Origin of the sequence: Pantanalinema sp. (assembly GCA_036704125.1) — a bacterium.
In the GTDB taxonomy this organism is placed as follows: Bacteria; Cyanobacteriota; Sericytochromatia; order S15B-MN24; family UBA4093; genus JAGIBK01.
The window spans coordinates 1-48,191 of record DATNQI010000037.1 but is presented as its reverse complement, the minus strand read 5'-3'; the positions used below and the strand labels follow the sequence as shown (position 1 = coordinate 48,191).

The 48,191-nt window shown below is 66.6% G+C and carries 51 protein-coding genes and 1 tRNA gene; 17 read left to right on the top strand and 35 right to left on the bottom strand.

Features of this window, described 5'->3' with window-relative positions:
* The coding region (locus V6D00_06265; GenBank protein HEY9898768.1) for a hypothetical protein at positions 1-273 on the bottom strand (273 nt) is incomplete at its 3' end.
* Here V6D00_06265 and V6D00_06260 point away from each other — a divergent pair.
* On the top strand, positions 272-1,339 hold the full coding sequence (locus tag V6D00_06260) for a DUF4434 domain-containing protein (protein HEY9898767.1): 1,068 nt from the start codon (positions 272-274) through the stop codon (positions 1,337-1,339). The two genes, V6D00_06265 and V6D00_06260, sit on opposite strands and share 2 nt — an antisense overlap.
* 156 nt (positions 1,340-1,495) lie before the next feature.
* Here the strand turns inward: V6D00_06260 and V6D00_06255 are convergent, their stop codons facing one another.
* Positions 1,496-2,053, bottom strand: coding sequence for a GNAT family N-acetyltransferase (locus tag V6D00_06255; protein ID HEY9898766.1), 558 nt, complete (start codon positions 2,051-2,053; stop codon positions 1,496-1,498).
* A 101-nt stretch (positions 2,054-2,154) separates the two neighbouring features.
* Here V6D00_06255 and V6D00_06250 point away from each other — a divergent pair, with 101 nt between their 5' ends.
* Positions 2,155-2,637 carry a glutathione peroxidase gene (locus V6D00_06250; GenBank protein ID HEY9898765.1) on the top strand — a complete coding sequence of 161 codons (483 nt, stop codon included), beginning with the start codon at positions 2,155-2,157 and terminating at the stop codon, positions 2,635-2,637.
* Between the two features lie 205 nt (positions 2,638-2,842).
* Positions 2,843-3,415, top strand: coding sequence for a hypothetical protein (locus V6D00_06245; protein HEY9898764.1), 573 nt, complete (start codon positions 2,843-2,845; stop codon positions 3,413-3,415).
* Between the two features lie 180 nt (positions 3,416-3,595).
* Here V6D00_06245 and V6D00_06240 read toward each other — a convergent pair whose 3' ends face one another.
* The gene (locus tag V6D00_06240) at positions 3,596-4,168 is read right to left on the bottom strand and encodes a hypothetical protein (protein ID HEY9898763.1); all 573 of its coding nucleotides are present in this window, start codon (positions 4,166-4,168) and stop codon (positions 3,596-3,598) included.
* A 171-nt stretch (positions 4,169-4,339) separates the two neighbouring features.
* Between V6D00_06240 and V6D00_06235 the strand changes: the two genes are divergently transcribed.
* Positions 4,340-5,047: a type 1 glutamine amidotransferase domain-containing protein gene (locus V6D00_06235; GenBank protein ID HEY9898762.1), complete on the top strand. Its 708-nt coding sequence runs from the start codon at positions 4,340-4,342 to the stop codon at positions 5,045-5,047.
* A 28-nt stretch (positions 5,048-5,075) separates the two neighbouring features.
* Here the strand turns inward: V6D00_06235 and V6D00_06230 are convergent, their stop codons facing one another.
* Positions 5,076-5,411 carry a pyrimidine dimer DNA glycosylase/endonuclease V gene (locus V6D00_06230; GenBank protein ID HEY9898761.1) on the bottom strand — a complete coding sequence of 112 codons (336 nt, stop codon included), beginning with the start codon at positions 5,409-5,411 and terminating at the stop codon, positions 5,076-5,078.
* 272 nt (positions 5,412-5,683) lie between these two features.
* Here V6D00_06230 and V6D00_06225 point away from each other — a divergent pair, with 272 nt between their 5' ends.
* Positions 5,684-6,898: an FAD-dependent oxidoreductase gene (locus V6D00_06225; GenBank protein HEY9898760.1), complete on the top strand. Its 1,215-nt coding sequence runs from the start codon at positions 5,684-5,686 to the stop codon at positions 6,896-6,898.
* A gap of 2 nt (positions 6,899-6,900) precedes the next feature.
* On the top strand, positions 6,901-7,779 hold the full coding sequence (locus tag V6D00_06220; GenBank protein HEY9898759.1) for an RNA polymerase sigma-70 factor: 879 nt from the start codon (positions 6,901-6,903) through the stop codon (positions 7,777-7,779).
* Positions 7,780-7,967: 188 nt separating this feature from the next.
* Here the strand turns inward: V6D00_06220 and V6D00_06215 are convergent, their stop codons facing one another.
* Together V6D00_06215 and V6D00_06210 are read right to left on the bottom strand one after the other, a co-directional pair.
* Positions 7,968-8,510 (bottom strand): hypothetical protein, encoded by a 543-nt coding sequence (locus V6D00_06215; protein ID HEY9898758.1) that lies wholly within the window; start codon positions 8,508-8,510, stop codon positions 7,968-7,970.
* A gap of 106 nt (positions 8,511-8,616) precedes the next feature.
* A tRNA-Thr gene (locus V6D00_06210) sits at positions 8,617-8,688 on the bottom strand.
* Between the two features lie 98 nt (positions 8,689-8,786).
* Between V6D00_06210 and recJ the strand changes: the two genes are divergently transcribed.
* The 6 genes from recJ (at position 8,787) to V6D00_06180 (ending at position 15,987) form a co-directional block, all read left to right on the top strand.
* Positions 8,787-10,493 carry a single-stranded-DNA-specific exonuclease RecJ gene (recJ, locus tag V6D00_06205; GenBank protein ID HEY9898757.1) on the top strand — a complete coding sequence of 569 codons (1,707 nt, stop codon included), beginning with the start codon at positions 8,787-8,789 and terminating at the stop codon, positions 10,491-10,493.
* A gap of 98 nt (positions 10,494-10,591) precedes the next feature.
* Positions 10,592-12,772 (top strand): bifunctional (p)ppGpp synthetase/guanosine-3',5'-bis(diphosphate) 3'-pyrophosphohydrolase, encoded by a 2,181-nt coding sequence (locus V6D00_06200; protein HEY9898756.1) that lies wholly within the window; start codon positions 10,592-10,594, stop codon positions 12,770-12,772.
* 10 nt (positions 12,773-12,782) lie between these two features.
* A complete protein-coding gene (gene rdgB, locus V6D00_06195) occupies positions 12,783-13,340 on the top strand; it encodes an RdgB/HAM1 family non-canonical purine NTP pyrophosphatase (GenBank protein HEY9898755.1) in 558 nt (185 codons plus the stop codon).
* A complete protein-coding gene (locus V6D00_06190; GenBank protein HEY9898754.1) occupies positions 13,337-13,816 on the top strand; it encodes a YfcE family phosphodiesterase in 480 nt (159 codons plus the stop codon). Before rdgB ends, V6D00_06190 begins: the two co-directional genes overlap by 4 nt.
* Before the next feature lie 80 nt (positions 13,817-13,896).
* A complete protein-coding gene (locus V6D00_06185) occupies positions 13,897-14,343 on the top strand; it encodes a universal stress protein (protein ID HEY9898753.1) in 447 nt (148 codons plus the stop codon).
* A 3-nt stretch (positions 14,344-14,346) separates the two neighbouring features.
* Positions 14,347-15,987, top strand: a complete 1,641-nt coding sequence (locus V6D00_06180; GenBank protein ID HEY9898752.1) for a TrkA C-terminal domain-containing protein — start codon at positions 14,347-14,349, stop codon at positions 15,985-15,987.
* A gap of 81 nt (positions 15,988-16,068) precedes the next feature.
* On the opposite strand, the gene V6D00_06175 is transcribed toward V6D00_06180, so the two are convergent.
* The 7 genes from V6D00_06175 to V6D00_06145 all read right to left on the bottom strand — a co-directional run bounded on the left by V6D00_06175 (position 16,069) and on the right by V6D00_06145 (position 24,403).
* The gene (locus tag V6D00_06175; protein ID HEY9898751.1) at positions 16,069-16,650 is read right to left on the bottom strand and encodes a hypothetical protein; all 582 of its coding nucleotides are present in this window, start codon (positions 16,648-16,650) and stop codon (positions 16,069-16,071) included.
* A 52-nt stretch (positions 16,651-16,702) separates the two neighbouring features.
* Positions 16,703-17,233, bottom strand: a complete 531-nt coding sequence (locus tag V6D00_06170) for a hypothetical protein (protein HEY9898750.1) — start codon at positions 17,231-17,233, stop codon at positions 16,703-16,705.
* 422 nt (positions 17,234-17,655) lie between these two features.
* The gene (locus V6D00_06165) at positions 17,656-18,180 is read right to left on the bottom strand and encodes a hypothetical protein (GenBank protein HEY9898749.1); all 525 of its coding nucleotides are present in this window, start codon (positions 18,178-18,180) and stop codon (positions 17,656-17,658) included.
* A 345-nt stretch (positions 18,181-18,525) separates the two neighbouring features.
* The gene (locus V6D00_06160) at positions 18,526-21,564 is read right to left on the bottom strand and encodes an SMC family ATPase (GenBank protein ID HEY9898748.1); all 3,039 of its coding nucleotides are present in this window, start codon (positions 21,562-21,564) and stop codon (positions 18,526-18,528) included.
* A gap of 72 nt (positions 21,565-21,636) precedes the next feature.
* Positions 21,637-22,929: an exonuclease SbcCD subunit D gene (locus tag V6D00_06155; GenBank protein HEY9898747.1), complete on the bottom strand. Its 1,293-nt coding sequence runs from the start codon at positions 22,927-22,929 to the stop codon at positions 21,637-21,639.
* Positions 22,926-23,405 carry a hypothetical protein gene (locus V6D00_06150; GenBank protein ID HEY9898746.1) on the bottom strand — a complete coding sequence of 160 codons (480 nt, stop codon included), beginning with the start codon at positions 23,403-23,405 and terminating at the stop codon, positions 22,926-22,928. Before V6D00_06150 ends, V6D00_06155 begins: the two co-directional genes overlap by 4 nt.
* Before the next feature lie 95 nt (positions 23,406-23,500).
* Positions 23,501-24,403: an AEC family transporter gene (locus V6D00_06145; GenBank protein HEY9898745.1), complete on the bottom strand. Its 903-nt coding sequence runs from the start codon at positions 24,401-24,403 to the stop codon at positions 23,501-23,503.
* Positions 24,404-24,630: 227 nt separating this feature from the next.
* On the opposite strand from V6D00_06145, the gene V6D00_06140 reads away from it, so the two are divergent.
* Positions 24,631-26,070, top strand: coding sequence for a hypothetical protein (locus V6D00_06140; GenBank protein ID HEY9898744.1), 1,440 nt, complete (start codon positions 24,631-24,633; stop codon positions 26,068-26,070).
* A 99-nt stretch (positions 26,071-26,169) separates the two neighbouring features.
* Here V6D00_06140 and V6D00_06135 read toward each other — a convergent pair whose 3' ends face one another.
* A complete protein-coding gene (locus V6D00_06135; protein ID HEY9898743.1) occupies positions 26,170-27,177 on the bottom strand; it encodes a glycerophosphodiester phosphodiesterase family protein in 1,008 nt (335 codons plus the stop codon).
* A 150-nt stretch (positions 27,178-27,327) separates the two neighbouring features.
* Here V6D00_06135 and V6D00_06130 point away from each other — a divergent pair, with 150 nt between their 5' ends.
* Positions 27,328-27,915, top strand: coding sequence for a tetratricopeptide repeat protein (locus tag V6D00_06130; protein ID HEY9898742.1), 588 nt, complete (start codon positions 27,328-27,330; stop codon positions 27,913-27,915).
* 287 nt (positions 27,916-28,202) lie between these two features.
* On the opposite strand, the gene V6D00_06125 is transcribed toward V6D00_06130, so the two are convergent.
* From V6D00_06125 to V6D00_06080, 10 genes are all read right to left on the bottom strand, one after another.
* Positions 28,203-28,712: a hypothetical protein gene (locus V6D00_06125; GenBank protein ID HEY9898741.1), complete on the bottom strand. Its 510-nt coding sequence runs from the start codon at positions 28,710-28,712 to the stop codon at positions 28,203-28,205.
* 101 nt (positions 28,713-28,813) lie between these two features.
* Entirely contained in the window at positions 28,814-29,953 is a 1,140-nt protein-coding gene (locus tag V6D00_06120; protein ID HEY9898740.1) for an ABC transporter permease, read from the bottom strand.
* A 3-nt stretch (positions 29,954-29,956) separates the two neighbouring features.
* Complete coding sequence (locus V6D00_06115) at positions 29,957-30,925, bottom strand: ABC transporter permease (protein HEY9898739.1); 969 nt, start codon at positions 30,923-30,925, stop codon at positions 29,957-29,959.
* 13 nt (positions 30,926-30,938) lie between these two features.
* A complete protein-coding gene (locus V6D00_06110) occupies positions 30,939-32,777 on the bottom strand; it encodes an ABC transporter substrate-binding protein (GenBank protein HEY9898738.1) in 1,839 nt (612 codons plus the stop codon).
* 13 nt (positions 32,778-32,790) lie between these two features.
* A complete protein-coding gene (secG, locus tag V6D00_06105) occupies positions 32,791-33,030 on the bottom strand; it encodes a preprotein translocase subunit SecG (GenBank protein HEY9898737.1) in 240 nt (79 codons plus the stop codon).
* A 140-nt stretch (positions 33,031-33,170) separates the two neighbouring features.
* A complete protein-coding gene (locus tag V6D00_06100; GenBank protein ID HEY9898736.1) occupies positions 33,171-33,353 on the bottom strand; it encodes a hypothetical protein in 183 nt (60 codons plus the stop codon).
* 24 nt (positions 33,354-33,377) lie between these two features.
* On the bottom strand, positions 33,378-34,016 hold the full coding sequence (locus V6D00_06095; protein ID HEY9898735.1) for a helix-turn-helix transcriptional regulator: 639 nt from the start codon (positions 34,014-34,016) through the stop codon (positions 33,378-33,380).
* 38 nt (positions 34,017-34,054) lie between these two features.
* Complete coding sequence (locus tag V6D00_06090) at positions 34,055-34,903, bottom strand: hypothetical protein (protein HEY9898734.1); 849 nt, start codon at positions 34,901-34,903, stop codon at positions 34,055-34,057.
* Positions 34,904-34,921: 18 nt separating this feature from the next.
* Positions 34,922-36,022 carry a hypothetical protein gene (locus V6D00_06085; protein ID HEY9898733.1) on the bottom strand — a complete coding sequence of 367 codons (1,101 nt, stop codon included), beginning with the start codon at positions 36,020-36,022 and terminating at the stop codon, positions 34,922-34,924.
* A gap of 213 nt (positions 36,023-36,235) precedes the next feature.
* Positions 36,236-36,472, bottom strand: a complete 237-nt coding sequence (locus V6D00_06080; GenBank protein ID HEY9898732.1) for a hypothetical protein — start codon at positions 36,470-36,472, stop codon at positions 36,236-36,238.
* 116 nt (positions 36,473-36,588) lie between these two features.
* Between V6D00_06080 and V6D00_06075 the strand changes: the two genes are divergently transcribed.
* The gene (locus V6D00_06075; protein HEY9898731.1) at positions 36,589-36,888 is read left to right on the top strand and encodes a hypothetical protein; all 300 of its coding nucleotides are present in this window, start codon (positions 36,589-36,591) and stop codon (positions 36,886-36,888) included.
* A 37-nt stretch (positions 36,889-36,925) separates the two neighbouring features.
* On the opposite strand, the gene V6D00_06070 is transcribed toward V6D00_06075, so the two are convergent.
* Positions 36,926-37,672, bottom strand: a complete 747-nt coding sequence (locus V6D00_06070; protein HEY9898730.1) for a hypothetical protein — start codon at positions 37,670-37,672, stop codon at positions 36,926-36,928.
* Between the two features lie 105 nt (positions 37,673-37,777).
* On the opposite strand from V6D00_06070, the gene V6D00_06065 reads away from it, so the two are divergent.
* Complete coding sequence (locus tag V6D00_06065) at positions 37,778-38,965, top strand: alpha/beta hydrolase (protein ID HEY9898729.1); 1,188 nt, start codon at positions 37,778-37,780, stop codon at positions 38,963-38,965.
* 250 nt (positions 38,966-39,215) lie between these two features.
* Here V6D00_06065 and V6D00_06060 read toward each other — a convergent pair whose 3' ends face one another.
* The 10 genes from V6D00_06060 to V6D00_06015 form a co-directional block, all read right to left on the bottom strand.
* Complete coding sequence (locus V6D00_06060) at positions 39,216-40,697, bottom strand: secretin and TonB N-terminal domain-containing protein (protein HEY9898728.1); 1,482 nt, start codon at positions 40,695-40,697, stop codon at positions 39,216-39,218.
* On the bottom strand, positions 40,684-41,481 hold the full coding sequence (locus V6D00_06055; GenBank protein HEY9898727.1) for a hypothetical protein: 798 nt from the start codon (positions 41,479-41,481) through the stop codon (positions 40,684-40,686). Before V6D00_06055 ends, V6D00_06060 begins: the two co-directional genes overlap by 14 nt.
* Before the next feature lie 13 nt (positions 41,482-41,494).
* Positions 41,495-42,085 carry a type 4a pilus biogenesis protein PilO gene (pilO, locus tag V6D00_06050; protein ID HEY9898726.1) on the bottom strand — a complete coding sequence of 197 codons (591 nt, stop codon included), beginning with the start codon at positions 42,083-42,085 and terminating at the stop codon, positions 41,495-41,497.
* 3 nt (positions 42,086-42,088) lie between these two features.
* Positions 42,089-42,667, bottom strand: coding sequence for a PilN domain-containing protein (locus tag V6D00_06045; protein HEY9898725.1), 579 nt, complete (start codon positions 42,665-42,667; stop codon positions 42,089-42,091).
* A complete protein-coding gene (pilM, locus tag V6D00_06040; GenBank protein ID HEY9898724.1) occupies positions 42,664-43,773 on the bottom strand; it encodes a type IV pilus assembly protein PilM in 1,110 nt (369 codons plus the stop codon). Before pilM ends, V6D00_06045 begins: the two co-directional genes overlap by 4 nt.
* A 13-nt stretch (positions 43,774-43,786) precedes the next feature.
* Entirely contained in the window at positions 43,787-44,551 is a 765-nt protein-coding gene (locus V6D00_06035) for a prepilin peptidase (GenBank protein HEY9898723.1), read from the bottom strand.
* A 180-nt stretch (positions 44,552-44,731) separates the two neighbouring features.
* Positions 44,732-45,391, bottom strand: a complete 660-nt coding sequence (locus V6D00_06030; GenBank protein ID HEY9898722.1) for a hypothetical protein — start codon at positions 45,389-45,391, stop codon at positions 44,732-44,734.
* 3 nt (positions 45,392-45,394) lie between these two features.
* Positions 45,395-46,153, bottom strand: a complete 759-nt coding sequence (locus V6D00_06025) for an ABC transporter permease (protein HEY9898721.1) — start codon at positions 46,151-46,153, stop codon at positions 45,395-45,397.
* The gene (locus tag V6D00_06020; GenBank protein ID HEY9898720.1) at positions 46,150-46,893 is read right to left on the bottom strand and encodes an ABC transporter ATP-binding protein; all 744 of its coding nucleotides are present in this window, start codon (positions 46,891-46,893) and stop codon (positions 46,150-46,152) included. The genes V6D00_06025 and V6D00_06020 overlap by 4 nt, the downstream gene beginning before the upstream one ends.
* 127 nt (positions 46,894-47,020) lie before the next feature.
* Entirely contained in the window at positions 47,021-47,530 is a 510-nt protein-coding gene (locus tag V6D00_06015) for a prepilin-type N-terminal cleavage/methylation domain-containing protein (GenBank protein HEY9898719.1), read from the bottom strand.
* 269 nt (positions 47,531-47,799) lie between these two features.
* On the opposite strand from V6D00_06015, the gene V6D00_06010 reads away from it, so the two are divergent.
* Positions 47,800-48,033: a hypothetical protein gene (locus V6D00_06010; protein ID HEY9898718.1), complete on the top strand. Its 234-nt coding sequence runs from the start codon at positions 47,800-47,802 to the stop codon at positions 48,031-48,033.
* The last annotated feature ends 158 nt before the right edge of the window (positions 48,034-48,191 follow it).

Genomic DNA, 48,191 nt, shown 5'->3' with positions numbered 1-48,191 from the left:
AGGCCGAGCAATATTGATGAAATTAATCGATTGCGTAAATACATCAAAACACCAGAGCGAGGGGCATGGAGCCGGGCCTATCAGCCTTATCGGCCACAATTCCCAGGCTCTTGCCCCTCGCGGAGTGCCGAAATATTTACCATTAATCGTTATTGAATCAATATTGCTCACAAACGCCGCACGCAAGCGCGGATCGAAGGCAACGATGAGCGCCGAAATCGGGTATAAGTAGGCAAGCAAGAGACTCACCTTCCGGGAGGCGCAGCGCGACATGGAGATCCCCTCGTTTCGGCCTTCGAGCCCCTGGGTCAAGCCCGCCGCCCCCGTGGCGGCGCCGGTCCCCAGCCAGGGCACCGTCAAGAGCGATCGCCTCACCCTCAGCATGAGCGCCACGGCCCCGACCGGCGCGCAGCGCGCTCCCGATCGGCTCACCGGTTCGTTCATCCAGATCAGCGGCGATGACCAGCCCGCCGAATACTGGACCAAGACCCTCTCGGACATGAAGCGCCTGGGGATGGACACCGCGGTCATCCAGTACACCGCCTACGACGGCACCACCTTCTGGAACAGCACGGAGAACATCCTGAAGGCGGCCGACGAACTCGGCATGGGGGTCATGGTGGGCACCAAGCTCGACGAGTCGAACGGCAAGGCCCTCGACAACTGGTACCTCAAGGCCCTCATTCCCTCGAAGGTCAAGGAGGAGGCCACGGACGCGGCCGACTACACCCGCGAGCTGGTGGAGCGCTTCGGCCATCACCCCTCGATGACCGGGCTCTACATCCCTTACGAGGTCAACGGGATCGCGAACGCCAAGGCCATCGGGGACCTGTACGGGGACATCTCGCGCGCGGCCAAGGCCGTCAAGCCCGACCTCAAGGTCATGATCTCCCCCTACACCAACCTGATCCCGGGCGTCCCCCTCTCGATGCCCGCCAAGTACCTCGAGAACTGGTGGGACACGGTGCTCTCGCGCGCCGGGATCGACGTCCTCGCCTGGCAAGACGGGGTCGGCGGCACCACCAAGCAGCTGGATCGGGTCGAGCACGACCTGACGGCGATCTCCAAGGCCGCCAGCAAGCATGGCGTCGAGCTGTGGGCGAACCTCGAGACCTTCCATCGCAGCACCAAGCTCTACCAGGGCTTCGAGGCCGAGCCGGGTGGAATGGACACCATCAAGCGCCAGATCGACGAGGCGAAGCCGCACGTCTCGAAGCTGATCAACTTCGACTTCAACCACTACATGTCCCCGCAGGGTGGCGAACAAGCGCAGAAGCTCTACGCGGACTACATGAAGTACGTCGAGACGCTGGACGAAGCCGCGCCTTCCGGCGAGTAGCACGCAAGCGGCCGTCAGCAGGCTCACGCGTCAGGGGTACGGCTCGCCACGGACGCGTGAGGCCCCGTGTGACAAGATAAGCCCATCAACCACGCACCCCTCTGAGCACGACCCCCCGCCGGACGCACACCCGGCGGGGGGTCATCCTTTGAAGCGTCAGCGCAAGCGCTCCCACTCGGATCGCAGCAGCGAATAGTAATGCATGTCCCAGAAGCGATCGCGATGGAAAATGGAAGCCCGCAGGGTGCCCTCCCACTTCATGCCGACCTTCTCCATGACGCGCGCGCTCGGCGCGTTCTCCACCTTGCAGCGGCACTGCAGGCGCTCGATGGGGTGCTCCGCGAACACGAAATCCCTCACGGCCTGCGCGGCCTCCGCCACGATCCCTTGCCCCCAGTAGGGCTCGGCGAGCGCATAGGCGAGCTCCAGGCATCGGTTCGGCTCGGACGCCCAGAAGGCGCCAACCGTCCCGATCACGCGATCGCCCTGCTCCTTCAAGACGATCGCGAAGGGCTCGGGAATCCCCTTCTCGTACTTGGGAAGGGCGTAATCCCGGATGTACACCAGCGCATCGTCGAGCGTCCGGTGTGGTTCCCACAAGGTGTAGCGCGAGACGTTGGGGTTGGAGCAGTAGGCGAAGACGGCCTCCGCATCGCTCTCCACGAGCGGCCGAAGCAAGAGGCGCGGCGTCTGTAGCTGGGGAAGGGCGGGCATCGGTTCATCTCCGTTCTCTCGGGGCGCGATCGCATGGTGATATCGCTGCGAGCGTGGTATGACTTGTGGCTGTCCAGCCTCACCATCGAAAGGACCTCGCCCTGCTCTACGATTTTCAGGTCGACCGCCTCAACGGCACGCCGGTTTCCCTGTCGGACTATCGCGGCAAGGTCCTGCTGATCGTCAACACCGCCTCCGAGTGCGGTCTCACCCCGCAGTACAAGGGTCTTCAGGAGTTGCACGATTCCTACCAGGCGCAGGGGCTGAAGGTGCTGGGCTTCCCCTCGAACGACTTCGGCGCCCAAGAGCCCGGCAGCAACGAGCAGATCGGGCAGTTCTGCTCGGCCAACTACGGCGTCGGCTTCGACATGTTCGCCAAGCTCCCCGTCAAGGGTGAGGCCCAGGCGCCCCTCTACCAGTACCTGACGACCCAACCCGGCGTCGAAGGCGAGATCCGCTGGAACTTCGACAAGTTCCTGGTGGATCGCGCAGGTAAGGTCATCAAGCGCTTCCACCCCAAGACCGAGCCCACCGATCCCGAGGTGATCAAGGCCGTTCAAGAGGCGCTAAAGGCACAGGGCTAATCGAGCAAGCGCCCGTCAGGAGCCTCACAGCTCAGGCGTGCGAGGAGCGACGGCATCGAACGACCACCCGTGGCAAGATGAGCACATCAAGAGCGCACCCCCTCACCTCTCTGAGCACCAATCCCCCGCCGGTCGCACACCCGGCGGGGGATTCCTCCGTTCGGGCGAGGGTTAACTTCACGGCGCCCAGTGGTATGATTTATTTATGGAATATAAAATTGTTGATAAAAAATACGCTCTTGCATTTGCATCCTTGCTTCTTCTGAGCAATGGAAGTGCAGGGGCACAGCCACTATCCGGCAAAATCGGAGTCGCGACCCTCTTCCCGTTCAACATCAGCCTCGAGGGCGAAGTGACCTTGCCCGAAACCCCCTACAGCTTCGCCATGACCGGCGCCTATTTCCCTGGCGCCTTCATGAACCCGGGACAGATCTATTACTCCCTTTATGGACGCTATTCCCTCAAGACAAGCGAGCATTTCTCATGGGGCCCCATCATCGGCGCCAGGCAGGACTGGGGACGTAACAGCTTCAGAGAGGGATTTTCGGCGAACCCCGCGGGCGGGATCGTAGGCGTCTCGCTTCAATTCGACGCCGGACGACTGTGGGCGAGAGTGACCCCCAACACGACGCTCCAGATCGCCGGCAATGGCGGCCTCAGCACCGCGCAGGACTGGCTCGGCGTTCCTTGGATCGAAACCGGATTAAGGCTCTCTCCGAACCTGGAGCTCAGTCTGCGCGCAAGCGCTCTCCCTCTCAGGGTCACGGCGCTGTTTTAGGCGAAATCCCGCCTGAGCGTCAAAGCGAGCGTTAGGAACCTCACGCCTCGAGCGTGGACGCCGCGACTGAACGATCCGATCCGGCGTGGCAAGATAAGGGCATCAAGAGCGCACCCCTCACCTCTCTCTGAGCAGCAAGCCCCCGCCGGTCGCACACCCGGCGGGGGCTTTCCCTGGCGGCTAAGGCCTCTGACCAGCCGCCGCGGAATTCAATCGATTGATCTCGCTCAGGCCACGGTTCCCCCCTTGAGAGCCGGTGAGCTTGGCGCTCGCCTTCTCGAGGGCGGCCTTGCGAACTGGGTCATTGGCGAGCCCGTTCGCCGAATCGAGAAGCTTGGAATTGAGCGAAGCACCCAGCGGAGCTTGCGCCGGCGCGGCAGGCGGCGAAAAGCCCGCAACCGGGAGTTGCTTCAAGGCGGCCTGGACGTGAGGCAGGGCCACGTAAGCACCTCCGACGATGACCGCGACGACGGCGAGCCGGACGAGCAACTTACCGAGCCCCTCGTTTTCGATCCGGGTGCCGATCATCGCACGAGAGAGGTGCTTGGTCGGCTTTGAGGAAGAGAAGCTCCACTGGCCGTTCTCCTTGATGGCAACGACCTCGATGACGCCCGCCGCCTTGCTGACGGCAGAGGCCTGCCAGCTGGAGCTCCCCGCTTCGAAGCGCAGATCGAGAAGTCTCGCATCCTTGGCCAGCGACTGCCTGGCATAGGCGATCATGCGTTGCTTGGCTTCACGTTCTTCGGCGCTCATCGACCCTCGCGTCTAACTTCATGGAAATGCCGCTCCATTCTCGTGTCTACCCCAAGCGAGCGCTCATGTCACCTTAGGGAATTAGGAATGAAGCCACATTTTTTCCGCGCCCGCATCGAAAGAAAGGAAAGCCCCTTCTCGTGAGAAATGAGACCAGCATCCATGCCCCGTGTGCTAATTCCGCTGCCTGATCACGACTTCGACGTGACGGAAGTATCCATCCCCTGGAGCCGGTTTACCGAGCAAGGCTATGAGACAGTCTTCTCGACCGAGCATGGGCGAGTTGCTGCAGCCGACCCGCTCCTCATCAGCGGTGTTATTTTTGGCCAGCTGGGCGCCAAGCCGGAGGCAGTGGCCTGCTACGACAGGATGCGCCAGACCACGGCCTTCCTGCATCCCATCCGCTACCGAGACATCGACCCGTCCCAGTTCGACGCCCTGCTCCTGCCCGGCGGGCATGCGTCGGGAATGAAACAGTACCTGGAAAACAGCGTACTACGAGAGAAGGTCCTGGGGTTCTTCCAGGCGAACAAGCCCGTGGCGGCCATCTGCCATGGCCTCATCGTCCTCGCTCGAACCCTCGATCCCACTACGGGCAGGAGCGTCCTGTACGGGCGTCAGGTGACTGGCTTGCTCAAGAGCCTCGAACGCACTGGGTTCTACCTCACGTTTTGGAAGCTCGGGGGCTACTACCGGACTTACCCGGCCTACGTGGAAGACGAGATCAAAGACAGCCTGCAAGCCCCTTCCGACTTTCGGAAAGGGAAGGCGCCCTGGATTCCCTTTGTCGTGAGGGACCGTAACCTGATCACCGCGCGCTGGCCGAAGGATGCGAACTGCTTTGCTCAGGAGGTCATCCGGATGCTCGAATCGATCTGAAATCTCAAATGTCACGGCGCATCCACAATCAAGCGAGCCCCTGCTTCGCTTGAAGCTTGGCCTTCATCACTTCAAGCGGCTCCAAGAGCGTCGTGGGATAGTCGTCCCCGTCCGCTGGATTGATGAGTTCCTCGGGCCACGGGCTCTGATGGTTGAAGCCTCTGCGGACCATCTCGGCGGCGAGTCGGTCGTGACGATCCTTCATGGCCTTGCTGTGTCCCACCCAGCGCTTGGTCTCGGGGTGGTTTCGATAGCCCTTTGTCAGGCCCGCGATCGCCCTGGCCATGATGAGCAGCTCGTTGTGCTCGGCCAGCAGCCGCTTGTCATCCAGCGCCTCGACGGGAAGGGGATACCAGCTCCGCATCGATGCCCCCTCTCGGGGTGAAAACAAAAAAGGCACCACACCCGAGCAGGCATAATGCCATAAAGCTACGGGGGGTGCCAGAGTCGGAGGTGAAGATCGTTTGCTGCGTGGATCGAGGGGGGTGGCCCGCGAAGACGCTCAAATGCAGTGAGCAAGCGGGCTCGATGCCCGAGGACCATCGACCCCGGATCGTCGCTCGGGCCCCAGGTGTCACAAAAAGCATCGCCTGTTCGTCCTATGGCCGGAAACCTTTGAACTAGGAGGAACCGAACATGACCCGCAAGACCATCGTGATCGTGGGGGGCGGCTACGCCGGCATGCAAGCGCTTATCGCCCTGAGAAGGCAGTTCCCGGACCCCGAGGGGGTCAAGATCGTCTTGATCGACAAGCATCCCGGGCATCTTAAGAAAGTGCTGCTGTTCAAGGCGGCCGTCGGCCCGACCAAGGTCGTCGCCTCTTTCGCAGCGGGTCTTCGGGAAATGGCCGGGGTCGAGTTCGTCCAGGCCGAGGTGATGGGCATCGAAGCCGAAGCCAAGGCCGTCCTCTTGCGCGATCGAGAGGACCGAACCACGCGGTTCCCATACGACGCCCTGATCGTCGCCGTGGGAAGCCAGTTCATCGTCGCACCACCCGAAAGCGGTGGCATCAACCTCGCTTCGCCCGCCCATGCCGAGGAAATCAAGCGCCACCTCGCCCACAACATCGAGCGAGCCATCTCGACGAGCGATCCGGACCGACAGGACCAGCTGTTGCGCGTGGCGGTGGTGGGGGGCGGCATCTCGGGCGTCGAGACGGCGGCGGAAATCGCCACCTGGCTCGCCGACGAGAAGAAGCGCCATCGCCTGGACGCCAAGCGGGGCGGCGTCCACTTGATCAATGCGCAGGAACGGCTCCTCCCCGGCGCTCCCAAGGCGATCGGCCGCAAGCTGGAGCAACGGCTCGGTCGGCTCGGCGTGACGGTCCGGCATGGGGCGCGAGCCGAGCGCTTCGAGGACGGCCAGGTTCGGTTGAAGGGAGGCTCCAGCCTCCGCGCGCAGACGTGCGTCTGGACCTTGGGCCTCAGGCCGAGCCCCGCCCTGAAAGCCTGGAAGGCGCCGACGGATGAAGGCGATAGAATGATCGTGGATGCGCACTACCGCGTGTCGGGCTGGCCGTATGTCTATGCCATCGGCGACTGTGCCCGCATCGTCGACCCTGCCACCGGCCGCGCGGACGGTATGACGTGCCGGGAGGCGACCGCTCAGGCGTGCCGGCTTGCGGCGATCGTGCAGGGCGACTTCCTCGGCCAGCCGGTGCCGGCGCATGGCCCGGCCATCTCGCTGTTTTGCATCGGCCTGGGCCCAAGCGACGGCTTCATCTGGACGCGAAAGTGGGGACTCGACATCGTGCTGACCGGCAAGTTAGGGTGGAAGATCCGGGATTACACGTGGCAGCTCGTCGATTTCTTCGACGGCCCGCGAGCATCCAGAAAAGGGAAAGCGATCTGAGAATGACACCTGTCGTCGAGCAGTGGTACACCCGCTACAAGCCCATGATGTTCTCGCTGGCGTACCGCATGCTCGGCCAGGTCACGGACGCGGAGGACATCGTGCACGACGTCTTCGCCCAACTGTACCGCGAGACGCCGTCGGATGTCCGACAGCCCAAAGCCTACCTGTGCAAGATAACGACCAATCGCTGCCTCGACCTGCTCAAGAGCGCCCGCAAGCAGCGCGAAGCGTACGTCGGCCCGTGGCTGCCGGAGCCGCTCCTCACGGAAGCGGAGGATCCCGCCCTCCACGTCCTGAAGGATGAGGGCGTCTCGTACGCCCTCCTGGCCCTCATGGAGTCGCTCGCGCCGGTCGAGCGCGCCGTCTTCATCCTGCGGGTGGCCTTCGAGTTCGACTACGCGTTCATCGGTGACCTGGTGCAAAAGAGCGAGGACAACTGCCGCAAGATCCTCAGCCGGGTCAAGAAGAAGCTCGCGGGGCAGCATCCGGCGGCCCCACCCGCCTCCCCGGCCGCGGACGACGCGCTCATCCGGCAGTTCCTGCATGCTTCGCGCACCGGCGACATGGCTCAAATCTTGCACCTGCTGGCCGAAGACGCGACGCTCTACTCGGACGGAGGCGGCAAGAACCGATCGGCGATCAGGCCCATCATCTCGCGCGGATACGTCGCACGGTTCCTTGCCTGGATCGCGAGCCAGTACACGGGGGAGGGCGCGATCAGCCTGCGCTCCATCCACGTCAACGGTCAGCAGGGGCTCCTGGTCCTGGAAAACGGACATCCCCAAACGGTTTTCGCCTTCGACGTCCAAGCAGGCCAGGTGCGATCCATTTTCGTCGTGAGGAATCCGGACAAGCTGCGTCACCTGAGCCGGGGCTGAGCCTGCCGGCTTCGAGCGCGCAAAAAAAGGCACCACACCCGACCAGGGGAATGCCAAAGAGCAGGAACCAAACGCCCCCGCTTACACCGAGCCCTGTTTCGCTTGAAGCTTGGCCCTCGTTGAGGCCCGGGCGCTTGTTATCCGGGTTCTCAACCGGCAGGAGATACCGGCTCCGCCTGGGTTCTTCCTCAGTTCGTCACCTTGCTCGGGCTCGGTTTCCCGGCGGACAAGATCCTGTGGATGGGCGCATGGAGGTTCTGGAAGACCCACCGATCCTGCTCGCTCTTCGGCAACTCGCGATACGACCACCACGGGCACTCCTCATTCACCAGCACCCGCCGCTTGGTGATGTCATAAAGGCCGTGGTAGCGTCCGCCTCGCGAAAAGACGAGGTAGCGCCGGTCACGGATCTCAAGGTGGGGATCGTCCGTATAACCGCCATCCTCGGAATAGTTCCAGAAGAGGACCCCGTCGGTGTTGTGGGCCTCCCGAGCGAACGAGGGAAGGCGCTGGCCCCGTTCGAGTTCGTAGACGTACCAGGCAGGATCCCCGAAGTCGGCGCTATCGCTCAACAACACGAATTCATGCGTCCCGTCGGGAGCAGCCACGCGCAGGAGCTCGTGCTTGATGCGGTTGTCGAGGGAAAGCGAGATGCCAAACCAGGCGATTAGTGCAACCAGGGCAAGAACGGAGCCCCCAAGGGTGACGGCCAGGATTTTGAGGGTGCGCAAGCGCCGTCTCTTCATGGTTGGCATCACAGGCCTCAACATTTCGGGCCATAAAGAAAAGGCACCACACCCGAGCTGACAAAATGTCGAGTGCTACGGGGGGTGCCAGAGCCGGATGTGGGAATCGAACCCACGACCTTTCGATTACGAATCGAATGCACTACCGCTGTGCTAATCCGGCGAACGTCTCGACGTTTCCTCGAAACAGGAACCAATCCTACCAGGAGAACCCACCCTTGTAAAGACGTGGCAGCCCCTCCCGGGTTATAGTGGAGGTCTATGCACCAGCTCGAAACCTCCTGGCAAATTCGCGACGCCGACCCGGACGTGGTCGATCGCCTGTCATACGAACTCGGCATCACGCCCCTGCTCGCCCGAATGCTCGCCGTGCGCGGGGTCCAGGATCCCGAGAGCGGCCGCCGCTACCTGGGCCACGAGCCCTACGAGCTCAACCCCTGGGCCCTGCCCGGCATCGACAAGGCCGCCCGCCGCCTCGCGAGCGCCCTCGACACCGGCGAGCCCATCGTCGTCTACGGCGACTACGACGCCGACGGGGTGACCAGCACCTCCTTGCTCTTCAGCTACCTGGCCCGCGCCGGCTACAACGTCCAGTACTTCCTGCCCCACCGCTTCGAGGACGGCTACGGCATGAACTGCAACGCCCTCCAGGATCTCGCCGACCGGGGGCTCAAGCTGGTCGTCACGGTGGACAACGGCGTCTCCTCAATCCAGGAGGTCGAGTTCGCCAAGTCGAGGGGCATGGAGGTCATCATCACCGACCACCACACCCCGCCCGCGGTGCTGCCGTCCCCCTACGCGATCATCAACCCGCGCCTCGGCGGCTGCCCGATCGAGATGGCGGGGCTCGCCGGCGTCGGCGTCGCCTACACCCTGGCCTCGGCCCTCGAGGAGATCGCCCCTTCCGGCCACGGGGTCGAGGACCTGCTGGACCTGGTCGCCATCGGATCCATCGCCGACATGGCCCCCTTGACGGGCGTCAACCGGACGCTCGTCGCGCGCGGCCTGCACCTGATCGCGACCGCCCCGCGCCCCGGCATCCAGGCGCTCGCCGAGATCGCGAACATCAACAGCCTCGCTGCCATCGACGCGGGCGACATCGGCTTTCGGATCGGGCCGCGCATCAACGCCGCCGGCCGCATGGACCACCCCGAGGTCGGCCTCAAGCTCTTCCTTGCCGAGACCCTGGACGACGCGCGCGTCTTCGCCGTGGAGCTGGATCGCCTCAACCGCCTGCGCCAGGAGACCTCCAAGCGGGTCGAGGCCGAGGCCATGATGCTCGCCGAGCTGGAGGTGGACCCGACCAAGGACTCCGCCATCGTCCTGGCCAAGGAGGACTGGCACCACGGGGTGATCGGCATCGTCGCCTCCCGGCTGGTCGAGGCCTACGCGCGCCCGGTCATCCTGCTCGCCCTCGATGGCGACCACTGGAAGGGCTCGGGCCGCTCGCCCGAGGGCATCAGCCTCTTCAAGGCCCTCGAGGCCTCGCGCGACCTGCTCACGCGCTGGGGAGGCCACGCCCAGGCCGCGGGCGTCGGCCTCGAGCGACAGAACCTGGACGCCTTCCGCGAACGCCTCGACGCCGCGGTGCGGCAGCAGGGCCTGGACGTCTCGGAGCGCCCGCCCCGCTACCTGGACGCCGAGGTCCACCTGGCCGAGATGACCCCCCAGGTGGTCAGAGAGCTCGCGTGGCTGCAACCGACCGGCCAGGGCAACCCCGAGCCGGTGCTCTGCGTGCGCGGGGTCCAGGTCGTCAAGCAGAAGCTGCGCGGCAAGGAGAAGCGTCACCTCTTCCTCGAGGTGCAGCACGGGCTCGAGATCCGCGAGGCCGTCGGCTTCAACATGGGCGAGCTCCACCCGGTGCCCGACCGGGTCGCCCTGGCCTTCACCCCCGAGTTCAACCACTTCAACGGGCAGCTCAAGGTGCAGCTGCGCCTGCACGGCGTCGCCCGGGCCGCGGAGGCCTGAGCGGCGGCGGAAAAAGGCGTCAAAACTACCGCTTGGCGGGTATAAAGTCCTTCGCACGACCCACCGCCGGTATATAATGGAAGCCTCGGGAGACGGAAATGACAGCGATCGCGACGGAAGCCCTGATCAACACCATGGGCAAGTACGCCTCGCCCGAAGAGATCGATCTCGTCGGGCGCGCCTACGAGTTCGCCCGCGCCGAGCACGAGGGGCAGTTCCGCAAGAGCGAAGAGCCTTACATCATCCACCCCTACGAGGTCGCCCTGATCCTGGCACAGCTCGAGGCGGACGGGGCCACCGTCGCGGCGGGCCTGCTGCACGACGTGCTCGAGGACACCGAGGTCACGCCCGAGGAGCTGACCAAGCGGTTCGGGCGCGAGGTCTGCAAGCTCGTCGAGGGCGTCACCAAGCTCGAGAAGCTCAAGTTCTCCTCCAAGGAAGAGCGCCAGGCCGAGAACTTCCGCCGCATGTTCGTGGCCATGGCCAAGGACGTGCGCGTCATCCTGATCAAGCTCGCCGACCGCCTCCACAACATGCGCACCCTCAAGCACATGCGCGCCGAGAAGCAGCAGGAGATCTCCAAGGAGACCCTCGAGATCTTCGCGCCCCTCGCGCACCGCCTGGGCATGGGGAAGATCAAGTGGGAGCTGGAGGACATGAGCCTTCGCTACCTGCACCCCGACGCTTACTACAAGATCGCCCAGTTCCTCGGCGAGAAGCGCGACGAGCGCGAGCGCTACATCCAGGAGATCGTCACCAGCATCGAGGAGGAGCTCGCGCGGGTCGGCGTCGAGCAGGCGGACGTTTACGGCCGCCCCAAGCACTTCTACAGCATCTACCAGAAGATGCAGAGCCAGTCCAAGGAGTTCTCCGACATCTTCGACATCACGGCCATCCGCGTGCTGGTCGACAACATCAAGGAGTGCTACGAGGTCCTCGGCGTGGTCCACTCGATCTGGCGGCCCATCCCGGGCCGCTTCAAGGACTACGTGGCGATGCCCAAGCCCAACCTCTACCAGAGCCTCCACACCACGGTGATCGGCCCCGGCGGCAAGCCTGTCGAGGTGCAGATCCGCACCTTCGAGATGCACCGGGTCGCCGAGTACGGCATCGCGGCCCACTGGCGCTACAAGGAGGGCGGCGCCGCCCTGACCGAGGCGGACCAGAAGCTCTCGTGGCTCAAGCAGCTCCTCGACTGGCAGGGCGACGCCAAGAACTCGGAGGAGTTCGTCGAGACGGTCAAGGAGGACCTCCAGGCCGAGGAGGTCTTCGTCTTCTCGCCTCGCGGCGACGTGATCGACCTGCCCTCCGGGGCCACCCCGGTGGACTTCGCCTACCGCGTCCACACCGAGGTCGGCAACCGCTGCATCGGCGCCAAGGTCAACGGCCGCATCGTCACCCTGGACCACCGCCTCAAGAACGGCGACATCGTCGAGATCCTGACGACCAAGCACGGCCACCCGTCGCTCGACTGGCTCAACTTCGTCGCCACCAGCTCCACCAAGAACAAGATCCGCAGCTGGTTCCGAAAGGAGCGCCGCGACGAGAACATCACCCGGGGCCGCGAGGCCCTGGAGCGCGAGCTTGGCCGCACCGGCCTCGACCAGCTGCTCAAGGGCGACAAGCTCCTCGGCATCGCCCAGAAGATGAACTACAAGGAGGTCGACGACCTGATCGCGGCCATCGGCTACGGCGAGAAGACCTCCCTGCAAGTCGCCAACCAGATCCGCGCCGAGTTCGCCCCCCCCGAGCCCGAGATCACCCCCGAGTCCTTCAAGGCCAAGCCCATCGCCCCCAAGAGCCGCAACGGCACCGGGATCCTGGTGGACGGCGAGGCGGGGATGCAGCTTGCGATCGCCAAGTGCTGCTCGCCGGTGCCCGGCGAGCCCATCATGGGCACCGTCACCCGCGGGCGCGGGATCTCGGTCCACTCGACCGAGTGCCCCAACCTGCTCGCCGTCGAGCCCGAGCGGCGCCTCAACGTGAGCTGGGCCGGGGTGAGCGCGTCGGCGAGCTACCCCGTCGAGATCGCCGTCGAGGTCATCGACCGGGTCGGCGTCCTCAAGGACATCACCATCAAGATCGCGGACATCAAGACCAACATCCGCACCGTCAAGGTGCGCCAGGCCCGCGACAAGATCGTCATCATCACGCTGATCATCGACGTCCTGGACATGGCCCACCTCCAGCGCGTCATCGCGACCCTCAGCCGCATCCCGGACGTCCTCCAGGCCTACCGCGTCGCCAAGTCGCAGAAGGCCCGTCCCGTCAAGAAGTAAGCGAGCAGCCGTGCAAGTCTACCTGGCCACCACCAACGCCCACAAGCTGTCCGAGTTCAAGCCCCTCCTCACCGACGCCCCCTTCGACCTGAGCGCCATGCCCGAGGCCGTCGAGGTCGAGGAGACGGGCAGCACCTTCGTCGCGAACGCCCGCCTCAAGGCCCGTCAGTGCGCGGAGCGCTTCGAGGTGCCGTGCCTCGCCGACGACTCGGGGATCGCGGTCGAGGCCCTGGACGGCCGGCCCGGCATCGCCTCGGCCCGCTACGCCGAGAGCGACGCCGACCGCATCAACAAGCTCCTCGCAGAGCTCGAGGGCAAGGCCAGCCGGGCGGCGACCTTCCACTGCGCCGTGGTGCTCGCCTACCCCGACGGCCGCGAGATCGCGGTCGAGGGCGTCGTGAAAGGCCGGGTCACCGAGGCCCCCCGGGGCACGGGCGGCTTCGGCTACGACCCGGTCTTCGAGGTCGAGGGGCTGGGCAAGACCTACGCCGAGCTGAGCGCCGACGAGAAGAACGTCCACTCGCACCGGGCCCGCGCGGTGCGCCTCCTGCTCGAGGCGATGGCGTGAAGCGCCTCCTGGTCGTCAGCGACACGCACGGCCGCGCGAACCTTCAAGCGATCGCCCGCCTGGCCGAGGGCTGCGACCTGGTCGTCCACCTGGGCGACGGCTTCAAGGACGGTCAGCAGCTCGCGCTCCTTCAGCCGGTGCCGATCGTGCAGGTGCTGGGCAACAACGACCTGCCCCTGGACGTGGTCCCCGAGAAGCAGCTCGACATCGAGGGCTGGAGCATCCTCTTGACGCACGGCCACCGTCACGGGGTCAAGCGCGACCTGGTCAAGCTGGTCGGCTACGCCGACGACCTGGACTGCCGGCTGGTGCTCTTCGGCCACATCCACAAGCGCGCCTTCCAGGATGCGGGGAGGGTCCGCGCCTTCTGCCCGTCGAGCGCCGCCTACAACTACGATGGAACGCCGCCCTCGGTGGGGCGGCTCGACCTCTGGCCCGACCGCATCGAGCACCGCTGGATCCCCATCGACACCTAGCCACCACCGACGCATTCCCCTCAGCCTTCACGCCAGAATCCCGGGTCGCTCCGCGTGCCCGGGAAAGAGAAAGGACATCCATGCGCCGTATCCTCATCGCCACCGAAGGATCCACCGTCTCCGCGGCGGCCATCCGGCAGTTCATCGCCGTGCTGGGGACGCAGCCCTTCGAGCTCCACGTCCTCTCGGTCATTCCCAGCCCGGTCCTTCCCGACCAGATGCCGCAGGTGATAGCCGGCTACGACCAGCTGGCCGAGACGGCGCTCACGGCCCTCGACCTGGCCGCGGCCGAGCTGCGCGAGGCCGGCCTCGAAGCCCGGGGCCTCGTGAGGACGGGCGAGCCCGCCTCGACCATCGTGGCGATCGCCAAGGAGATAGGCGCGGACCTGATCGTGCTCGGATCGAACGCCCGAAAGGGCGCCGAGCGCCTGCTCCACGGCAGCGTGGCGGAGAGCGTGCTGATGCATGCGCCCTGCGGCGTGCTGATCTATCCCGTCGGCGTCGCGCTCGAGGCCGCGGGCGCCTAGGCCGTGTTCGACGCGCTGAAAGAGGGGCTCGGGCAGGCCCCTTTGGGCATTCTCTTCCTCACCATCGGCGCGGGCTATCTCCTGAGCCAGATCCGCCTGCGAGGCGTGGGCCTCGGGGTCGCGACCGTGCTGTTCGTGGGGCTCGGGCTCGGCGCCTGGGGGGGCGATCGCTTCGAGCTTCCCGAGTTCGTGGGGCAGTTCGGGCTCCTGCTCTTCGTCTACGCCATCGGCCTGGAGGCGGGGCCCGGCTTCTTCCGGATCATGAGGCAGAAGGGGGGCGGCCTCCTGCTGCTCGCCCTCGGGGCCATCGTCGGGGCAGCGAGCCTCACCTGGCTCGCCGCGCAGCGGCTCGGCCTCGACCCGGCGCTCGCCGCGGGCCTCTTCTGCGGGAGCCTGACCAACACCCCCGCGCTGGCGGCGGTCAGCGAGGCGCTGCGCGGCACCCCCTCGGCCGCGCTGCCCACCGTCGGCTACTCGATCGCTTATCCGCTGGGGGTGGGGCTGCCCCTGCTCCTCGCGGAGCTGACCCTGCGCCTGGGCCGGATCGACGTGGCGGCCGCGGCACGGCAGGCGGAGCACGACGGCGGGGAGGAGAGCGAGCCCGCCAGCTCCCGCAACCTCCGGCTCACCAATCCCGCCATGATCGGCGCGCCCATCGAGTCCACCCCCCTTTCCAGGATCGGCGTGCGGGTCAGCCGCGTCCAGCGCGGGGACCACGTGATGGTCGCGACCGCGGGGACGGCGCTCGAGGCGGGGGACATCCTGCACGTGGTCGGCAGCCCGGAGGGGCTCGCGCAGGCGGGGAGCCTGCTCGGCCCCGAGGCCCAGGGCGAGCCCGGCCCCGAGACCCGGCGCGACGAGGTGGACTTCCGCCGGATCATCCTCTCCAACCCGCGCCTGGTGGGCAGGCGCCTCGGCGACATCGCCCTCGAGAACCGCTGGGAGGCGGTCGTCACCCGGATCCGGCGCGGCGATCTCGACTTCGTCCCTTCCGACGACACCGTGCTGGAGCGCGGAGACCGGCTGCGCGTGGTCGCGCGGACCGACCAGATGGCGGCGGTCGCCCGCTACTTCGGCGACTCGTTCAAGGGGATCAGCGAGACCGACTTCCTCTCGCTCTCGCTCGGCGCCCTCATGGGGATCGCGCTCGGCCTCTTGCGCGTGCCGCTGCCCGGGGGGATGCACCTGCAGCTCGGGCTCGCGGGCGGCCCCCTGCTCGTGGCCCTTCTGCTCGGCCGGCTCGGCCGCACGGGCCCCATCATCTGGAGCCTGCCGCTCGCGGCCAACCAGGCGCTTCGCCAGCTGGGGCTGGTCCTGTTCTTCGCTGCCGTGGGCCTGCGTTCCGGCCGGCACTTCGCCGCGGCGCTGAGCGCCCACGGGCCGGAGCTGGTCGCGGTGGGGGCGGCAGCGACCCTCGCCTCCAGCGCGGTCCTGCTGTGGGGAGCCATGGGGCTGCTCAAGACGGACTGGGTGAGCGCCGCCGGGCTCATGGCCGGCGGGCAGACCCAGCCGGCTCTGTTGAGCTTCGCCTCCGAGCGATCGCGCTCGGACGCCCCCAACCGCGTCTACGCCGCCATCATGCCCCTGGCGATGATCGCCAAGATCCTGGGCGCCCAGCTTTTGCTGTGGTGGCTCTCCCGCTAGAGCAGAGCGCCCCCCGGCTCGGGGGGCGCTCGCCTAGCTCGCCGGATGGGATGGGCGAGGCCAGCTCTCGATGATGCCTGTCTAGCGCCGAGCGCCGCGGCCTTCGCCTCGCCCGCTCCCGCGACCCTCGCCGCGGCCCGGGCGATCGCCGCCGCCGTGCCAGCCGTCTCCGCTCGATCCACCACCGCCCTGCCAGCCGCCACCGTGGTTCGATCCGCCGCCGTTCCCGTGGCCGTTGTGGTCGCGATCCCGGTTACGACGGTGCGGCCGGTGGTCGTCGTCGAAGACGACGACATCGTCGAAGAAGAAGGGGATGGCGTTCGCGAAGAAGGGGTAGCCGCCGTACCCGTAGGGGCCGTAGGGGGCGCCGTAGGGACCGTAGCCGCCGATGCCGTCGCAGGGGTTGCAGGGGTTCGTCGCGAGCGGCGCCGGGGGCAGCGGCTGCGGGCAGGGATCGGTCGTCTGCGCCACGGGGGGCTGAGGGCAGGGATCCGACACGGGCGGAGCCACCTGCTGCATCGGCTGGCCGCCGTTCGGCAGGATCGGGGCCGGATCCGGTCGAGCCGGCTCGGCCGGAGCGCTCGGCGCGGTGCTGCAACCGCCGACCGTGACCATCGCGGCCGTGAGGCCGACCACCAGACCGTGATAAGCGTTCATTCGCATTCAGTCTTTCCTTCTCTCGTGGAGGCACGCCTCGAAAAAACGGGCTCCGGGGTTACTTGCGGCGAGCACCCTGCTTGATCTTGACCGAGTTGTTGTTGCCGTCGATCGTGACGCCCAGGTTGTCGATCCGGCTCCCGCCGTGCCCACCCTGGTTGAAGACGACCTGGTTGCGGTTGCCCGTGATGGTGACGTCCGTGTCGCGGATGACGTTGTTGGGCCTCACGTCGTCTTGGACGACGACCGTATCGAGGACCACCGAGTTGAAGGCGAAGGGATCGAAGAAGACGGTGCTGAGGCCCGCCCCGTAGGGATAGTACGGAGCGCCGCCGTAGGGACCGTAGGGGGCGCCGTAGCCTCCGATGCCGTCGCAGGGGTTGCAGGGATCGGCCGCCAGCGGTGCGGGGGCGACCGGCTGCGGGCAGGGGTCCACCGGCGCCAGCTGCTGCACGGGCTGACCGCCGGCGGGCTGGACCGGCAGGACCGGGGCCGGGTTGGCAGGGGCCGCGGTGGGCGCGGTGCTGCAACCGCTGGCGGCGACGAGGGCGAGACCAAGCAGAAGACCGTTGAAGTGGTTCATGCGCATACCGTTCCCATCCTTCCTTCACGTTCGCCTCGCTCGAACCGAGGCGAGATAACCGGCACGTTTCTCGGCGGGAAATCCGGGTGAGTTAAGAGGACTTCGCTTCAATCTCGGGATTCATTTGATCGACTGAGCCGGTCATCAAACTTTCGATGGTCAATTTTTATCACGGGAGAGCAGATCACCCATACGTGCGTTTCGCCTAAGCGGGCCTGTCACCAGGCGCTTCACGCTTGATCGATCTCGGGGGATGAAATCGGCCCGGCATCCGTCTTTCCGGATAAGCACGGGTTTCCCCGGCGTGAGCAAGCTCACAGCTGCGATGGCAGGGATTTCGGTCGCTTACTTCGACCCCTGCTCGCTCGATGAAAAAAGCGCAGGGGGCGGACCAAGTCCGCCCCCTGCGCGCGAGAAAAATTCGCCGATTAGACCGGTTTGTCGTTATTCTTGCGATCGCGACCCTGCTTGACCTCGACCGTGTTCCCGTTGCCGTCGACGGTCACGTCCAGGCCGTCGATTCGCCCGCCGCCGCGGCCGCCCTGCTTGATGATCACCGTGTTGTTGTTGCCGGTGATGCTGATGCTCGAGTCCTGGACGACGTTGGAGGGGGAGACGTTGCTCGAGATGTTGTCGACGACCGGGACGGCGAACGGGTCGAAGAAGGTGGCGTAGCCGGGCAGGGGAATGCCCGTGTAGGGGTAGTACGGGGCACCTCCGTAGGGACCGTAGGGGGCGCCGTAGGCCCCGACGCCGTCGCAGGGGTTGCAGGGAGAAGCCGCCAGCGGTGCGGGGGCGACCTGCGCCGGCACTGCGCCGGCGGGCTCGAGCTGCTGGACCGGGTGGACCACGGGGTTCGGGGCGGCAGGGGCCGCGGTGGGCGCGGTGCTGCAACCGCTGGCGGTGACGAGGGCGAGACCGAGCAGAAGACCGTTGAGGTGATTCACGCGCATACCGTTCCCATCCTTCCTTCTCATTCGCCCCGATTGATCAGAGGCGAGACCACCGGCACGCTTCACGACGTGAAATCTTCGTTCATTGAGAGGAAATCCATCCTGCGAATCGGTTCAGGTGAGTTCGTGGGCCAGTGGTGAACTTTCGATGCCCATTTTTTAACACGGGACACCCTGGGGCCCGTACGTGCGTTTCGCCCAGGTGGCCCTGTCGGCGGGCGCTTTGCGCTTGCCCGTTCTTCGCCGCCCAAAACAGCCCCTGACCCGCACCTCCGAAGAAGCGACGGTTTTCAGGGGGTGAGCAAGGTCACACGCCGAAAAGGTGGGACTTGGCTCGGTTGCGTGCTATCGCTCGGCCACCCGGACCACGTGATCCGTCCACTGCTCGAAGGTGTCGTCGTGGCTGATCACGAACAGCTGCTTGAACGTCCTGATCTCGCCGATCTGGTGCGCGAGGTTGCTGCGCCGGTTCTCGTCCATGTTGGTGGTCGGCTCGTCGAAGAAGGCCATGTCCACGCTCGAGGTCTCCTTGAGGAGGGCGAGGCGAACCGAGAGGGCCGCGGCCATCTGCTCGCCGCCCGAGAGGTTGTTGAAGGGGCGATCGCGTCCCTCCTCCTCGAGCAGGATCTCGTAGTCGTTGCTCCAGCGCAGATGCACCTGGTGGTGGCCCGTGATCTCGCGGAAGAGGCGGTCGGCCTCCAGCGAGATGGTCATGAGGTAGGCCTCGGTGATGAAGGGGCCCGCCTCCTTGAGGGTGCCACGGGCGAACTCGACGAAGGACGCATCGGCCACCAGGCGCTCGCGCGCGGCGATCGCCTCCTTCATCTCCTCCTGCACCCGGGAGAGCTCGCGCATCTCCGCTCGGGTGCGCTCCAGCTGCTGCACGAGAAAGCCCACCGCCTGCTCGAAGCGGATCGCCTCGGCCTTGAGGCCCTCGACCCGCTCGCGCAGGCTCGCGTGCTCCTCGGCCTGGTAGGCGGCACTGCGCTCGCTCGAAGTGGAAGCAAGGGCCGCAAGCTCACCTTCGATCGCCTCGAGACGCGAAAGCGCGTCCCGGTGGGCCTGATGGCGAGCCGCAAGCTCGTCGGCGACACCGGCCACCGCGAGGTAACGCTGGTAACCCGCCTCCGACGCCTTCTTGCGATCGCCCGCTTGCAGCAGGCGCGTGTCGAGTTCGGCGAAGGGCAAAAGGCGCTCGTCCAGGGCCGAAAGCGCAGCGGTCTGCTCCCGAGCCGCGGTGGCCTGAGCGGAACGCTCGGCCTCGAGCCGGGGGCGCTCGGCGATCGCGCGCTCCAGGGCCCGGTCGCGCGAGCGGGGATCCCCCAGCTGTACAAGCTCCTGCTCGACGGCAGCGAGACGCTCGGCGAGCGCGCCGTGGGCCTTGGCCGCCGCTTCGTCGGCCTCGATGGCCGAGCGGCGATCGGCCTGCTCCTTGACCACGGCGTCGCGCTGGGTGGCGAGGCCCTCGCGCTGGGCGTAGCGCCCCGCCTCGGCCTGGGCCTTGGTCAAGGCCTCGCGGGCCGTCGCGATGGCGCGCGAAAGCGCCTCGCCCTCGGCCGAAGCGCCCGCGACGGCGGCGTCCGCCTTGGCCAGAGCGGCGAGCGCCGCCTCGTGCTTTTCGAGCGCGAGCTTGGCCTCGTCGTGCTGCAAGCGCACGCCGTCGAGCGTGGCGACCTGCTTGCTCGCGTCGCTCGCCTCTTTCCAGCGCCTGCGCAGGTCCAGGATCTCCGCGCCCAGGGCCTTGGCCTTGGCCTCGCCCTGGGCGATGACGTCTTGGTAGTAAGCCTCGGGCGACTGGCCTTCGAGGATGGGGCAGCCGACGTTGAGGATGGGGCACAGGTTGCCGGCCTGGAACTGGGTCGAAGCCTGGCGATCGCGCGCAAGCTCGGCCTCCACCAACGAGAGGCGATCGCGCAGGGCCTGCCCCTGCTCGGTCAGGGCGTCGAGCTGAGCAGCGATCTTGCGCAGCGGCTCCTTCTCGGCCAGGGTCGCGGCGTGGGCCGTGACGGCGCGGCGCTCCCTGGCGGCCTCCTCCTCGAGCAGCTTGCGGCGGCTCTCGCGCTCCTTGCGCTGCAACTCGGCCTCGCGAAATGCCGCAAGCAACGCTTCCTGCTCCTTGAGCGAGGCCTCCAGGGTCGCGACGCGAAGGGGCGCCTCGGCGAGTGCGTCGATGGCGCCGAGCTCGGCCTCGATCTTGCTCAGGCGCTCGGCCCAGGTGGCATGCTCGGCGCGGGTCCGCGCGAGGCGCTCTTCGAGGGCCTTGAGTTCCAAGAGCTTGGCCTTGAGGTCCGAGAGCGCCGCCTCGTGCCTCGCCTGGGCCTCGACCTGGGGCCGCAGGGCCTCGCGGGCCTCGGCGTCCTTTTCGAGCGCCGTCAAGCGCGACGCGAGGGTCTGCAGCGCGAAGGTCGCCTCGTCCAGCTTGCGCTGCACCCCGGCGCGCTCGGACCTGAGGGCGTCACGGGCCTTGAGATCGGCTTGAAGCGCGGTGAGGTCCTTCTCCGCGGCCTGATACGCCCGGTAATCGCCTTCGAGGGCCTTGCGCTCGCTCATGGCGCGCTCGGCCTCGCCGACGCGCGCCTGGGCCGCGTCGCGCTCCTTGCGGGCGTAATCGCGCCTGGTCCCGAGGGTCTCGAGGTCGCGCCGATCCTGGGCGATTGCCTTCTCCAGGGCGTCCACCTCGACGAGGCGCCCCTGATAGAGGGCGAGCTCCTTGGTGGCGCGCGAGAGGCGCTCCTCGGTCGAGCGCTGCTCGGTCTCGAGCTGGGCCTGCTGCACCTCGAGGTCCGGCATGCGCAGGAGGCGTCCCTGGTAGCCCGCAAGCTCCTTGTCGGCCTCGTTGATCCGGCCCTGGAAGTGCTGCAGCGTCTCCTTGAGGGCATCCGAGGACTGGCGGTACTCCTCGACCCTCAGGATGCGGTCGAACACGGCCTTGCGGCGCGTGGCGGTGTCCATGAAGACCGCGGTGAAGGTGCCCTGCGGCACGCCGATGGTGGTGCGGAAGAACTCGTCCAGGTCGGTGTCGGGCGCGACCCCCAGGTGCTCGCGCAGCCAGGCGAGCACGTCCGTCTTCTGCTCGGCCACGCGGGTCTTGGTCGCGGGGTCGTAGACGTAGTAGGTGGACTTGGTGTTGCGGACGACCGTGTACTCGCGCTCGTCCACCCCGGACTCGAAGGTCACCCGCACGGTGCCCGTCGTCGCGCCCCGGCGCAGGAAGTCCTCCTTCTTGTAGGGGAGGCTGTCGAAGAGGGCGAAGCCGATGGCTTCGAGGATGGTGGACTTGCCCGCGCCGTTGGGCCCGGAGATGGCGTTGGTGCCCAGCATGAACTCGAAGCGGTCGTGGGTGTACCGCTTGATGTTCTCCAGCTCGACCGAGACGATGTGCATCTTATAACCCTTTCCCCCCCTCGATGGGGGGGACGCAAGGGGGGGTGATCGCCGGCGAAGCCATGGCGTTCATTAACCGAGCTCCGACAGGGCCCGGGTCAGGTACGAGGCGATCTCGGCGGGGGGCGCCCCTGCGATCGCCTGCTGCTTCAGGGAGAGCACGACCTGGCCGTAGGCCTCGGCCCTGGGCTGGTAGCGCGCATCCCGGCTCACCAGGTCCTTGACCACCTGGCGCTCCAGCTCCTTTCGGTCCATGCCGATGGCCGCCCCCGGCGCCACCGCGTACTCGGCGGGGATGGCGTCGTACTTCACGCGGGGCAGCAAGGGATCGCAGTGCGCGACGATGAGCTGAGCGACCGCGTCCAGGTCCAGCTCGTGGCGCTTGAAGCCGAGGGTCCCGTGGAGGGTCAGCTCCACCACGGGCTTGGCGACCGTCTCGTCGGTGGGCCACTTGGGCTTGCACCGCGGCCACTCGCGCCTCAGGTGGGCCTCGATCGCCTCCATCGTCTCCTCGGGCGAGGCGAAGGGACTCACGTCCAGCTTCAGGCGGTGGAAGGGGCGCGAAGGGTAGTCGGTGATGTGGGTGGCGACGTGGGTGCGCGCCTCGGGGTCGATCTCGACCAGGTAGGCCCCGCGCTCCTCGCGGTACTCGCCCACGTTGGCGGCCTCCAGGCTGCCCGGGTTGTAGATCCAGCCCGACTCCTCGTAGCGCTTGTGGATGTGGCCGAGCGCCAGGTAGTGGACGCCGGCCTCCTTGAAGGGCTTGAGCTGGTGGTGGGTGACGCCGCCCGAGTAGTGGTCGAGGTAGCCGTCCAGCCCCGTGTGGAACATCAGGAGGGTGTAGGGATCGCCGGGAAGCCGCGCGATGGCGTCCGCCAGCGGCTTGATGACCGCGGCGGTGGTGGCCCCGTACCACCTGGATCCCACGATCCTCACGCCCTTGAAGTCCAGGTAGCCCCCGTGGTGCTCCTCGTCGCTCCAGGGGTTCAGCACGATGCTGCCGTCCTCCTGGTGCTCGGGCTCGAGCAGGCGGAACCAGCCCCAGTCCGACAGGTAGCGCAGCCAGGTGACCTGGCTCGCGTGGCCCGAGCGGTCGTGGTTGCCCTCGATGGCGAAGACCGGGATCCCCGCCTCCTTGAGCTCCTTGAAGACGACGGTCGCCTGGGTCAGGACCCGCGGCTCGATGTTGCGCTTGTCGAAGAGATCGCCGGCGATCACGACGAAGTCCACGCCCTCCTCCACCCCGTAGCGGACGACGACGTGGTGCAGCGCGCGGAAGAAGTCCTTGCTGCGCTCCTCGTGGTGGTACGGGGTGGCGCCCAGGTGGAGGTCGGCGACGTGCAGGAACTTGAGCGGGCGGCTCAAGCGAGGACCTCTTGCGCCTTGGCGGGGATGGCGATCCAGAGCCAGAGCACGCCGAGGGCGCTCGCGCCGATGTAGGTCAGCGAGTGGGACGTGGGGGCCCCCATCGCGTGCAGGACCAGGCCGAGGACGGCGGGGGCCTCTAGCATGGCCGCCACGATGAAGGTCTGCGTGCGCAGGGCGATCGCGCGCGGGGTGGGGCCCGGCTCGCGCTCTGCCTTGCCGAACTTGCGGGCGGGAAGCTCCTTCATCTTCTTGGTGGGCAGCTTGCGCCAGTAGATGAAGCCCGCGAGCAACAGGGCGTTGGCCACCACGAGGAAGACGACCTCGAGGAGGTTGAGGGTCGGGTTCTGCGCGGCGGGCGCGACCTTCCACAGCCAGACGACGATCGCGCTGTAGGCCACCACCGTGAGGAACATGCCCCCCACCGACGTGCGGAGGTCACGGGCAAAGCGGGCACGGTCTTCGGCTGCGGACATGGGGGCTCCTTCAAGCACGGTGCGGATCGACACAGGCGCGGGAAATCGCGGCCACCGCCTGTTTTCACCATCCTAGCAGATTTGAGAGGGCGTGCTCAAAGCCCCAGCAGCCAGTACCAGACGGGCAGGGTCACCAGGCCGCAGAACAGGGTCGCCATCAGGCCGTTCACGACGAACACCACGTCCAGCCCGTAGATCACCGCGATCGACAGGCACGACAGCATGGCCGGCATGGCCGCCTGCAGCACCGAGGCCTGCAGGAAGGCCGGCGGCAAGCCGAAGAGCCTCGCCGCCGCGAGGACCGCCAGCGGGACGAGGACCAGCCGCACCAGCACCACCGCTCCGACCAGGTGCGAGTCCTGGCGCCAGTTGCCCGGCCGGATCGCGAGGCCCAGGGAGAACATGATGAGCGGCGTCGTCATGTCGGCGACCCGCAGCAGGGCGCCCTCCAGCCAGGGAGCGATCGAAACGCCGTGCAGCGCGAAGCCCAGGACCAGGGCGTAGAGGGGCGGGAAGGCCAAGAGCTTGCGAACCAGCTCGAGCGGCCGGACCGACGCGCCGCTTGCGCCGCTCGCGATCGCGATCCCGAGCGTGTTGAGCAGGACCGAGGTGCCGAGCTGATCGTAGAAGATGCCGACGGTCAGGTGATCAGGCCCGTAAAGCGCGGAGAGGACGGGATAGCCGATGAAGGCGGTGTTGCCGAAGGCCATGAGCAGCATGACCGCCCCTGCCTGGGCCTTCGAGAGGCGACCCAGGCGCGCGATCACCCAGCCGGCGCCGGCGCCGAGCAGGATCGAGAACCAGGCGATCGCCGGGATGACCGCGTACGACCACGACAGGGTGGCGTGGTGAAGGGAGAGGAAGACCAGGACGGGAAGGCAGAAGTTGAGGACCAGCTGGTTGATGTCGCGGGTCGCGTCGGGGCCCACCAGGCGCAGGCGGCGAAAGGCGTAGCCTGCAGCGATCATCAGGGCGAAGAGCAGAGCGGTACTCCACATGGGCATCGGCTTTCATCGCTCGGTTGCGGCCGCATCCCAGGCGCCGAGCGCCATGCCGCCCTTCCACTATAGCACCAGCACGACGCCCAAGGGCTTTCTCCATGCGGCCGCCGGAGGGGCGCCGAAACGGGCTTCGCGCACCGCAGGGGCGAAAGAGCATCCGTTTACCGGGGCCCGGCTTCGGGCTAGAACAGGGCTCGTCCACGAAGAGCAAAAGGAGGCGGTCCGTGAAGAACCGGACGTTCGGCGCGGCAATCGGCGTCGCCGCGAGCCTGAGCATCCTCTTTGGCTGCAAGGGTCCGGGAGCGCCGTGGGAGGTCGCCGCCCTGAACTGGGGGGGCCTGCCCGTGCAGCAGGCTCCCCACGCCTCGGCCACCCTTTCGCTCACCCTGTACGGCGACCAGTGGGCGCTGGTCACCGACGCGCGGTCCGTCAGGCTGGCGGCGGGCGACCAGATCATCCGCTTCCCCGGGGTCCCCGGCCAGACCGACGGCCGCAACGCCTACCTCCAGGTGCCGGCCCGGGTGGACGCGCGGCGCTTCCGGTACGACCTCAAGACGCGCGACAAGCTGCTGGATCAGTACCACGGCAGCCTCGTCGAGATCATCCCGAAGGAGGGCACGGGCTCCTTGCAGGCCACCCTCCTGATGACCGACTCGGGGCCGGTCTACAAGATCGGCGACACGATCTACCCCGAGCCGCCCGGCAAGGTCGCCCTGCCCCCTCGCGCGGACCTCGCGACCGACCCCACCATGGAGTGGATCGCCTCGCTCGCAAGCGCCTGGAGCGGCGTGGCCACCGCCTCGTACGTCGCCAACCAGCTGGGCTGGCAGAGCGAGTACACCCTCGTCACCGACCGGCTCCAGACCCGTGGGGCCTGGACGCACTGGGCGGCCATCACCAACCGCTCGGACGCCGCCTACCGGGACGCCCGGGTGACCCTGGTGGCGGGGGACGTCACCCGCAAAGAGCACTTCGCCCCCATGCCCCTGATGGCCGGAGGCGGCCGGGCCTACGCCGAGGTGAGCCAGGGGGTCGTGGCCGAGCCCTACGCCGCGCGCTACCAGTACGTGCTGAGCGAGCCGCTGAACCTTTCGCGCGGCGCCGAGGAGCGCCTCAGGCTCGCGGAGCGGGACCAGGTGACGATTTCACGGAAGTTCCGGGTGGAGAGCCACGTGGCCTTCTACCGGATCACCGAGCCGGAGCTGCCCCAGAAGGCCCGCATCAGGCTGACGATCAAGAACACGGCCGCCTCGGGGCTCGGCATGCCCATCCCCCGCGGCAAGGTCGCCGTCTACACCCCGGACGCCCAGGACAGGCTCGCGATCGCGGGCGAGCCGCGCATCCCCGACACCCCGACCGAGCAGGACCTCATCCTGGACCTGGGGGAGGCCTTCGACGTCACTTCCAAGCGCGTGCAGACCGATTACCGCACGACCGACACCACCCAGGAGACCTCCTACCGGATCACCCTTCGCAACGAACAGGACGCGCCGGTCACCGTCGAGCTCATCGAGCAGATGAGCGGCGACTGGACCATCACCAGCAGCTCGATTCCCTTCGAGAAGCTCTCGAGCACCCAGGCAAGGTTCACCCCGACGATCCCGGCGCATGGCGAGGTGGTCGTGACGTATCAGGCGAGCATGAAAAAGGAGCGGCCGACCTGACCCCCTTGAATCCTCCCCGCCCCTCGGTGGGGCGGGGTCGGGGGTGGGGGGATAAAATCAAGTTCCTTGTGGCGAAGGCGGGGAATCAAGCCTGGCAGGTTACGACTCGGTCTGGTCCTCGCCGTCCTGCATCAGGCGCATGGGCTTGCCGTTGAAGTGGGCGTCCATGGCGGCGGCGGCCACGTCCGGGTAGTTGGTGATGAGGCCGTTCACCCCGCGCCCCAGGGCCTTGCGCATGGTCTTCTGCTTGTTGACCGTCCAGACGTTGACCCTGAGGCCGGCCTTCTGGATCTCATCGACGTCGCCCGAGTCGAGCATGGCGAGCATCAGGTTCAGGCCGTCCATCTTGAGCTTCACGGCCCGGGACAGGCGCGAGTCGAGCGGGTCCACCAGGCCCAGCAGGGCGAGGCTCATGCGGGGATTCTGCCGGCGCATCTCCTGCATGAAGGCGCTGTCGAAGGACATCACCTGCACGTGGTCGAGGTAGGCCCGCTGCTCGACCAGGCGGTTGATCTCGCTGGCCATGAAGGCGCGGTCCTCGGCGTCCTTGCAGCCCTTCACCTCGATGTTGAGCATGGCCTTGCCCCGCACCGCGTCCAGCGACTCCTCGAGGGTCGGCACCTGCAGGCCGGCGAACTCGGGCTTGAACTTGCCGCCCGCGTCCAGGGCCCGGATCTGCGCGAATTTCAGGTCCTTGACCTCGCCCTTGCCGCTGGTGGTGCGATCGACCTTGGCGTCGTGCATCACCACCAGCTGGCGATCCTTGGTCAGCTGCACGTCGAGCTCCACCATGTCCGCGCCGAACTCGGCCGCCGCTCGGAACGACGCGACGGTGTTCTCAGGAAACCGGCTCGAGAAGCCGCGGTGAGCGACGACCCAGGCCGGGAAGCGGGGCGCATGGAGCGGCACCGGATCGATCCGGTGGTAGGGGATCGCGCCCAGGATCCCGAACGAGGCGGCCCCGCGCGCGCTCGGCGCCCCCACGGGTCCCCCTGCGCAGCCCACGAGGCCCGTCAGCGCGCTCAGCCCAAGCACGGCCAGCATGCCGCGCAGCAGCGCGGTCCTGAGAGGGGCGATACGCTTCGAGCGCTGGGGATTGGCGAGCACTTGCACCTCCGTGGGGGGGGATTGTTGATAGGTTATCGTCATGTTAAGGGAAAGCTTGCTTCTTGAACAAGAAGCCATGGCGGAACGGCGCAAGGGCGTGTAGAATGGGCCCGGAACCGCTCATCATCAAGGAATCAGGGAATCACGGTTTTGAAACAGAAGGTCGTTCGGCGCGCCCCCCAGCTCAACGAGGAGATCCCCGCCAGGAAGCGCAACTGGGTGGTGCGCATCGGCATCGGCATCCTCGCCGCAGCCGTCCTGATCAGCTCGCTCGTGCCGCTGCTGAGCATCTTCGACCACGGCCCGCAGCCCCAGGACGCCTCGACCCAGGCCCTGCCCCAGCTCGAGGCCGCCGCCAAGGCCAACCCCAAGGACGCCGCGATCCTGACGCTGCTGGGCAACACCTACTACGACCTCAAGCGCTATCCCGAGGCCGCCGACGCCTACTCCCGCTCGCTTGCGATCCAGCCGGACGACGCCAACGTGCGGGTCGATTACGGCACCTCTCTCTTCCACATGGACCGCTCCGCCGATGCCAAGCAGGCCTTCGAGGCCGTCATCGCGAAGTACCCCGACCACCTGCAGGCCCACCTCAACCTGGGGGTCGTCCTGAGCTCCGAGGGCAAGAACGACGCGGCCCGCGTCGAGTGGACCAAGGCGCAGCTGCTCGCCACCGACGCCGGGACCAAGCAGCGCATCTCGGAGATGCTGGACTCGCTGGGCACCGCCAAGCCCTAAGCACGTATTGCCTGAATCAAAATGTCTGCCTGCGTCCTCCCCGCCCCCCGGTGGGGCGGGGTCGGGGGTGGGGGGATATGATCAAGTTCCTCATGCCTTCGTGAGGGACCTGATCATATCCCCCCACCCCTCGCATCTAACAAGACCAGGCATGTGTTGTGGTGGCCGCTGTAAGCGGCTTGATGAAACAGTTTCGTTAGACGTTCACCCTAGCCCCGCCCCACCGGGGGGCGGGGAATCAAGCGGACGGTTAGTTTCACACCGACCTGCTTAGAGACGGACCCGGCCTACTTACCGCTCTTGACCGTCGGCACCGCGTAGGCCGGCGGTCCGACCAGGTAGCTGTCCCCCGATCCCCCCACGTAGGCGAAGCTCAGGCGACCCTGGCCGCTCGGCGGCATGGTGTAGGCCTGGGTCTTCGAGACCGCCCCGGTACGGCCCGCCGTCACCTCGAGCGGCACCCCCACGGGCACCCCCGACACCCGGTAGCCGCCCTCGCTCACGGTCCCTGTCAGCGTCCTGCGGGTGGTCGTCACCCTCACCGACACCTTGGCCTCGCCATCAAGGAGCCGATACCCCTTGGGCAGGCCCGTGGCGGGGTCGATGTCCTCGCTGTCGGCGAGGTAGATCTTGCCCGTCAGCACCCCGACGCTCGTCGTGGCCTGGCTCGTGCCCGTCGAAAGGATCGGCGGAGCCTGGCGGAAGACGTAGGTCGTCGGCTCGGGCTCGGAGCAGCCGCCGAGCGCCACCACCCCCACCGCCATGCCGAGCAAACCGGAGCATGAACGTGCCTTCATGACGCAACCCCTCCCCGGTCTCCCATGCTAAGGAGGCGAGGAGGGGTTATCGAGAGGGGAAGCGCCGAAGAACTTGGGTCGCTTGGACTCGGCGCTCGGGATTAGACTCGGCGCTTGGTATCGAACGCGTCGCGCAGGCCGTCGCCCAGGAAGTTGAAGGCCACGATCGCGATCGTGATGAAGAAGCCGGGCAACGTCAGCCAGGGGTAGAGGGTCAGGCTCGGGATGTCGAGCGCCTGGTTAAGCATGTTGCCCCAGCTCGCCGCGGGCTCCTGCACGCCCACGCCCAGCATGGACAGCGCCGACTCGCTCAGGATGAAGCTCGGGACCGACAGCGAGGCGCTGATGATGACCCAGGTCGAGGTCTGCGGCAGGACGTGCTTGGTGATGATCCACCAGCTGCCGGCGCCCGCGGCCCGCGAGGCCTCGATGTACTCGTTCTGCTTGATCGAGAGCACCATGCCCCGGATGACGCGGGCCAGGCCCGTCCATGCGAGCAAACTCAAGATTGCCGTGATGACGATGTAGCGCTGGATCGAGGTGATCTCCCACTTCTGGGTCGCCGCGAACAGGGCCAAGAGCAGGTAGAACGAGGGGAAGGCCATCAGGGCCTCGACGATGCGCATCAGGACGTTGTCCACCCAGCCGCCGAAGTAGCCCGCGACGCCGCCCACCGTCAGACCGATGGGGATGTAGATCGCCATGGCGATGATGCCGACGGTCAACGACACCCGCGACCCGTAAAGGATGCGGCTCAACAGGTCGCGCCCCATCTGGTCCGTGCCGAAGAGGAAGACGTTGCCCGGCGTCTCGACACCGAACAGGTGACGCTCGGTCGGGATAGCCCAGAGCAGCTTGTGCTTGTCGCCCTTCGCGAAGAGCTGGAAGCGGTAGGGCTTGCTGCGATCCTCCCGGTAGCTCATGAGCTTGGTCTCGGGATCGAAGTGGCGAACCGCGTTGTAGACGAAGGGCCCGATGAACTTGCCCTCGTGCACGACGTGGATGGGGGTGGGCGGAGCCAGCGAGAGGGTGCGGTGCTCGGTGGCGTCGGTGTACGGGGCGATGAAGCTCGCGAGGAGCATCACCAGGTACATGACGATCAGCAAGGCGCCGGCGGCCATGGCCATCTTGTGCTTGCGGAAGCGGCGCCACACCCGGACGTTCGAGGAGACCATCTTCTCGTCGAGGCCGTCCTTCTCCGCCTGGGTGGCGTTGTTGGCGGTCTGCGTCAAAGCGGACATGGGCTAGGCCTCCAGTTTGATGCGCGGGTCGACCGCGGCGAGCAGCAAGTCGGCGAGCAGGTTCCCCACGATCAGCATGGTGGCGCCGATCATCAGGCCGGCCATCGAGAGGGTCATGTCCATGCCCACCATGGCCTGCAGCATCAGCTGGCCCAGGCCGGGCCAGCCCACGACGTTCTCGACCAGCGCGAAGCCCGAGAGCAGCGCGGCCAGGTCGTAGCCGAGGAGGGTGACCATGGGGTTGATGGCGTTGCGAACCGCGTGCTTGTAGATGACCTTGTTCTCGGGCAGGCCCTTGGCGCGGGCGGTGCGGATGTAATCCTCGCCGAGCACGTCGAGCATGTTGCCGCGCATGCGGCGCTGGAGGATCGCGATCGACCCGATGCCCACCGCGACCGTCGGCACGATCAGGTGATACAGCAGATCGACCGCCTGCTGGTACCAGGGGAAGGTGAAGGACTGCGGGCTCATCATGCCGCCGATGGGGAAGATCCCCGTGCGCGACGCGAAGTAGAGCAAGAGCAGCGCCAAAAAGAAGTCGGGGATGCCCAGGCTGACGAAGGAGAAGACCGAGGCGACCTTGTCCCCCAGCGAGTACTGCCGCACCGCGGAGTAGATCCCGAGCGGGATGGCGATCAGCCAGGTGAAGAGCATGGCAGCGAGCCCCAGGATCAGGGTGTTGCCGAGCTTCTGCCCGATCACCGACGCCACCGGGGCGTTGTAGGTGAACGAGATGCCCATGTCGCCCTTGGCGAAGTTGCCCGCCCAGCGCAGGTACTGGATCTGTACCGGCTGGTCGAGGCCCAGGCGCTCGCGCTCCTTCTTGATGGTCTCGGCGCTGACGTTGGGGTTCATCTCCATCTTGGAGAGGAAGTCGCCGGGCGCGAGCTTGGTCACCCCGAAGGAGATCACCGAGATGATGATCAAGAGGGGGATCATCTGGAGGAGGCGCTTGATGAGATAACGAAACACGCGCTACAGCTCCTTACTCGGCGTACATCTGCCAGAAGTTCACGAACGGGTGGTACAGGAACGTGGCCGTGAGCGCCGTGGGTTCGGTGTTCTGGAGGCTCGAGCGGTACACGTAGAAGGCCGTCTTGTTGTAGATGTGCAGCAAGGGCAGCTCGCTGGCGACGATGCGCTGCCACTCCGCGAACAGCGCCTTGCGCTTGTTCTCGTCCATGGTGCCGCTCGCCTCGCTGTAGATCTGGTCGATGCGGGTCTCCCACGGGTTGTTGGGGGCCTTGTAGGTGGACTTGGGCGATCGCTGGTTGAACATGTGCAGCGTGCCGTTGCTCGTCCAGAGGTTCGCGCCGGTGTTGGGCTCGGTGCTGCCGGTGAAGCCCATGATGCAGGTGTCGTAGTCCAGGCTCTTGCCCGTCCTGTCCACCAGGGCGTTGAAGGTGATCGGCTTCACGTTGAGCTTGATGCCGTTCTTCTCGAGGTCCGCCTTGAAGATGTTGCCGAAGGGGATCGAGTTGGGGCTCTCGGAGTAGACCAGGAGGTCGAACTCGACCGGGTTGCCCTGGTCGTCGAGGCAGCGGCCCTGCGAATCCCACTTGAAGCCGCCCTTTTCGAGCTCCGCCTTGGCCTTGGCCAGGTCGTAGGAGTACTTGGGCACGTCGTCGGTGTAGTAGGGATTGCTCGACGAGAGCGGGCCATAGGCCGGCTCGGCGAGGTTCAGGGCCAGATTGGAGATGACCGTGTCCCGGTCGAGGCTGTGGCTCAGCGCCCGACGGAAGTTGACGTTGTTGAACCAGCGCTGCTTCTTGAGCGGCACGTAGTACTCGCCGTTCGGGCCCTTGTCCCGGCTCATGTTGATGTAGACCGAGAAGCTGCCGAAGTCGGTGCCGCCGTCGGCGACGGTGAAGCCGCTGGTCTTCTCCATGGGCTTCATGAGCTGGTAGTCCTTGGAGCGGACCTGCTCGAGCATGAAGTCCGCTTCCTTGGCCATCATCTTCAGCGACTCGGTCGAGAAGTTGGGGGTGATGAGCAGCAGGATCTGGTCCGAGTAGGGCAGGGGCTTCCTGGCCTCGTCGACCCGCAGCCCGTAGTAGGGGTTGCGGTTGAGGAGGATGTGCTGGCCCGGGATGTACTCGGCGATGGTGTAGGGACCGCTGCCGATCAGCTTGGTGACGTCGTCGTTGACCCCGAAGGCCTGGTACAGCTTGGGACGGCCGCTCTTGTCCTTCTCCTTGACCAGGGGCTCCCACTGGTGCTTGGGCACGAAGGCGGTGCCGGCGACGGTGCTCAGGAAGGGCCCGAACACGCGCGGCAGCTCGAACTTGACGTGCAGGTCGTCGAGCTTGGTGACCTTGGGGAACTTGCCGTCGATCCGCACCCCATCGACCTGACGGTTGTCGGCGAAGTTGGGGCTGCAGATGATCTCGTTGAAGGTGAAGACCACGTCGTCGGCGGTGAGGGGGTGGCCGTCGGACCACTTGAGCCCCTCGCGCAGCTTGAAGACGAAGGTCTTGTTGTCGGGCGACACCGTCCAGGACTCGGCGAGGCCGGGCTCGACCGCGGCCGTCTTGGGGTTCGACTCGACCAGGCCCTCGTACATGAAGGTCAGGGCGTACTGCGAGTTGACGCCCTCGGCGTAGAACTTGTTGAAGGAGTTGGGTTCGCTCGAGAAGACGCCCGTCAGGATCCGTTGCCCCTTGCCGAGGGTGCCGCCCTGGACCTTGGGGTTGGGGATCGTGTAGGTGACCTTGTCGTAGGGCACCGGGTCGGGACGCTTGCTGCTGGATGCGGTGCAGCCGGTGAGGCCGAGGGTGATCGCCAGGATTGCAGGGAGAAGGGCGCGATGCAACTTACGGACCATCAGCAGCCGCACCCTAGAGACCCGAGCGGCCCATGACCGCCAGCACGATCGCCACCAGGACCCAGCAGACGGCGATGACCGTCGTGATCCGGTTGAGGCCGGCCTCCACGCCCTTCTGGCTTCCGAACATGTGCGCCTGTCCGCCGATGCCGGCGAGGCCCTCGCCCTTGGCGGAGTGCAGAAGTACCGCGGCGATCAGGGCGATCGAGAGGAAGACCTGCGAGATGCTCAGGAAAACTTTGAAGAAGGTCATTGGGGTCCTCTGACAAGCGACGTCGACTGCGCGAAAGGCGAAGAACACCCTTTCGCAACATCAGGTATAACACGCGGGGGAAGGTGCGTCAAACCTTCAAAGGGCGGGCATTCGCCGGTTCGAGGGGCCCAGGACAGGGGCTACGGCGTGGCGCTCTGGGACGCGTTGTTGCCGCCTCCGATGCTTCCACCCAGATCGGTACCGCCGCCGCCGGTGGTCGCGGGCGGGCCCGCGGGCGTGACGAGGTCGTCCTCCTCGACGGCGCAGGCGACAGGGGCCAGGGCCAGGGCGCACAAGAGCAAGAGCTTTCCGAGATTCTTCATCAGACGTAATCCTCCGTTCCCCTCTTATGCCCCGTTCGGGTGATCGTGCAACCGCCGGACGAGGGCGATCGCCTCGGCCCTGACAACCGCTCCCTTGCCGAGGGGCCGGTAGCTGCCGTCGGGGGCGCTCGCGAAGGGCTGCCCGGCGATGCGGGCCAAGCGTCCCCAGGTCCAGGCGCCGCCCGTCTCGATGAGGCAAAGGCCCTCGGGAGCCTCGGCGCCCGGGGCCAGGGTGCGAACCAGGACCCCGTCCCCGGGGGAAAGACCCAGGGCCTCGTCCACCCCATCGGCCACCTCGACCACGCCGTCGGCGACGGGCAGCGCCCACGCCTCGGCCTCGCCCCCGGGCGCGGGCGCGGGCGCGAAGCCGAGGCGCGAGAGCGAAGCTGCCGCCTCTTCGGGGAAGGGCAGGGCGGTCTGACGCTCGGGCTGCCCCAGCAGGGCCGCGCGATCCAGCCCGAGCGCGCGCGCGAGCGCGTCGAGAATCTCCCGCGAAGGGTTGGGCGGGGCCTTGGTCGCGCTGGAGAGGCCGCGCTCGAGGGCCGCCAGGTAGGCACGGCTGATGCCCGCGCGCTCGGCGAGCTGCACCTGGGTCAGGCCCGCGGCCTTGCGCAGCTCGGAAAGGCGCTCGGCTAACCTGTCCCCCCTCGATGGGGGGACCACGGGGGGGTGACCGCCGGCGAAGCCATGGCGTTCAATATTCACTTCTGACTCGACACCGGCAGCGGGGCCTGCCCCGCGCTGATGAGGTAGAACTGCCCGATCATCGCGGCACTCATGTCCTCGTCGCGCGGCTTGACCGGCACCTCGAAGGTCTTGGCCTCGTCAGGCTTCTGGCCGAAGGGATAGTAGGCGACCTTCGCGGCGGTGGCGCCCTCGGTCCACTCGGCGACCATGACGGTGCCGAAGTACTGGAAGGCATAGCGCCACTTGCCGTCCACCTGCTCGCGGGCAGGGCCGCCCATGTACTCGGCCGTCTGGCCGAGCCCGCTCGGCGCCCAGCCGAAGAAGCCGCCGCCCGAGACCTTCTTCTCCTTGTCGCCCGTGTCGGGCGGGGGCTGGGTCCAGTCGAGCTTGTCCAGCTCCTTGGTCATGGCCAGCACCGACTTCCAGTCCTTCATGCCGGGGGGCAGCGGCATCTTGCGGATCTGCTCGTCGGTCAAGCCGGCGTATTCCTTGTACTTGCGCAGCGCCTCGAAGGTCTCGTGGTCCTTCTCAACCGGCTTGGCCGAAGGCGTGGGCAGCGGAGTAGGCTTCGGAGTGGGCTTCGGCTTGGCCGCCACCTTGGCGGGCGTGGGGGTGGCCTTCGGAGCGGGCGCCGGCTTGTGGGGCTGGTGCTTTTTCTTCTTCTCGGGATACTTGATGGTCCCGGTGTGGGTCTCGAGGGCCTTGGGCCGGAGCCTGGCCAGCTCCACCAGCGCCACCGTGATGTTCGGGGTGGGCAGCGGCAAGGGTTTCACCCGACGCGCGGCGCTGCCCGCCGGGAAGACGAGCGCGCCGATCACCAGGGCGTGGATCAGGAGCGACGCTCCGAACGAGCCGATGCGCATGGGACCTCTTTCCGTACCCTACTTGGCAGCGCTGGCGAAGGTCACCGAGTTCACGGTCCGCTGGAGATCGTCCGGATAGAGGTCGCCGTACGCGTAGAGGAGCTGCCCGCCCTGCTCGGTGCCGAAGTAGTTGTAAGGCGCCTGGTAACTAAGCGAGCTCATCTTGTCCACCAGGCCCAGGGCCATGGCGCCGGCCATGACGGTCAGGAACATGTTGGGCTTGGGGCGGTAGGAGACGAACATCCAGTTGAGACCGTCGGTGTAGTGCAACAGGGTGATGCGCGTGCCGAAGAAGCTCGCGAACTGGAGCGAGTGGAGCTGGAAGCCCGCCGGCATGTAGGTAGGCAGGGCCACCTTCTCGCCGATGGCCTTCTCGGCCTCCTCGACCGAGCGGTACTGCACGAAGGAGTTCTTCTGGTCGCGCTGGAGCTGGACGGTGTTGAGCTTGGAAGAGGGCAGGCCGACCTCGGTGTCCACCCGCGGGCTGGGCACGAAGTCCTCGAAGTAGCTGGAGAAGTAGGGCGAGAGGCCCTTGCCCCACGTGCGCTCCTCCTTGAGGACCTGGTTGGTGTCCCGCGAGATCCAGAAGCGGTGGCCGGGGGTGACGTAGCCGCGGATGGGCTCGGCCTCGAGCACGTAGCAGGGCGTCATGGCGACGATGCTGTTGGGCTCCTCGGCATCCGAGAGGATGCGCAGGGAGTAGTTGCGCTGCAAGAGGGCGGGATTGGCGGTCAGCTGGCCGAAGATGGTGCTCGCGGCCTCGTTGCTGCCGGTGGGGTTGTCGTTGCGGAAGAGCAGGTTCTCGGCGGGGAAGAAGACGTTGGCGCGGTTGTCCTTCATCCAGAGGTTGACGCCCGTGAGGGTCGAGGGCTCCTGGACGGTGACGCGGTAGTTCTTGTCGTCCTGGTAGAAGACCCGCATGGAGGCCTTGAGGGCGAGGGTCTGGCGGGTGAGGAGCTGCACGCGCTTGCCGGTGTACGAGACCGAGCCCTGAGAGTCGAGCACCTGCCGGACCAGCTGGGTGGGGGTAGGGGCCGCGAAAGCGGCGCTCGCGAGGGCGGCCGGGAACGTCGAGACCGTGAGGGCGACGGCCACGGCTTTCAAGGCGAATCGGTTCATGCGCATTCCTTCTTCCAACAAGGCGGGGGACGCTGCTGCATCTCTTGACGACGGAGGCCGGCGCAGGGTTCGATCGAACCCTGAACGCGCGATGCCTCACGATGTCCCCGGCCATGGTAGCATCCCCCCCTGTCATGAACAACGCTCGTCCAAACGGCTGCGAGCGAGGTGCGACAGGGGAGACGGGAAGGTTGAAAGAAGGAAGGGGCGGCTCTACTGGTCCTGCAGGACCCGATCGACGATGGCGCCGGCCATGGTCTCGTAGTGCGCCTGGACCACGGGCAGGGCGCCGCCTGCCTCGGGCGGGAAGAGCTTGAGGACGATCCTGCGCGGATCGTTGAGGTCCACGGTCCAGGGAAGGTACTGGGCGGTGGCCTCGTGCTCGAAGAACAGGAGCCCGCAGAAGAGGGGGCCGTCTTCCCGTTCGATGACGATGGAATCGATCTGCATCGTTGCCCCCTTTCAACCCGTTATGGAGGCACTATACCCGCCCGATTGGCCTGCACGAGCCTTTCACGAAGATTTAAAGGGGCGATGCTAGAATCACCAGAGCAGAGAGGACAGCCATGTTCGAACCGGATCCCGAGCTCGTCACGACCCACCGGCTCGCCTTCACCAGCGGCGAGGCGATCGTCTTCGACCAGAGCCTGTGGGGCAAGGTCATCGAGGTGCGCGAGTTGCACCGGGACGGGGGGCGGTACTACCTCGACGATTATCAGGCGACCGCGAGGCTGCGGCGGCTGCTGGAGGGCGCCACCATCGGCGGCGAGTGGGCCTTCCCCGAGGAGCACGACCTGAGAGGCGCCATCCTCGCCGAGATGCGCGAGCTGATCGAAACGTTGTTCGAAGGCTGGGCGGAACCGTGATCTCCTCCCCGCCCCACCGGGGGGCGGGGGATTATGATTAGTGGCGCGCCGCGGGCTCCGGGAGGTTGGGCGCGGGGAAGTCCAGCTTGCCGTCGTTGCGGTAGACGAAGTCGAAGCGCACCGTCGAGTGCGACAGCTTCTTGAGCAGCAGCTTCGCCACGAAGGTGTGGCGCTTGGGGGCCGCCGGCTTGGCGCTGCCCGAAGCGGGCTCGGCCAAGGAGACCGCCTCGACCTTGACCCCTACCACGTCCCCGGCCTTGAGGTTCCACACCGCCGCGCGCTCGTTCTCGCTGCGCTTGAGCCACCTGTCGGCCGGGATCGTCCTCACCCCGTCGAAGTCCACGGCCCCCAGGGGCGCGAAGCTCAGGGCGTGCTGCGGCGAGTCGATCGCGACCAGGGTGTGACCCGGGTGCAGGGGATCGGTGGGCGGGTTGAACTTGAAGCGGAAGTGCGCCTGCCACTCGTCGGCCTCGTTCTCCACCGAGCGGCCGTTAACGAGGTTGATCCCGGGCGTCTGCCAGTAGCCGTCCCCCAGGTCGCTGTACTTGAGGACCGCGTCCGTCCCCCATGTGATGTTCTCGGGGTAGAGGCCGGGATAGGCCTTCTTCGGGGGCGGATCCTTGAGGAAGGGAACCTTGAAGGCGACACCCTGCATGGCGGGCTTCTCGGCGGCCATGTTGGTGACGATCAGGCGAAGGGCGGCCTGGTTTCTGGGGTCGGCGGCGAAGGCCCCGAGCCCGCCGGCGACGGCGAGGCCGAGCGCGGCGATCAGCACTTTGTTCATGCTCCCCGCATACCCGTGTGCCAAGCGAGCTAAACGGCGCGTTGCCGTGCCCGGATCAAGCGCCGTATGATAAGGGCGTCACCTTCAAGCTAACGAGGTCGCATCGTGCCCCCATTCCCCGAGCCCCGGACTCCCCGCCCCTCATTCGCCCGCCCAGCGGGCGAGGCGAAGCTCTCGCTCGATCCCTCCTCTGTCGATCCGCTCTGGATCAGCGGGGGGCTCCTGGGCGCCGGGCTGCTGTTCGGCTGGATCCTGCAGTTCCTGACGCCGGTCTGCGATCGCCACCCCGCGATCGCCGTGCTGCTCTCGGGCCTCAACGCCGTCTTCGCCGTGGCGACGGCGGTCTTCGCCATGAAGCAGGGGGTGCGCGCGCGCGCGGCCCTCGGCGGAGCGACGGCCGTGGTGCTGGGCGCCTGCTACGTGCTGTGGGCGCAGGGCGCCTACCGCGCGACCCTCAAGGGCGCTCCCGGCTACACCCTGCCGCACGAGGAGCTCGCCTACCCCATCAGCGCAAAGGAGGTCGCCCTGACCACCGCCGACGGGGTGAACCTGAAGGCGACCTACATGGGGCGCGGCGCCGGGATCGGCGTGGTGCTGGTGCCGGGCTGGGCGAGCGATCGCAAGGGCTTCGCGATCGCCTCCTTGGCCCAGTGGCTCGCCCCGCGCTTCGACGTGCTGGTGCTGGACCCGCGCGGCACCGGCGACAGCGGCGGCAAGCAGACGCCCGACCTCAAGGCCAAGTACGACCTGCTGGCGGCGGTGGCCTTCCTCAACGCCCGCGGCGCCAACCAGGTGGGGGTGCTTGCCGAGCGCGAGTCGACCCTGCCCGCCATCGTGGCCGTCAGCGAGCAGAAGAGCATCCGCAGCCTGGCGCTCGCGGCGCCGACCGGCCACTGGGGCGAGGCCCCCGTGCGCGGGGCATGGTTCCAGGACCCCGGCAACATGCTGGGCAGGCTCTACTGGCGCGTGGGGGCGGGCGTGCGCATCGCGGGGGGGCATGGCCCCGAGACCGCGGAGCTGTTGCCGAAGGCCAAGGGGACCCCGGTCCTCCTGCTCGGCAGCAAGGAAGACCCGGGCGGGCTGCTTCGCCAGCTTCACATGGTGGCCCCCGAGCCGCGCGGGCTGCGGCTCTTCCCCGGAGCGGGGCAGCCGGTGGCCTGGGAGGACTTTCAGGCCTACTACCACACCGTCGCGCAGTGGTTCGGCCTGACGCTGAGCGAGGAGCAGAGCCGGGCGGTCGTCGAGCCCGTGCTTCCCTCGGAGGAGGCGACCGACTCCGTCGCGATGCCGTGAAGCAAACGAGGCCGCCTCAGAAGAGGCGGCCTCGTCGCAGGCCTGCTCGTCCTAAGCTTGCTTGGCTGAGATAAACCGTTACCTGAGTCCTCCCCGCCCCCCGGTGGGGCGGGGTCGGGGGTGGGGGGATCCAATCACTCCGAGTCTTCGACCGAGGGCATGAGGAACTTGATTTAATCCCCCCACCCCTAGCCCCGCCCCACCGGGGGGCGGGGAAATCAAGCGAAGGCTAAACTCGACATCGATCTGCTTAGAACCGGGGCGGGCCGCCAGCCGGTGCGGGGGCGTTGCCGCCGCCGCTCGAGGGCAGGGTCTCGGTCGAGGACTGGACCTTGGTCTGGATCCGCGGGGTCACGATGATCACGACGTCCGTCTGGCGTGCCTGGACCACGTTGTTCCTGAACAGCATGCCAATCAGGGGGATGTCGCCCAGGATGGGGACCTTGGTGGTGGTCGCCGTCGAGTCGTTGCGCTTCAGGCCGCCGATGACGATGCTCTCCTGGTCGCGCACGCGCATGCTCGTCTTGACCCGGCGGGTGTTGACGATGGGCACCGAGTTTCCGTTCACCAGGGTCGAGCCGCCCTCGACGCTCACCTCGGGGGCCAGAGCGAGGGTCACGAAGCCCGCCGTGTCGATCCTGGGGGTGATGGTCAGCTTCTGGCCCACGTCGATGAACTCGACGTTCGTCTGGGTGCCGGTGGTGGTGGTGGTCGTCCTGAGGATGGGGTGCTTGTTGACGATGTCGATCGAGGCTTCCTTGTTGTCCTGCGCCACGACCTTGGGGTTGGCCATGACCGTGGCCTGGCCGTCGGTGATGACGGCGTTGATCCGCGCGTTGAAGTTGGCCGTGAAGTTGCCGAGCGCGCTGAAGGTCAGGCTCACGCCGTCCGCCGGGGTGCTCGGGTTGCCGGCCTGGTTGCCCGCGCCGCCCGCCGTCGCGTCGGGGGTGCCGTTGTTATAGCCCGTCCCGAACTTGCCGTTGGCGAAGCCGTAGCTGAAGCCCAGCTGGCGGCTCGCGTTCTCCGAGAGCTCGAGCACCTTGACGTCGATCTCGACCTGGGGGGTCGGGACGTCGAGCAGGGCCTTGAGGGCGCGCGCCCGGTCGATGATCTCCTCGGGGGCGGTGATGAGCAGCGAGTTGGTCCGGTCGTCCTTGATGATCTTGGCGTTGACCGGGTTTACGGCCATCCCCTTGCCGTCGCCGCCTCCCTGGCCCCCGGCGCCGTCGGTCAGGGCGTCCTTCATGATCTTCTCGACGTCCTCGACCTTGGCGTTGTCGAAGCGCAAGAGCGCCGTCTGGTTCCCAGAGAAGCCCTTCTTGAGGAAGGTCTCCTCCGTGGCGATGAGCAGGGTCGCGCCGATGCGCCGGGCCGAGAGGGCCTTCATCTTGAGGACCAGGTTGAGGGCCTCGTCCAGGGGCACCGCCTTGAGCGAGAGCGAGACCGTCCCCGACACCGACTCGTCGATGACCAGGTTCATGCCGCCCTTCTTGCCCATCATGTCCAGGATGGCCCGCACGTCGGCGTTGGCGAGGTTGAGGGTCAGCAGGGTCGGGTTGGTGATCAGCTTGGGCCGCTCGGGGGCCGCCGTCTGGTCGGAGAGCGGCCTGGCCCCGGTGGAATCCATCAGCTGCGCGAGGCTCGGCGCAGGCGCGGCGCCGAGGGCGCCCAGGGCGAGGGTCGCCGAGAGCACGGCGCGCGTCGCCCTCGTTTTCAGCTTAATTGGCCGCATCCGCGCCTCCGATCGTCTTGGGGAATCGCCGCCCGTTCAGCATGAGGACAACCTTTCTGCTTTCGAGCCGCACCACGCGCGAGCCGTCCTCCAGGACCTCGCCGAGGCGCGCCTCGCGACTGTTGCCCTCGTTCTCCAGCAGGGCGATCTGCTCGCGCCCGGTGTTGAGGACCCCCGAGAGGGTCCACTTGGGCACGAGCAGCGGGCCGCGCGCGGGCTCGTCGCCGGCCTCGGGCGGGTCGATGATGATCTCTCGGTTGCCCTCGCTGTTGATGCGGGTCGCGACCTTGACCGGGCGCTTGGGGAGCACGATGGAGGGCTCCGCGGCGCCGATGGGGACCGTCTGCGGGCGCAGGGTGGGCAGGCTCGGCAGGGCCTGGATGACGTCCGGGCCCGGGTTGATCAGGGCGACGAAAGGATCCTCTCGGCCCGAGTTCTCGCGGGCCATGCGCACCAGGTCCACCTTGGTGGTGGCCCTGATCCGGTCGCGCTCGCCGGGCAGGGCCGCGCCGGCTCCGAACTCCGGGTTGCCGTCGAAGACGACGCTCGACGTCGCGGAGCGCGCGGGCGCCGCCGCGAGCTGGACGGGGCCGTCCGAGGCGGTGATCTCGCCGGTGGTCGCCGAGGTGGCCGCGAGGGCACCGGGGATCGCCGCCAGCGGAGCGGCGTTGACCGGCGTCGTCAGCGAGAGGTTCTGGGCGTAGAGAAGGCTGCCCAGGCCCAGCGTGGTGAGCGCCGGGATGATCATCACCTGCTGGAAAGTGACGCGTTGGCGATTCTTCATCGGCGGGGTCCTCTTACTGGCTTAGCGCATAGGTCGTGAGGGTGAAGGTCACGGTGAGGTTGCTGTTGAGCGAGTCGGACTCACCCGGGGTGAGGGTGGGCGCCTCGATGGTCAGCACGCGCTCGTAGCGGCTGAGTTGATCGAAGAGCAGGATGACCGAGGGGTAGGTCCCCTTGGCCGTGACCTCGACGCTCAGCTTCCCGAGGTCCTTGAGGGACTCCTGGGTGAGGGCCGTGAACTCGCGCGGCTGGAAGGTCACCAGCTCGTTGTGGGTGTCCTGGAAGATCTTGGAGAGGTCCAGGAGCATGATCGAGAGCACCTGGTTGCGCGGCGGGAAGCGCCCGTGGAGGGCGGCCAGGTTCTCCTCGACCCGCTGGAGGCGCGCCTTGATCTGGGGGCCTGTCTGGGTGATCGCCTGGGCGTTCTCGAGCTCCGTGCGACTCTCGGCGAGGGTGGTACGCATCGCCAGGTACTCCTGGATCTTGGGCAGGGCGTTGTTGCTGAACATGAACAGGCCCAGGAGCACGCAGCCGACGACGACGGCCCGCGAGTAGAGCTCGGGGGTCAGCTGGATGGTGCGACCGAAGAGGGTGATGCTTTCCACCGGCTATCCTCCGAGCCCCTGGTCGTTGATGTCGCAGTCCAGGTTGAAGCGGATGACCGCCTGCCCGCCCACGCTCTCGCTCTGCAGGCTGCCAAGCACCGGGCGCGCGAAGTGGTTGGCGTTCTGGAAGTTGGTGTAGAAGAAGGCGATCGCACGGTAGTCGAGGGCCTTGCCCTCGATCTTCAGCCTGCTGGTGCCCTCGATGGAGAGGCGCGTCAGCCACGCGTCGGTGGGGGTCAGGTCGCGGACCTCCTCGAGCACGCTCTTCCAGGTCGCGCTCTGCCGCGCGAGCCGCAGGAGGCTCTCGTAATCCTTCTCCAGGGCCTCGGCCTTCTCCTTGTCCTTCTTGAGGACCGTGGCCGTGTTCTTGTTGGTGCCGATGCTCTGGCGCAGGCGCTCGTTCTCGGCGATTGCCGGACCGAGCAGCAGCTTGTCCACCGAGAAGCCGACGATGATCGGCAGGAGCAGGGCGAGGGAGGCGCCGACCACGCCCCTGAGCAGGAGCTCCGGGTCGATGTTGAGGTTGGTGGGCAGCAGGGAGGCCGGGCGATCCCCCAGCAGGTTGATGTTGATGGCCTTCATACGCCCTGCACCCCCCGGATCGCGAGCCCGATGGCCGTCGCCAGCGTCGGGGCCTGCGGCTGGAGCACCTCGGGATCGAAGGCCCCCTCGTCGACCTCGATGGTGGCGAAGGGATTGACCAGGATCGTCTGCATGCCCAGGCGGTTGGTGAGGAAGCGGTCCAGGTTGCGGAGGTTGCCGCCCCGGCCGCTGAGCACCACGTGGGTGAGGGGCTCGGTGCCCTGCGAGAGGTAGAAGTCCAGCGATCGCCCGATCTCGCCGATCAGCTCCATCAGGGCGGGCCGGATGATCTCGGTGGCCTGCTCGACCTGGGCCCCCATCGCCTCGTAGCCCTGCGGGTCCACGTCGATCTCGTCGAGGACCGAGCGAGCGGTCTCCTCGTCGAGGCCCAGCGAGTTGATGATGGTATCGAGGAAGTAGGAGAAGCCGATGGGGATCGAGCGCGAGAAGCGCGGCACGCCACCCACCATGATGTTGATGTCGGTGGTCCAGCCCTGGATGTGCACCAGCGCCACGCTCTGGTCGTCATCCAGCTGCTCGGTGTTCACGATCGACCGCATCACCGCGAAGGACGCCACGTCCATGCACACCAGCTCGAGCCCCGCCTCGTTGACGGTCTGCTGGTAGGACTCCACCAGGGTCTTCTGGGCCGCGACCAGCACGACCTCCTGCTTGGGGGCGCCGTCCTCCTCCACCTCGTTGATCGACTGGAACGAGACGTTGACGTCGTCGATGGCGAACGGGATGTAGCGCTCGGCCTCGATGCTGATGACCTCCCTGAGCTCGGCCTCGGGCATCGCCGGGAAGCGCACCGGCCGGATGATGGTGCTCTGGCCGGCCACCGCACAGACGACCTGCTGGGCCTCGATGCCGTTCTCCTCGAGCAGCACGGCGATGACCTCGGCGACGGCGCCCGGGTCCACGATCTCGCCGTCCTGGACGGCGTTGAGCGGGGTGCTCGCGATGGCGATGTTCTCGAGCGAGATCTGGTTGCGCTGCCGCTTGAGCTCGACGGCCACGATGGTGTCGGCCGTGATGTCCAGGCCGATGCACTTCTTCTTCTTGAAGCCCGACTTCAGGCTCTCGATCAGCGTCGTCAGTTCCATCGTGCTTCCTTGCCTAACCCATCAGCAGTCCGACGTACCAGGCCCAGATGGCATGGCCGGCGAACAGACTGGCAAAGGTCCCCAGGACCAGCGCGGGGCCGAAGGGAAAGGGCTTGCTCTCGCCGCCCGCGCGGGCCTTGAGGGCGAGCCCGATGACCGAGCCCAGGGTGAAGGCGATCATCAGGGCGACGGCGAGGCCCGAGGGCCCGAGCCAGGCGCCCATCATGGCCGCGAGCTTGGCGTCCCCGCGCCCCATGCCGTCCACCTTGAAGACCCACCGGGAGACCAGCTCGATGGCCAGGAAGAAGGCGTAGCCCCCGACCGCGGCCCCCAGGTGAAGGGGCAGCGCCTGGGCGACCCAAGCGGCGTAGACGAGGCCCAGCGCGATGCCCGGCCAGGTCATGACGTCGAGGATCAGCATGGTGTCCACGTCGATCCAGAAGATGGCGACCAGCACCGACGCCAGGACGGCCTCGGCGAAGAAGCGAAGGGTCGGCCCCTCGCGGAGCATGAGGGCGAGCCACAGCAGGCCGGTCGTGGCCTCGACCAGCGGGTAGCGCCAAGAAATGGGCTGCTTGCAGGTCCGGCACTTGCCCCCGAGCACGGCGTAGCTCAGGAGCGGGATGTTCTCGTACCAGTGCAGGGAGGTGTCGCACCTGGGGCAGTGAGAGCCGGGCCAGACGATGGATTCCTCGTTGGGGAGGCGGTAGATGACGACGTTGAGGAAGCTCCCGATCAAGCAACCAAAGACGCACGCCGCGAATGCGACGAACGCCATGGGGAGGTTTGCTGGATCCATCGTCATCGCGGTTGCGCTTCCTCGCCGCTAAGCCCTGAAACGGCTTCCTCAAACGATTCTACCCACTCCCATGATGAACCTATCACGCGAGGGTTCTTCTCATTCTACCGCCCAAGCAGGCGTTTAGCGGTGCGTCGCGCACATAATCCCGCGCAGGGCTCAGGGATCGACCGCGACCCCGAGCTTGGCGAGGGCCCGGCGGGCGATGCCACGGATGCGGGCATCCCCCTTAGCGTGGATGTTCTTCCAGGCATTGATGGCCATGTCGGCCTTGTTGCTCTTGGAGTACATCGCCGCGGCCATGCGGGCGGCAGCCGGGGGACCATCGGGCAAGGAAGCCGCCCGAGAGAAATATTCGGCGGCCTGGGCGTAACGTCGCGCATAGAGGAATTCGACGAAACCGAGCTGATAAGGATAGATCCACATGGAAGGGTTGCTGAGCATCCCCTTGGTGAGTAGTTGGCGCGCATCATCGAGCCGCCCGACGTCCGTGAGCAGCCAGGAACCGATGATCGCTGCTTCATGGAAGCGCGGATCGAAGTCCGTCGCCAGCTCCAGCGCCTCCAGCATGCCGCCGAAGTCGCGCGAGGCCTCGTCCACGGCCATGTGCTGGTCTCCGTTGTGGATCAGCACCTGAACCCAGAGAACGTCAGCCCAGAGGTTATTGAAGTCTGAAACCACGAGCTTGGCAGCCTGTGGATCCGGCACGATCAGGCGCCCGGACATGCTCGTCTTGAAAGCTCCCACCTGTGACGAGCAAAGCGCCTGCGCCCCCCAGAAGAGGCCAGCCAGCCCCAGCGCAACGAGGATGCGGCGCATGGACTAGAACTCCTTGCGCTCGAAAATAGCCGAAGCCGTCGCCAGCAAGGCGCACACGTAAGCCGCTCCATAGCCAACAGCCCACAGCCAGCGTCCCGCGGGAACCCCCTCACCGTAGACTGCGAGGTTCTTGGCGTCGAAGGTGCTGAGGTTGGGCAGCACGTAATAGAGGGCCTCGATGCCCACCTTGAGAGCTGGGCTCGCCTTCTGCACAAGGGCCCGCAGGGTCTCGGTGTTGTGCCCGATCAGATAGAGGCAGAAGGTGAAGAGCATGCTCATGATGGGTGAGGCGAAGGTCGAGAAGAACACGGTCAACGCCATCACCACCAGCAGTTGCAGGCCGATCATGGCGATCGCCCCGAGCAACTCGGGCGCATAGGCCCCCTTCATTGCGGCGAGCCCCACAAAGGCAGCCCCCATGAGCACGAGTAAGACGCAGAGGGTAAGCGCGAGCCCGAGGAACTTGCCCAGCAGGAACTCCGACCGCGGGATGGGCTTGGTCAGCACCACGTAGACCGTGCGCTTGTCGATCTCCTTGAACAGCATGCTGGTGCCGACGAAGACGGCGATCGCCACTCCGAAAAGCTCGATGGCGGCGAGCCCGAGGTCCAGCACGATCTTGCGATCCTGGCCGACGGTGAGCGTCCCGAAGAGAGCACTCGCCCCGATCATGACTAAGGCGAACACCAGGATCACGTAGAGGATCCGGTCGCGAATCGTCTCGCGAAAGGTGTTGTGCGCCAGGTCCCAGAGGCGGATCATGCCTTGAGACCTCCGACCGCCTGCATGAAGACGTCCTCCAGGTGACCGCTGGTCGCGGTCAGGTCCCGAACGTTGCCGCAGACGACCAGCCTTCCAGCGTTCAGGATCCCGACGCGATCGCACAGCGCCTCCACGTCCGAGAGGATGTGAGAGTTGAAGAAGACGGTTTTTCCCTCGCGCTTGAGGTCGAGGATGATATCCCGCATCTCACGCCGTCCCACCGGATCCAGGCCACTCATGGGCTCGTCGAGGAAGACGATCTCGGGATCGTTGACGAGCGCCTGCGCGACCCCGACCCGCTGGAGCATTCCCTTGGAGTACTTGCGAAGCTGGGTGTTCTCCGCGTACGCCATCCCCACGCGATCGAGCAGCTCGGTCGCGCGGTTGTGTAGCACCTTTCCAGAAAGGCCGAACAAACCTCCGCAGAACTCCACGAACTCGCGACCGGTCAGGTAAGTGTAAAAGTAAGGATTCTCAGGCAGATATCCGACCTTGACACGAACCTTCGTGTCATCAGGAGAAGCCCCCAGCACAGCCGCCTTGCCAGAGCTGGGTCGAACGAGCCCAAGCAGAATCTTCTGCAAGGTGGTCTTGCCTGCACCATTCGGACCGAGCAGGCCAAAGGTCTCGCCCTCCTTCACTTGAAGGGTCACCCCATCGAGTGCGATCTTCTTCGCCTGCCCGATCTGAGGGGGGTAAATTTTGCCGAGATTCTGGATATCTACGACGATCCTGTCCATTGCGAACTCCTGCACGAGTGGATTCCCGCTCGTTGTATACCACTGGCGAAAGCGTATAAACGGATGGCGTGCAAGGAAAACCTTGCACGCCATCCGTTTGGCAGAAATGGACGAAAGCGGTGAAAGCCTAGTAATTCTTGACGTGGATCACGCAGACCGAATCCTGAGCCTTCTTGCCTGCACCGACCAGGTCGTACTTCTCGTTGGCGGCGCCCGATCGGTAATAGCCGATGGCACCGAAGTGGTCCATGAGGGTGGGATCGGCCAGCACGCCGGGGGCCTTGTAGGACGTCGCAGCGCCCGAACCCAGTGCAACGTTGCCGCTGTAGTCGGCGTTGATGTCGCTGCCGGGTGCCTGCTGCTTGCCCCAGGGGGTCTTTGGATAAGTAGTAAGGTAACCCGCGCCACCAATCATCGCGGAGAGCTTGTCCGGATACGAGCCCGAGTTGTCGATCGCGTACTGCTCCAGCGCGGTCTGGACGTTGTGCACGTTCGCCTGAACGCCCGAGTTCTTGGCCTTGTCCTGGGCCCCCATGAAGTTGGGGATGGCGACCGAGGCGAGGATACCGATGATGACGACGACTACCAGCAGTTCGATCAGGGTGAAGCCAGCTTGCTTCGAGGTGTTGCGGACCATTCCATCCTCCGTTCGAGAGAGAAAGAGAGAGAGCTTCGAAAAACGTGGCCCCGAGGGGCACCTCACCCGGAAACCTGACCCAGGCCCTCCCGGTTGCTTCCCCATTTAAACCCAGCGGCCGAAAAAAATCACACGCGCAAAAGAAAGATCTCGGATCGCACTTCAGAATCATGGACCGGCTGCTATAATTAAAGAGCGGTTGGTCTCGACCAGCTTTCCCAGCGCGCAGGCCCGTGCGCACGGGCCCTCAAACACAGGAAGGAATTGCAATGACGCACGTTTCTTCGCACAGCGTCCCCGGCGTGACGCTGGACCCCATCTGCGGCTGCACGCTCGATCTGAGCGACGCCGTCGGCCCGGTGATGTACCGCGGCCAGCGCTACCACTTCTGCTCCCATCGCTGCCAGAGCCAGTTCTTCTCCAACCCCCCGGCCGATCTTCGGCGCGAGCTGCGGGTGACCATCACCCTCTCGCCCACCGCCGAGCTGGCTTCCATCGCCTAGCCCCATCCCTCGCCTTCTCAACGCCGCGCCCCCTGGGGCGCGGCGTTTTTCTTGGCGTTGCCGGGTGTTTTGTCACAGAAGGGCGCGGGTATAGCATGCTAGCGTCGGTGCCTGGAACATCACGCCGCAACCGCGGCCAGGACGGGGAACATGGCCGG

Excerpts from the sequence above, each read along its gene's own strand:
- V6D00_06260 (HEY9898767.1), top strand. The coding sequence starts at position 272 with ATGGAGATCCCCTCGTTTCGGCCTTCGAGCCCCTGGGTCAAGCCCGCC.
- V6D00_06255 (HEY9898766.1), bottom strand. The coding sequence starts at position 2,053 with ATGCCCGCCCTTCCCCAGCTACAGACGCCGCGCCTCTTGCTTCGGCCG.
- V6D00_06245 (HEY9898764.1), top strand. The coding sequence starts at position 2,843 with ATGGAATATAAAATTGTTGATAAAAAATACGCTCTTGCATTTGCATCC.
- V6D00_06240 (HEY9898763.1), bottom strand. The coding sequence starts at position 4,168 with ATGAGCGCCGAAGAACGTGAAGCCAAGCAACGCATGATCGCCTATGCC.
- V6D00_06230 (HEY9898761.1), bottom strand. The coding sequence starts at position 5,411 with ATGCGGAGCTGGTATCCCCTTCCCGTCGAGGCGCTGGATGACAAGCGG.
- V6D00_06225 (HEY9898760.1), top strand. The coding sequence starts at position 5,684 with ATGACCCGCAAGACCATCGTGATCGTGGGGGGCGGCTACGCCGGCATG.
- V6D00_06220 (HEY9898759.1), top strand. The coding sequence starts at position 6,901 with ATGACACCTGTCGTCGAGCAGTGGTACACCCGCTACAAGCCCATGATG.
- recJ (HEY9898757.1), top strand. The coding sequence starts at position 8,787 with ATGCACCAGCTCGAAACCTCCTGGCAAATTCGCGACGCCGACCCGGAC.
- V6D00_06200 (HEY9898756.1), top strand. The coding sequence starts at position 10,592 with ATGACAGCGATCGCGACGGAAGCCCTGATCAACACCATGGGCAAGTAC.
- V6D00_06185 (HEY9898753.1), top strand. The coding sequence starts at position 13,897 with ATGCGCCGTATCCTCATCGCCACCGAAGGATCCACCGTCTCCGCGGCG.
- V6D00_06175 (HEY9898751.1), bottom strand. The coding sequence starts at position 16,650 with ATGCGAATGAACGCTTATCACGGTCTGGTGGTCGGCCTCACGGCCGCG.
- V6D00_06170 (HEY9898750.1), bottom strand. The coding sequence starts at position 17,233 with ATGCGCATGAACCACTTCAACGGTCTTCTGCTTGGTCTCGCCCTCGTC.
- V6D00_06165 (HEY9898749.1), bottom strand. The coding sequence starts at position 18,180 with ATGCGCGTGAATCACCTCAACGGTCTTCTGCTCGGTCTCGCCCTCGTC.
- V6D00_06160 (HEY9898748.1), bottom strand. The coding sequence starts at position 21,564 with ATGCACATCGTCTCGGTCGAGCTGGAGAACATCAAGCGGTACACCCAC.
- V6D00_06150 (HEY9898746.1), bottom strand. The coding sequence starts at position 23,405 with ATGTCCGCAGCCGAAGACCGTGCCCGCTTTGCCCGTGACCTCCGCACG.
- V6D00_06145 (HEY9898745.1), bottom strand. The coding sequence starts at position 24,403 with ATGTGGAGTACCGCTCTGCTCTTCGCCCTGATGATCGCTGCAGGCTAC.
- V6D00_06125 (HEY9898741.1), bottom strand. The coding sequence starts at position 28,712 with ATGAAGGCACGTTCATGCTCCGGTTTGCTCGGCATGGCGGTGGGGGTG.
- V6D00_06120 (HEY9898740.1), bottom strand. The coding sequence starts at position 29,953 with ATGTCCGCTTTGACGCAGACCGCCAACAACGCCACCCAGGCGGAGAAG.
- V6D00_06110 (HEY9898738.1), bottom strand. The coding sequence starts at position 32,777 with ATGGTCCGTAAGTTGCATCGCGCCCTTCTCCCTGCAATCCTGGCGATC.
- secG (HEY9898737.1), bottom strand. The coding sequence starts at position 33,030 with ATGACCTTCTTCAAAGTTTTCCTGAGCATCTCGCAGGTCTTCCTCTCG.
- V6D00_06100 (HEY9898736.1), bottom strand. The coding sequence starts at position 33,353 with ATGAAGAATCTCGGAAAGCTCTTGCTCTTGTGCGCCCTGGCCCTGGCC.
- V6D00_06090 (HEY9898734.1), bottom strand. The coding sequence starts at position 34,903 with ATGCGCATCGGCTCGTTCGGAGCGTCGCTCCTGATCCACGCCCTGGTG.
- V6D00_06085 (HEY9898733.1), bottom strand. The coding sequence starts at position 36,022 with ATGAACCGATTCGCCTTGAAAGCCGTGGCCGTCGCCCTCACGGTCTCG.
- V6D00_06080 (HEY9898732.1), bottom strand. The coding sequence starts at position 36,472 with ATGCAGATCGATTCCATCGTCATCGAACGGGAAGACGGCCCCCTCTTC.
- V6D00_06075 (HEY9898731.1), top strand. The coding sequence starts at position 36,589 with ATGTTCGAACCGGATCCCGAGCTCGTCACGACCCACCGGCTCGCCTTC.
- V6D00_06070 (HEY9898730.1), bottom strand. The coding sequence starts at position 37,672 with ATGAACAAAGTGCTGATCGCCGCGCTCGGCCTCGCCGTCGCCGGCGGG.
- V6D00_06060 (HEY9898728.1), bottom strand. The coding sequence starts at position 40,697 with ATGCGGCCAATTAAGCTGAAAACGAGGGCGACGCGCGCCGTGCTCTCG.
- V6D00_06055 (HEY9898727.1), bottom strand. The coding sequence starts at position 41,481 with ATGAAGAATCGCCAACGCGTCACTTTCCAGCAGGTGATGATCATCCCG.
- V6D00_06045 (HEY9898725.1), bottom strand. The coding sequence starts at position 42,667 with ATGAAGGCCATCAACATCAACCTGCTGGGGGATCGCCCGGCCTCCCTG.
- pilM (HEY9898724.1), bottom strand. The coding sequence starts at position 43,773 with ATGGAACTGACGACGCTGATCGAGAGCCTGAAGTCGGGCTTCAAGAAG.
- V6D00_06035 (HEY9898723.1), bottom strand. The coding sequence starts at position 44,551 with ATGGCGTTCGTCGCATTCGCGGCGTGCGTCTTTGGTTGCTTGATCGGG.
- V6D00_06030 (HEY9898722.1), bottom strand. The coding sequence starts at position 45,391 with ATGCGCCGCATCCTCGTTGCGCTGGGGCTGGCTGGCCTCTTCTGGGGG.
- V6D00_06025 (HEY9898721.1), bottom strand. The coding sequence starts at position 46,153 with ATGATCCGCCTCTGGGACCTGGCGCACAACACCTTTCGCGAGACGATT.
- V6D00_06020 (HEY9898720.1), bottom strand. The coding sequence starts at position 46,893 with ATGGACAGGATCGTCGTAGATATCCAGAATCTCGGCAAAATTTACCCC.
- V6D00_06015 (HEY9898719.1), bottom strand. The coding sequence starts at position 47,530 with ATGGTCCGCAACACCTCGAAGCAAGCTGGCTTCACCCTGATCGAACTG.
- V6D00_06010 (HEY9898718.1), top strand. The coding sequence starts at position 47,800 with ATGACGCACGTTTCTTCGCACAGCGTCCCCGGCGTGACGCTGGACCCC.